The 43,265-nt window shown below is 68.6% G+C and carries 31 protein-coding genes and 5 pseudogenes (2 of these 36 only partly in view); 22 read left to right on the top strand and 14 right to left on the bottom strand.

Going from position 1 to position 43,265, the window contains the following annotated elements; translation table 11 throughout:
• Positions 1-1,137 (bottom strand): annotated as a pseudogene (locus HBB12_RS30805) (IS256 family transposase); it reaches 133 nt to the left of the window's first position.
• A gap of 254 nt (positions 1,138-1,391) precedes the next feature.
• Between HBB12_RS30805 and HBB12_RS30800 the strand changes: the two are divergent.
• The 5 genes and pseudogenes from HBB12_RS30800 to HBB12_RS30775 form a co-directional block, all read left to right on the top strand.
• Complete coding sequence (locus HBB12_RS30800; protein ID WP_236993471.1) at positions 1,392-1,856, top strand: hypothetical protein; 465 nt, start codon at positions 1,392-1,394, stop codon at positions 1,854-1,856.
• A gap of 2 nt (positions 1,857-1,858) precedes the next feature.
• Positions 1,859-3,352 carry a calcium-binding protein gene (locus HBB12_RS34355; protein ID WP_272913335.1) on the top strand — a complete coding sequence of 498 codons (1,494 nt, stop codon included), beginning with the start codon at positions 1,859-1,861 and terminating at the stop codon, positions 3,350-3,352.
• A pseudogene (locus tag HBB12_RS34565) lies at positions 3,295-3,720 on the top strand (calcium-binding protein); the annotation flags it as partial. The gene HBB12_RS34355 and the pseudogene HBB12_RS34565, both read left to right, overlap by 58 nt.
• 7 nt (positions 3,721-3,727) lie before the next feature.
• Positions 3,728-5,623: a calcium-binding protein gene (locus HBB12_RS30790; RefSeq protein WP_236993470.1), complete on the top strand. Its 1,896-nt coding sequence runs from the start codon at positions 3,728-3,730 to the stop codon at positions 5,621-5,623.
• A pseudogene (locus HBB12_RS30775) lies at positions 5,566-11,631 on the top strand (tandem-95 repeat protein); the annotation flags it as partial. The gene HBB12_RS30790 and the pseudogene HBB12_RS30775, both read left to right, overlap by 58 nt.
• A 195-nt stretch (positions 11,632-11,826) precedes the next feature.
• Here the strand turns inward: HBB12_RS30775 and HBB12_RS30770 are convergent.
• Both HBB12_RS30770 and HBB12_RS30765 read right to left on the bottom strand, forming a co-directional pair.
• Positions 11,827-12,874 (bottom strand): annotated as a pseudogene (locus tag HBB12_RS30770) (Mu transposase domain-containing protein); the annotation flags it as partial.
• A 182-nt stretch (positions 12,875-13,056) separates the two neighbouring features.
• On the bottom strand, positions 13,057-13,566 hold the full coding sequence (locus tag HBB12_RS30765) for a hypothetical protein (protein ID WP_236993538.1): 510 nt from the start codon (positions 13,564-13,566) through the stop codon (positions 13,057-13,059).
• Between HBB12_RS30765 and HBB12_RS30760 the strand changes: the two are divergent.
• Positions 13,466-13,729: pseudogene (locus HBB12_RS30760) on the top strand (cytochrome P460 family protein); the annotation flags it as partial. The gene HBB12_RS30765 and the pseudogene HBB12_RS30760 sit on opposite strands and share 101 nt — an antisense overlap.
• Before the next feature lie 77 nt (positions 13,730-13,806).
• On the opposite strand, the gene HBB12_RS30755 reads toward HBB12_RS30760, so the two are convergent.
• Positions 13,807-14,751 carry a LysR family transcriptional regulator gene (locus HBB12_RS30755; protein ID WP_236993469.1) on the bottom strand — a complete coding sequence of 315 codons (945 nt, stop codon included), beginning with the start codon at positions 14,749-14,751 and terminating at the stop codon, positions 13,807-13,809.
• Positions 14,752-14,867: 116 nt separating this feature from the next.
• On the opposite strand from HBB12_RS30755, the gene HBB12_RS30750 reads away from it, so the two are divergent.
• The 6 genes from HBB12_RS30750 (at position 14,868) to HBB12_RS30725 (ending at position 19,996) form a co-directional block, all read left to right on the top strand.
• Positions 14,868-15,173: a Dabb family protein gene (locus HBB12_RS30750; protein WP_236993468.1), complete on the top strand. Its 306-nt coding sequence runs from the start codon at positions 14,868-14,870 to the stop codon at positions 15,171-15,173.
• A 2-nt stretch (positions 15,174-15,175) separates the two neighbouring features.
• On the top strand, positions 15,176-16,261 hold the full coding sequence (locus HBB12_RS30745) for a maleylacetate reductase (RefSeq protein ID WP_236993467.1): 1,086 nt from the start codon (positions 15,176-15,178) through the stop codon (positions 16,259-16,261).
• A gap of 61 nt (positions 16,262-16,322) precedes the next feature.
• Positions 16,323-17,186 (top strand): intradiol ring-cleavage dioxygenase, encoded by an 864-nt coding sequence (locus HBB12_RS30740; RefSeq protein ID WP_236993466.1) that lies wholly within the window; start codon positions 16,323-16,325, stop codon positions 17,184-17,186.
• 214 nt (positions 17,187-17,400) lie between these two features.
• Positions 17,401-18,684 carry an MFS transporter gene (locus HBB12_RS30735; RefSeq protein ID WP_236993465.1) on the top strand — a complete coding sequence of 428 codons (1,284 nt, stop codon included), beginning with the start codon at positions 17,401-17,403 and terminating at the stop codon, positions 18,682-18,684.
• Between the two features lie 113 nt (positions 18,685-18,797).
• Positions 18,798-19,682: an NAD(P)-dependent oxidoreductase gene (locus HBB12_RS30730; protein ID WP_236993464.1), complete on the top strand. Its 885-nt coding sequence runs from the start codon at positions 18,798-18,800 to the stop codon at positions 19,680-19,682.
• A gap of 14 nt (positions 19,683-19,696) precedes the next feature.
• Positions 19,697-19,996 (top strand): YciI family protein, encoded by a 300-nt coding sequence (locus tag HBB12_RS30725; protein WP_236993463.1) that lies wholly within the window; start codon positions 19,697-19,699, stop codon positions 19,994-19,996.
• Between the two features lie 347 nt (positions 19,997-20,343).
• Here HBB12_RS30725 and HBB12_RS30720 read toward each other — a convergent pair whose 3' ends face one another.
• The 7 genes from HBB12_RS30720 to HBB12_RS30690 are packed head-to-tail and all read right to left on the bottom strand — an operon-like array spanning position 20,344 to position 26,720.
• Positions 20,344-20,616 (bottom strand): hypothetical protein, encoded by a 273-nt coding sequence (locus tag HBB12_RS30720; protein ID WP_236993462.1) that lies wholly within the window; start codon positions 20,614-20,616, stop codon positions 20,344-20,346.
• A 48-nt stretch (positions 20,617-20,664) separates the two neighbouring features.
• Complete coding sequence (locus HBB12_RS30715) at positions 20,665-21,489, bottom strand: ATP-binding cassette domain-containing protein (RefSeq protein WP_236993461.1); 825 nt, start codon at positions 21,487-21,489, stop codon at positions 20,665-20,667.
• Complete coding sequence (locus tag HBB12_RS30710; protein ID WP_236993460.1) at positions 21,473-22,459, bottom strand: ABC transporter ATP-binding protein; 987 nt, start codon at positions 22,457-22,459, stop codon at positions 21,473-21,475. Before HBB12_RS30710 ends, HBB12_RS30715 begins: the two co-directional genes overlap by 17 nt.
• Positions 22,460-22,472: 13 nt before the next feature.
• Positions 22,473-23,399 carry an ABC transporter permease gene (locus HBB12_RS30705; RefSeq protein ID WP_236993459.1) on the bottom strand — a complete coding sequence of 309 codons (927 nt, stop codon included), beginning with the start codon at positions 23,397-23,399 and terminating at the stop codon, positions 22,473-22,475.
• Entirely contained in the window at positions 23,399-24,406 is a 1,008-nt protein-coding gene (locus HBB12_RS30700) for an ABC transporter permease (RefSeq protein WP_236993458.1), read from the bottom strand. Before HBB12_RS30700 ends, HBB12_RS30705 begins: the two co-directional genes overlap by 1 nt.
• Before the next feature lie 18 nt (positions 24,407-24,424).
• Complete coding sequence (locus HBB12_RS30695) at positions 24,425-26,008, bottom strand: ABC transporter substrate-binding protein (RefSeq protein WP_236993457.1); 1,584 nt, start codon at positions 26,006-26,008, stop codon at positions 24,425-24,427.
• Between the two features lie 46 nt (positions 26,009-26,054).
• Positions 26,055-26,720: an AroM family protein gene (locus tag HBB12_RS30690; RefSeq protein WP_236993456.1), complete on the bottom strand. Its 666-nt coding sequence runs from the start codon at positions 26,718-26,720 to the stop codon at positions 26,055-26,057.
• A gap of 749 nt (positions 26,721-27,469) precedes the next feature.
• On the opposite strand from HBB12_RS30690, the gene HBB12_RS30685 reads away from it, so the two are divergent.
• Positions 27,470-29,482 carry a hypothetical protein gene (locus HBB12_RS30685; RefSeq protein WP_236993455.1) on the top strand — a complete coding sequence of 671 codons (2,013 nt, stop codon included), beginning with the start codon at positions 27,470-27,472 and terminating at the stop codon, positions 29,480-29,482.
• A gap of 342 nt (positions 29,483-29,824) precedes the next feature.
• Here the strand turns inward: HBB12_RS30685 and HBB12_RS30680 are convergent.
• Both HBB12_RS30680 and HBB12_RS30675 read right to left on the bottom strand, forming a co-directional pair.
• A protein-coding gene (locus tag HBB12_RS30680; protein WP_236993454.1) for an IS630 family transposase occupies positions 29,825-30,906 on the bottom strand; the annotation gives its coding sequence in 2 pieces (ribosomal slippage) (positions 29,825-30,414 and positions 30,414-30,906; 1,083 coding nt in all).
• 228 nt (positions 30,907-31,134) lie between these two features.
• Positions 31,135-32,061 (bottom strand): AroM family protein, encoded by a 927-nt coding sequence (locus tag HBB12_RS30675; RefSeq protein ID WP_236993453.1) that lies wholly within the window; start codon positions 32,059-32,061, stop codon positions 31,135-31,137.
• 190 nt (positions 32,062-32,251) lie between these two features.
• On the opposite strand from HBB12_RS30675, the gene HBB12_RS30670 reads away from it, so the two are divergent.
• Positions 32,252-33,331: an S-methyl thiohydantoin desulfurase family protein gene (locus HBB12_RS30670; RefSeq protein WP_236993452.1), complete on the top strand. Its 1,080-nt coding sequence runs from the start codon at positions 32,252-32,254 to the stop codon at positions 33,329-33,331.
• The gene (locus HBB12_RS30665; protein WP_236993451.1) at positions 33,328-34,872 is read left to right on the top strand and encodes a hydantoinase/oxoprolinase N-terminal domain-containing protein; all 1,545 of its coding nucleotides are present in this window, start codon (positions 33,328-33,330) and stop codon (positions 34,870-34,872) included. The genes HBB12_RS30670 and HBB12_RS30665 overlap by 4 nt, the downstream gene beginning before the upstream one ends.
• Positions 34,873-34,984: 112 nt before the next feature.
• Here the strand turns inward: HBB12_RS30665 and HBB12_RS30660 are convergent, their stop codons facing one another.
• Positions 34,985-35,257, bottom strand: a complete 273-nt coding sequence (locus tag HBB12_RS30660; RefSeq protein ID WP_236993450.1) for a ribbon-helix-helix domain-containing protein — start codon at positions 35,255-35,257, stop codon at positions 34,985-34,987.
• A 338-nt stretch (positions 35,258-35,595) separates the two neighbouring features.
• On the opposite strand from HBB12_RS30660, the gene HBB12_RS30655 reads away from it, so the two are divergent.
• The 7 genes from HBB12_RS30655 to HBB12_RS30625 form a co-directional block, all read left to right on the top strand.
• Positions 35,596-36,540: an ABC transporter permease gene (locus HBB12_RS30655; protein ID WP_236993449.1), complete on the top strand. Its 945-nt coding sequence runs from the start codon at positions 35,596-35,598 to the stop codon at positions 36,538-36,540.
• Positions 36,537-37,427 (top strand): ABC transporter permease, encoded by an 891-nt coding sequence (locus HBB12_RS30650; RefSeq protein ID WP_236993448.1) that lies wholly within the window; start codon positions 36,537-36,539, stop codon positions 37,425-37,427. The genes HBB12_RS30655 and HBB12_RS30650 overlap by 4 nt, the downstream gene beginning before the upstream one ends.
• 23 nt (positions 37,428-37,450) lie before the next feature.
• The gene (locus HBB12_RS30645) at positions 37,451-39,037 is read left to right on the top strand and encodes an ABC transporter substrate-binding protein (protein ID WP_236993447.1); all 1,587 of its coding nucleotides are present in this window, start codon (positions 37,451-37,453) and stop codon (positions 39,035-39,037) included.
• Positions 39,038-39,098: 61 nt separating this feature from the next.
• Entirely contained in the window at positions 39,099-40,100 is a 1,002-nt protein-coding gene (locus HBB12_RS30640; protein WP_442919397.1) for an ABC transporter ATP-binding protein, read from the top strand.
• A complete protein-coding gene (locus HBB12_RS30635) occupies positions 40,097-41,182 on the top strand; it encodes an ABC transporter ATP-binding protein (protein ID WP_236993446.1) in 1,086 nt (361 codons plus the stop codon). Before HBB12_RS30640 ends, HBB12_RS30635 begins: the two co-directional genes overlap by 4 nt.
• 23 nt (positions 41,183-41,205) lie before the next feature.
• Positions 41,206-42,840 (top strand): amidohydrolase, encoded by a 1,635-nt coding sequence (locus tag HBB12_RS30630; RefSeq protein WP_236993445.1) that lies wholly within the window; start codon positions 41,206-41,208, stop codon positions 42,838-42,840.
• Positions 42,841-42,861: 21 nt separating this feature from the next.
• Positions 42,862-43,265, top strand: partial view of an amidohydrolase family protein gene (locus HBB12_RS30625; RefSeq protein WP_236993444.1) — the 5' portion only. The gene runs 1,045 nt beyond the window's last position; the window shows 404 of its 1,449 coding nt (coding positions 1-404); it begins with the start codon at positions 42,862-42,864; its stop codon lies beyond the right edge, outside the window.

The raw sequence follows: 43,265 nt of genomic DNA, 5'->3' as shown, positions 1-43,265 counted from the left end.
CGGATCGAAGGCTCGTCAGGGAAGATGCCGACGACCTCGGTGCGGCGCTTGATCTCGCCGTTGAGGCGCTCCAACGGGTTGGTCGAGTGCAGCTTGGCCCGGTGTGCTGCCGGGAAGCCCATGTAGGCCAGGACGTCGGTCTCCGCCGCGTCCATGAGGGCCGCCAGCTTCGGCACCTTGGGCCGGAGCTGATCGGCCACGCGCCGCCACTGCTGGCGGGCGGCCTCGGCGTCCTCCTGGGCGAAGGCGGTGGCGATGAAGGCCGAGACGACGCGTCGGCCTGAGCGACCCGCATGGGCCAGGACGTTGCGCATGAAGTGCACCCGGCACCGCTGCCAGGACGCCGTCATCACCTTGGCGATCGAGGCCTTGATGCCCTCGTGCGCGTCGGAGATCACCAGCTTGACCCCGCGCAGACCACGCCGGGCCAGCTTGCGCAGGAACTCGGTCCAGAAGGTTTCGGCCTCCGACGGGCCGATGTCGAGGCCCAGCACGGGTTCCCATCGTGGCAGGCCACGATGGGTGCCCCCTCGCGCCGGCCATCCGTGTTGACGCCGACCGCCACGATGACGGCCACCGAGACCGGGCTCCCATCGCACGGGTGCGATGGGGACCCTGGATGCGGTGGTTCTGGCGCACCTTCACGTAGGTCGCGTCGATCCAGAGGTAGGGCCACTCGCCCTCGATCGGCCGCTCCAGGAAGGCGTTCACACGCTCATCGATTTCCTGGCAGAGCCGGCTGACCTGGCTCTTGGAGATGCCCGTCCCGCCCAAGGCCTGGACCAGATCGTCGACCGCGCGGGTCGAGATGCCCTGGATGTAGGCCTCCTGGATCACGGCTGTCAGCGCCTTCTCGGTCATCCGGCGCGGCTCCAGGAAGCTCGGGAAGTCGCTCCCCGTCCGCAGCTTCGGGATGCGCAGTTCGACGGTGCCGGCCCGCGTCTGCCAGTCTCGGTCACGATACCCGTTGCGCTGGGCCAGCCGCTCCGGGTTCTTCTCGCCATGGGCGGCACCGGTCAGGCCGCCCACCTCCAGTTCCATCAGGCGCTGGGCGGCAAAGCCAATCATCTCGCGCAGCACGTCCGCGTCAGCACTCTTCTCAGCCAGCGCCCGCAGGCTCATCATGGCATCGGTCATCGGGGGTCTCCCGGGTTCGGGGTTGGTGCTCACAACCCGATCCTAACCCGTCACCGCCGATGGCCACCCCCGCGAGAGATCCCGCCTGCTACTGCGCTGTGAGGGCGCGCAGGCGGGCTCTCCCGCTCTCGGTCAGCTACACCACTCCACGGGACACGACCCCGCTTTACGCACCCCGCAATCCGGCCGGTCGACCGAAGGTTTCGGGGGAGCTCCGGCAGGTCACCGACCGCGACGGGACTTTTTACGTCTGGGTGCGCAACCTCGACCGGGCGTTGCAGCTCGAATGGAAGACCGGCGACAGCTGCGCGTTCTCCTTACGCAACTACGCGATCGACGTCGATCACCTCGACGAGGTCGGCTCGACCGACAATTCGACCTATCGGGTCGAGATGCTGATGCTGCTACCGGCCTTCGAGACCGTCGGCCTCGACCTCGACATGCGCGGCGTCGCCCACGCGCTCGGCATCAGCGAGGAGCGCCTGGTCACCCATGCGGCGGCGCGACCCAGGTCGCCGGCACCGGCGGCACCGATTACATCTACCTCACCGCCGGCGACCAGACCCTGCGCGGCGGCCGCGGCGCCGACGTCCATTTTGTCGGGCGCGACTCCGGCAACTGCATCATCGACGACAAGGACCACGGTGAGACCGACCAGCTGCGCTTCACCGACGTGCTGTCGAGCGAGATCGAGGCGGTCCGCGACGGCCAGGATCTGATCTTGCGTGCCCGCAAACACAGCCTATCATTGCGCATCGCCGATCAATTCCTCGGTGAGTTGAACAATCTCCAGATGAGCGGCGCCCGGGTCGAGTCCGGAATGGCCTCGATCGTGTTCGCCGACGGGGTGGTCTGGGACCGTTTACGGATGGCGGTGGAGGTGGTCGACAAGGCCCGCGCCGCGGGCCTCACCAACGACGCGCTGATCGGCTCGGGCTCCGCCGACGTGCTGTGGGGCGGGCGCGGCAACGACTACATGTCCGGTGGCGCGCGCGGCGACGGCCAGGACGTCATCGACGACCAGGGCAAGTTCTCGTTCGGCATCGTCAAGGCGGGCATCGACGTCCTCACCTTCAAGGGCGGCATCACCGCCGACAACCTCCGGCTGATCCGCGACGGCGAGAGCCAGAACCTGAAGATCGTGATCCTCGACGCCGAGGGGCGCGAGACCGGCGACAGGCTCGAAATCATCGGCCAGTTCGGCGGCATGCGCACCGGCGTCGGCATCTTCGCGGAAGCGCTCGAGAGCAGCGACGGACTCGATTACGTCGCCCCCAACCTGATCGAACGCTTCCTGTTCGACGACGGCACCAGCCTCGATTTCGGGCAGATTACCGAGCGGGTGCTGAAGAACGCCAAGACCGCGGGCGACGACGCGATCTTCCGCATGCTGAACTCGAACACGCTGGACGGCGGCGCCGGCGACGACTTCCTGTCCGGCCGCCAGGGCGACGAAACCTACCTGTTCGGCCGCGGCTACGGCCGCGACGTGATCCTCGATAACGGGGTGAACGGCCTGTTCGACCCGTCGGCGCATGACCGGCTCACCTTCGTCGACGAGATCCGCTGGACCGACCTCGACTTCCTGCGCGACGGCCCGAGCGACACCCTGCGCCTGCGCGTCAAGGGCACGACCGACGAAGTGGTGCTGCAGAACTTCCTCGATACGGTCCCGATCGTCGGCTTCGTCAACCTGATCGAGGACGTCGTCTTCGGCGACGGCACCGCCTGGAGCGGGCTGAAGCTCGCCCAGCACTTCATCGACGTGGCGCGGGGTCCCGGCAACGACACGATCTACGGCTTCGACGCGCTCTCCGACGCGATCGACGGCGGCGCCGGCGACGACCGTCTGATCGGGTTCGGCGGCAACGACGTCTACCGCGTCGCGGCGGGAGAGGGGAACGACACGATCCTCGATTCCGACGGCGACGACCGGGTGGTGCTGGAGGCCCATGCCTCGAGCGACGCGAGGGTGCGCCCGGCCGCCCCCGGCTCGACCGACCTCGTCGTGTCCTTCGCCGCCGGCGCGCAGCTCGTCGTCCGGGCCGGGCTCGGCTCCGGCCGCCTGCCGGCGCTGGCCTTCGCCGACGGCGTGGTCTGGGACGAGGCCGCCCTGGTCGGGCGGCGATCGCCGGCCCCGGCCCCGGGGACGACGTCGTGGTCGGCAGCGGCCGCGCCGACACCCTGGCGGGCGGCACCGGCGTCGATTCCCTGAACGGCGGCGCCGGCGACGACACCTACGGCTTCACCCGCGGCGACGGGCGCGACGTCATCGTCGACGCCGCGGGCCGCGACACCCTCGCCATCACCGGCTACCGGCCCGACGAGCTGCGCGTCTCGCAGATCGATCCGTCCCGCACCGAGCTCGTGCTCACCTTCGCCGGCACGACCGACCGGATCGTGCTGCGCTACGATTCCGGCTGGAGCGGGATCGACGCCGTCCGGTTCGGCGACGGCACCGTGCTGACGCTGGAGCGCCTGCGCGAGCGGGTCGGGGCGACCGGCACGCCGCAGGACGACCGCCTGCGCGGGGGCTCGGGCGACGAGACCTTCGCCGCCGGGCCCGGCGACGACGTGATCCGCGGCGGCGGTGGCAACGACGTCTACCGGTTCGGCCGCGGCGACGGCCAGGACCGGATCGAGAGCAACGGCCGGCGCCGACGGCCGGGGCATCCTGCTGTTCGGCCCCGGCATCGCGCTGGAGGACGTGGTCGCGACCCGCGACCGCGACGGCAACCTCGTCCTGTCGCTGCGCGGCAGCGACGACCGCGTCACGCTGGTCGATCCCGAAGGCGACCCGGACCCTGTCGTCGCCACCATCGCCTTTTCGGACGGGCGGCGGATCGGCACCCGGGCACTGGCCGCCTCGGTCGCGCCGAGCGACCGCGACGACCGCATCATCGTGCCGTCCGACCTCGTCGCGCCCTCGATCGGTGCGGCGATCTTCGGCGAGGCCGGCAACGACTGGATCGAGGGCGGCCGCGGGGCGGACATCCTCGTCGGCGGCCGCGGCGACGGCCAGGACACCATCGCGGATCTCGAGACCGCGGACGGCGCCGGCCTCGACCGGGTGCGCTTTTCGGCCGGCATCCTGCCCGGCGACATCCCGTTCCTGTCGGTCGGGCCGCAGGACCTGGTGATCGGGCTATCCGGCAGCGACGACCGTCTCACCGTGCGCGACATGTTCCGCGCCGGCGGAGCCGCGGGCGATCGCGGCGTCGAGCTCTTCGCCTTCGCCGACGGGACGGTGTGGGACTTCGCCGAGATCGTGGCGCGGGCCGCTTCCTCGACCGGGGCGGAGGCCGACACGGTCGATTTCGGGGCGCAGTCGGAGGTCGCCGTCACCCTCGATGGCGGGGCCGGCGACGACCTCCTGGCCGGTGGCCGCGGCAACACGACCTACGTCTTCAGCCGCGGCTCCGGCCGCGATACGATCGTGGAGGGTGCCGATTGGGCGGGATCGACCGACCTGCTGCGGCTCGGGCCCGGCCTCACGCCGACCGACGTCGTGGTGGTGAGGAGCGGCGATGACCTCGTCCCGCGGCTCGTCGGCAGCGACGACAGCCTGACGCTCCGCGGGCAGGCGAGCGCAGCCCCGATCGACCGCGTGCGCTTCGGCGACGGAACGCAGTGGTCGGCCGCGATGCTGGCCGGGCGCGCCCTCTCGCCCGAGGCCGCGGAGCGGAGTCTCGGCTGCCGGAGCGCCGACCCGTTCGGCGATCCGGCCTTCGCCGGTGCCGCCGCAGGCCCGGGCGGCGGGTCCGCCCGGGCCTCCTCGACCATCGGCCTCGTGCGCACGCCGACCCGCCGGTTGCCGGCGAACACCCTCGCCGCCGTGGGATCGGCCTCGCCCCTCGGCAGCGGCCTCTACCAGCTGACGCCGGACCGGAGTTGGCAGACCGGGGCGGTCTGGGGCAGCGTCGATCTGGCCAACAGCGTCGTGTGGACGACGCGGATGTATTTCGGGGCCTCCGAGGGCGGCGCCGACGGCGTCTCCTTCGCGTTGCAGAACACCGGACCTGCCGCGCTGTCGTCCTCGGTCATCAATGTCGGCGCCCTGGTCCCGGGCTCCTTCGGCATCCTGTTCGACACCTACGGCCAGTCGACCGATTTCGGCCGCTTCGTCGTCGACGGCGACGTCGGCAACGGCAGCCCCGAGCCGCGCCGCGACTTCGTCCAGCTCGAGGACGGCACCTGGCACGACGTCGTCATCACCTGGGACGCGGCGGCCAAGACCTTCACCTACACGGTGGACGGCGCGACGGCCGGAGCCAAGGCCTACGACCCCGTCACCGCGCTGTTCAAGGGCGACGGCACGGTCTGGTACGGCTACTGGTCACGGCGCAGGCCGGAACCAACCGGCTCGGCTTCCGCGGCACCGGCTCCACCGATGCGCGCTGGCAGGCGGCCGGCGCGGGGGCCGACCTCATCGTCGGCACCGCGTCCGACGAGATCCTGGCGGGCGGCGCCGGCGACGACCGGCTGATCGCCGGGGGCGGGATCGACCGCATCGAGATCGGCGCCGGCGTCGCGCCGGGCGGCCTCCAGGTGATCGCCCGCGGCACCACGAGCCTCGTCCTGCGCCTGCGCGACACCGGCGAGGAGCTGACGCTCACCGACGCGCTCTCCTCGGCGGCGAGCGCGATCGAGAGCGTCGTCTTCGCGGATGGGACGGTCTGGGATAGGGCCGAGCTCAGGAACCTGTCCGCCCTCGGCGGCGACGGCGACGATTCCATCACCTGCAGCGCGGGCGCGGACCGGCTCGAGGGCGGGGCCGGCGACGACGACCTCGTCGGCCTTGACGGCGACGACGTGCTGCTCGGCGGCGCCGGCCGCGACCGGCTGGGCAGCGGCAGCGGGGCGGACCGGCTCCAGGGCGGGCCCGGCGACGACACCCTGAGCGGCGGAACGGGCGCCGACACCTACGTCTTCACCGCCGGAGACGGCGCCGACACGATCGACGACCGCGGCGACGACGCGGCCGGAACCTTGCGGATCGCCGGCTACGCCCTCGACCGGATCCGCTTCGGCGGACACGGCCGCGATCTCGTCATCCGCTTTTCCGACAGCACCGACCGCATCACCGTCCTCGGCGGCCTCGACGAGGCCGGGGGCCTCGGCTCCGTCGAGATCCTCGCCGACGGTGTCACCCTGTCGCTGCCCGAGATCCGCACGAGGCTCGTCCCCGAGATCGGGCTCACCGGCCGATGGCTGGCGGGCGGGGCCGGCGACGACACCCTGGCGGGCGGCACCGGCGACGACAGCTGCGTCTTCGCCCGGGGCGATGGCCAGGACCTGATCCGCGACGGGATCGGCACCGACACCCTGGCCTTCGCGGCCGGCATCCGGCCGGACGAGGTGCGCGCCGTCGACGGCGCCCGGAATCTCGTCCTTGAGATCGCCGGGACCGGCGACCGCATCGACCTCGGCGCGCCCGCCGGGCCCGAGATGGGCATCCGGCGGGTCACCTTCGCGGACGGCACCGTCTGGACGCAAGGGGCGCTGATCGCGCTGTCGCGCGCCGGGACCGGGCGCGACGACGTCCTGCGCGGCAGTGCGAGCGACGATTCCCTGTCGGGCGGGGCCGGCGACGACTGGCTGATCGGCCTGTCGGGCGCCGACACCCTCGATGGCGGCGCCGGGCACGACCGCCTCGAGGGCGGGACCGGCGACGACACCTACCTGTTCGCCGCCGATGGCGGCCACGACCGGATCCTCGACGCGGGCGGCACCGACGCGGTGGTGCTCGCCCCCGGCCTCGCGCCCTCCGACCTCGCGGTGACGCAGAGCCGCGACGGGGCCGACCTCGCCCTGGTGGTGACGGCGACCGGCGCGCCGCTCACGATCGAGAACGCGCTCGGCGGCGGCCGGATCGAGGCCGTCCGCTTCACCGACGGCACGGTCTGGACCGTGGCCGGCCTGCTCGGCCGGACGGCGGCCTTCGACGACGATGCCCTCACGGGCGACGACGGCGCCGACGTGATGGCAGGGTCCTTGGGCAACGACAGCCTGTCTGGGGGCCGCGGCGACGACATCTACCGTTTCGCCCGCGGCGACGGCAGCGACGTCATCCACGACCGCTCCGGCTCCGGCGGCGACCGGCTCGAGATCAGCGGCTACGCCGCCGACGAGGTCAGCTTCCACCGCCTGACCGCCGACGGCGCCGACGTGGCGATCCGTTTCGCCGGCACCACCGACCAGATCGTCGTCGTCGATGCGCTCGCGCCGGACGGCGCCGGCATCGAGACCGTGGCGCTCGCCGGCGGGCCGGCCTTCTCGGTCGCCGACATCCGCCGGGCGATCCTGGCGAGCCGCACCACCGCGGGCAACGACGTCGTCATCGGCACCGAGGGCGCCGACACCCTCGCGGGCGGCCGCGGCGACGACCTCCTGCGCGCGGCCGGCGGCGACGACACCTATCTCTACCGCCGGGGCGACGGCGACGACCGCATCGACGCGGTCGGCGCCGACACCTTCGCAGGCCGGCCCGGTAACGACCTGCTGGCGGGCCTCGCGGGCGGCGACCTCTACCGGTTCGGCGCCGGCTCGGGCCACGACACCGTGGCCGATAGCGGCACTTCGGGCACCGACCGGATCGAGATCCGCGATTTTTCCTCGACGCAGGCGCGGGTCGAGCAACTCGATCGCGGCTCCGAGGCGGTCGTGATCCGCTTCACCGGGGCCCCGTCCGACAGCCTGACCGTGCTCGGCGCCCTGGCCTCGGACGCGAAGGGCATCGAGAGCATCACCTTCGCCGACGGCGTGACCTGGATCAAGGACAGCCTGGTCCGGCTCCTCGGCAACCGGGCGCCGGTGACGCTCGACGAACGCTTCTACTCGGTGCGGACCGGGGACGAGATCGTCCTCAAGGCGGCCGACCTCCTGCGCAACGACTTCGACGCCGACGGCGACCGCCTGCGCATCGTCGCCGTCGAGACCGCCGCCACCGGCCTCGTCCGGATCGACGAGCGGGGCGACCTGCGCTACCGGGCGCTCGACGGCTTCTACGGCCCGACCTCGCTCGCCTACACGGTCGAGGACGGGCGCAACGGCTTTTCCACCGCCTCGGTCGACCTCCGGGTGCGGCCGATCGCGACGGCGCGGCCGGATACCGGCTTTGCCGTGGCGGAGGATTCTTCCCTCGTCATCCGGGTCGAGCGCCTGCTCGCCAACGACCTCGACGGCGACCGCATGGTGGTCGGCCAGGTCTACGGCGCGACGAACGGCGCGGTGGCGCTGGCGAGCGACGGCACCGTCACCTTCACGCCCTCGCCCGACTTGAACGGCACCGCGGCGTTCACCTACGCGGCGAACACCCCGGAGGGCGGCCGGGCCGAGGCCACGGTGACGATCCAGGTCACGCCCGTCAACGACGCGCCCCTGGCGAGGGCCGACCGGATGGAGGCTTTCGCCGAGGGCACGAGCGTCACCCTCGATCCGCGCACGCTGCTCGCCAACGAGTCCGACATCGACGGCGATACGCTCACCGTCCGCTCGGTGCGCTCCAGCGCCGACATCGCCGTGTCGATCGGCGAGAACGGCCTGATCCGGGTCGTCCCCCGCGCCTATTACTGGGGCGAGGCGACGTTCGACTACGTCGTCGCCGATGCCGCCGGTGCGACCGCGACGGGCCAAGTCCGCTTCACCGTCACCCCGGTCAACGACCCGCCGGATCTCTCCGACGACCGGTTCGAGACCACCGAGTCCGGTGCGCCGATCCGCGAGGACAACCCGATCGTCATCGGGGCCGACCGGCTCATCGCCAACGACGTCGAGCATGACGGCGAGGCGATGACGGTGACCGCCGTTCGCGGGGTGCGCGGAGGCAGCCCGCAGCTTCTCGAGAACGGCACCGTCCTGTTCACGCCCTGGACCGACTTCAACGGCGAGGCCGCGTTCGAGTACCGGGTCGAGGACGGGCATGGCGGGGTCGCCTGGGCGCGGGCGATCCTGATCTACCAGCCGGTCAACGACCTGCCGGGCGCCGCCGACGACCACCACACCGATCGTCGCTTGCCGATCCTGCGCGGCCGCGAGGACGTGCCGATCGAGATCCCGACCGTCCAGTTCGTGAAGAAGGACGCCGACCCGGAGGGTTTCACGGTCCGCTTCGAGAGCGCCGGCAGCGCGGTCCACGGCGACATCCGGGTCACCGACCACGGCACCATCGTGTTCACGCCGGACGCCGATTACTGGGGCGAGGCGACCTTCGCCTACCTCGTCTCCGACCGCGAGGGCGCGGTCGACGGGGCCGCCGTCACCCTGTGGTTCGAGAATGTCGGCGACGCACCGCCGGTGGCGCGCCGCGACGTGATCTACGTCAACGAGGACATCCCGGTCGTCATCCCGATCGCGCAGCTCCTGGCCAGCGACGTCGACCGCGATCCGCTGCGCTTCGTCGGCTGGCGGAAGACGACGCGCTTCGACGCCCTGACCTACGGGGCCGAGGCCGGGGGGACGCTGAACGGCACGATCGAGTCCGACGGCGCCGGCAACCTGGTGTTCACCCCGGACCGCGGCGCGAGCCGCAGCGCCGGCTTCGTCTACCGGATCACCGACGACGCCGACGGCGAGGCCGAGGCTTACGTCGAGATCGTCGTCGTGCCGTCGAACGACGATTCGACGGTCGGGGAGGACGAGGGCTTCGTCACGCCGCTCGGCGTGCCGCTGGTCCTGCGCGATTCCGACCTCCTGGCGAACGACTTCGACATCGAGCAGGCGGACCGCGACGGCAACGGTACGATCGACGACGACCTCGACGATCCGCGCCGTGCCCGCCCAACCTTCGCCGGCGTCGTGGGCGTCTACGACACCGAGGCGCTCGCCCTCGGGGACCGGATCCCGCGCGGGCAGGCCGAGGTCGAGACCTGGGCCGGCGAGACCTTCGTGGTCGTGCGTTGTCCCGAGGGCTTCACCGGCGCGGTCGAGTACCGCATCACGGACGCCGAGGGGGCGACCGATACGGGCTTCGCCATGGCGCGGATCGACGCGGCCTATGGCGGCTCTTTACGCGGCACCAGCCGTGCCGACCTCCTCGTCGGGAGCGCCGGGGCGGATATCGTCCGGGCGCTCTCCGGCAACGACCTCGTCCGGACCGGCGCCGGCGACGACGTGCTCCTGGGGGGCGACGACCTGCTGCTCGAATTCGAGCGCCAGGACGTCTTCCTCGTCGACACGGTGCGGGCGCGCGGCCATTTCCTCGGGCGCGAGACCGGCCTTGAGGAGGTGGTGTTCTCCGACGGCACGGTCTGGTCGCGCGAGCGCCTCGACGCGCTCCAGCGCCTCGGCCGCTTCAACGCCGTCGACGACGTCGTGCGCTTTGCCTGCGAGGACGAGCCGCTCGTCATCGATCCCGCCCGGCTCATCGAGAACGATTCGGACGGCGGCACGCTCACCCTCGTCGGTGTCGGCGCCGCTTTGCATGGCAGCGTGGCCCTGAGGCCGGACGGCCGCATCGCGTTCCTCGGCGCGCCGGACTTCAACGGCGACGCCTTCTTCGCCTACACGGTGCGCGACGCGTTCGGCCGCGAGTCGAGCGCCCGGGTCGAGGTCGACCTCGCGCCCGTGAACGACGCGCCGACCGCCCTCGACGATCCGACGGTCCCGGCGACCGAGGACCGGATCCTGCGGACCCGGATCGCCTCGCTGCTGGCCAACGACAGCGATGTCGACGGCGAGTTCGAGGGCCTGCACATCGTCCGCATCGACCCGCTGACCAACGGGGCCGGCGCCGAGATCGATCGCTACAAGGAATCGGAGTTCCCCTTCGCGGCCACCAACGCCACCGGCCGGATCGACGGCGAGTACCTGGAGTTGCGGCTGCGGCCCGGTTATTTCGGGCCGGCGGGCTTCGTCTACACGCTCGGCGACGCCGCCGGCGCCACGGCGACCGCCCGGGTCGAGATCGCGGTCGCCCCGGTCAACGACGCGCCGCGGGACCACGACCGGGTCCACGAGATCCGGCTCGGGCGCCACGCCTCCGTCACGGTGGCCGACCTCCTGGCCGACACCTACGACGTCGAGGGCGACGCGATCACCTTCGTCGGCCTGCATGCCGGCCTCGACGGGGAGCCCGGCAGCAACGGCCACGCGGTGCTGGATGCCGGCCGCGTCACCTTCACGCCGTCCGCCTTGGGATCGGCGAGCATCGCCTACGACGTCGCCGACGCCCGCGGTGCGGCGGCGACGCTGACCTACGATTTCCGGGTCCGGCCGCTCAACGACGCGCCGCGGGCCGCCGACGATTACGGCCTGCGCACGCTCGAGGACCGGGCCCTCGTCATCGATCCGGCCGTGCTGCTCGCCAACGACACCGACGAGAACGGCGACACCCTCGTGGTCGAGAGCGTCGCCCGCTTCGCCGAGGGCGGCAAGGTCCGCCTGCGCGAGGACGGCCGGATCGAGTTCCGGCCGAAGCCCGACTATAACGGCGCGGCCCGCTTCGCCTACACGGTCTCGGACGGGCGCGGCGGCACAGCCACCGCCGCCGCGTCGATCACGATCCTGCCGCGCAACGAGGGGCCGATCCTCCGCAACGACCGCGACGTCGAGGGCGACGGCTTCACGATCGTCGAGCTGTTCGACGGCGACCAGGGCAGCGTCCTGCGCGACGGCGCGACCGCCGTCTTCAGGCCGCATGCTTGGCGTTCGCCCCGGTGCTGGAGGTCGCCGATCGCACCACGGCCGCGCGGGGACGTAGTGCCAGGGGTCGAACACCGTCTGGCCGTGGCCGAGGGCCGGCGGGTGCTCGGCGACGCCGCGCCCGTCCTGGTGGATCGCGATGCGTTCGGCAGAGGCGCGCACTTCGACCGGGCGACCGATGGCCGAGGCCATGACCGAGTGCTCGTTGTTGTCGAAGCGCGCCAGGCAGGTCGAGGACACGGCCGCCGGCACGGCGTGGAAGCCGTCGAAGCGTCCGGCGTAGGAGACCAGCGCTCCCCGTTCGGCTTCGAAGGCCTGCCGGATCGTCAGGTCGCGCCGCTCGGGATGCGGGTGGGCCTTGGCGTAGGCGACGACCCCGTCGAGCAGCAGGGCGTTGAGTTCGTCGTAGCTTCTCACCCGGACGCGCGGGGTGAACAGGCGCTCGCCCACCGGCCCGACCTGGTTCTCGACCCGCCCCTTCTTCCAGCCCGACGCCGGCGTGCAGGCCACGGGCTCGACGACGTAGTGCGGGCATATGAGCGGCGGCTGTAGGCGCGCTCGCGCCCGATGAAGATCGTCGCGACCGCGGACTTCATGTGTCGCAGATGCCGCGCTGGCAGGTGCCGCGGAAGAAGGAGAACGCGTGGTCGTGGCCGTCGAAGGCCATCTCCTGGCTCTCGCGCGGATGGGCCCGCACGAACAACATGCGCCAGTGGCAGAGCCGGACGTGGGCGAGCGGCACGAAGACGGGGGCCGTCACGCTGACCTGCCGGCGCTTCCGCGTCTTGGCGTAGCGGCGGACGGCATCACAGCCGCCCTCGTAGCCGAGCCCCCCGCAGCGCCTCGAAGATCCGGGTCAGCGTCGGCCGCTCCCGCGCCGGCTTCCCGGCATTGGCCGTCAGCAACCGGTCGCGCTCGTCGCGCCAGGGCCCGAGCTTGGGCGCAGGCTGACGCTGCGGGTGTAGCGGAAGGCGGTTGCCTCCGAGTGGATCACCTTCCTGACGACCTTGCGGGAAAGCTTCCGCTCCCGGCAGATCTGCTCGATCGGTTTATGCTGCACGAAGAAAGGGTGCCTTCCAAGCACCGGACGCTGCATTCAGCTCGCTCGAAGCGGCTAACGCGCCTTTGCCGCTATCCGAATGCGGAAGAAGGCGTATTCATGCTCGTCGCCGTGCGCCAAAACCGTGATTGCTCTAATCTTGTCGATCTCGCCGATTGCGCCGCGTGGATCCAGGCAAATACCAAATTCTACTTCGGATACCCCCATTTATATCATGCTCATCGCGGGGAGTTCGTAGCTCGCCACCTCTTCCAGTGGCGACCTGGTTCTAATATAGATTTTTCGATTTCGCTCTTGCAATTTGAAATATCTCCGATGTTGTATTTTCTAAACAGTTCGGAACCTAATCGATTGACTGCAGCTTGTCCTATTGTGGAACAAATCAGTTGACGATCGCCACCGCTGCCTAGAAAATTGTCCTCCAAGTCGGCCAGCGCCAGATCGAGTTCCATCACCTCGTTGTCGAATTGGATCTCGGGCTGATCGTCTCTCACGAGCGGCGCAAGCCTGCGACCGCGCTGCTCGCGGCCGGTCCCCGACTTCTCGATCGCATGCACGATGCACGCGGACAGCATCAGGGTCGAGCGTTCGACCCTATCCCGAAGGGAGGTCAGCGGATCGCGATCCCGGGCCGGCACGCTCCCGTTCCCGAACGGCAGCGTTCTGGTCAAGCTCGCCTGGAAGCGGATGCTGTCCTCCGAGTTCGCGTCGGCGACGGGCCGCGCCACGACCCTGCAGGTCATGGTCAAGGACGTGACGCGCTATCCGGAATCGGGCGGCTGGGGCTTCGGCCGCTTCGTCGACGGCAAGCCCGTCGATGAGGTGCAGCACCAGACCTGCTCTGCCTGCCACGAGGAGCGGGTGAGGGAGCGCGACTTCGCCGTCACCCGCTGCGTCCGTCGGCCATCCGCAACGCCTGGCCCGACGATCGTCTCGAGCAGGCAGCGACGCTCTGACCGCCCCATGCACTACGGAGCCCCGGCGGCGGGCCGCTGCGTCGCCCCGGTCCAGCGGTGGGTGAAGGCATTCGACTCGAAATCCGCGGCCACGAAGGCGATGAAGGACCGGACCTTGGCCGAGAGGTGCTTGCGGGTCGGGTAGGCGAAGTTGATGCGAAGCCGCGGCAGGTCCCAGTCGTCGAGGACCGGCACGAGGCGCCCGGCCATGACGTCGTCGTGGACGATATAGGTCGGTTGCACCAGGATGCCGTGGCCGTTCAGAGCCGCGGCGCGCAGGATCTGACCGTCGTTCGATTCGAGCAGGCCGTGTGCCGGCACCCGCACCATTTCGGCCCCGCGCGAGAAGCCGAGCTCGTTGGGGTTGTTGGCATAGATGTAGAGCAGCAGGGCGTGCTGCGCGAGGTCCCGGGGGTGGAGCGGCGTACCCGCCCGCGCGAGGTACGACGGGGCGGCCGTGAGGATGCGGCGGGTCTCGGCCAAGCGCCGGATGGTGATCGCGCGGTCGGGCTCGAACTCGCGGGTGCGGATCGCGACGTCGATCCCGGCATCGATCAGGTCGACGTAGCGGTTCGAGACTTCGACGTGCACGCGCACGTTCGGATAGAGGGCGTGGTAGGCCGGCAGCCGCGGCGCGATATGGAGGAGCGAGAAGGACAAGGAGGCGCTGACCCGGAGCAGGCCGCTCGGAGCGAGCGCCGCACCGGTGAGTTCGGCCTCGCTGTCGGCGACATCCGCCAGGATGCTGCGGGCGCGCACCAGGAGCTTGCCGCCCTCGTCCGTGAGCGAGAGGGTACGGGTGCTGCGCCGCACCAGCAGCACGCCCAGGCGCTCCTCCAGGGCCGCGAGCGTGCGGCTCGCCGCGGCGATCGACAGGCCGCGGATCTGCGCGGCCCCGCTGATGCTGCCGGTCTCGGCGACCGCCACGAAGAGGTCGAGCTGGCCGAGACGGTCCATTTTCTCAGATCCTGCAAAACTGTTTCACGCGCAGGCCATCTTATGCCCCGACAGCGGAAAACTTAAAAATCGGTCCATGGGCGGCCGAGGCCGGCTGCGGATCGGGATGACGCCGGATGATCAAGCACATCGTGATGTGGCGGATGGCCGGTGCGTCGCCGGCCGAGAAGGCGGGCAACGCCGAGCGGGTGCGCACCGCCTTCGAGGGCCTGCGCGGTCGGATCCCCGGGCTCCTCCACCTGGAAATCGGCCTCGACGAGAGCCGGATCGACGATGCCTGCGACGTCGTCCTCTACACCGAGTTCGACAGCCCCGCGGCGCTCGACGCCTACCGCGATCACCCGGAGCACGGCCGCGTGCGGGCGGAGCTGGAGGGCCTGCGGATCAGCCGGCACCAGGTCGATTACGGGGTAGGGGCCTGACGATGGAGGCGTTCCGCTTTCCCGGCCTGCCGACCCGCGTGGTGTTCGGGCACGGCACCCTCGCGCAGGTGCCGCGCGAGATGGAGACCCTCGGGCGCTCCCGCGCGGTCGTGCTCTCGACGCCGCAGCAGCGGGGACAGGCCGAGGCGCTCGCTCGCCTCCTGGGAGATCGCGCCGTCGGGGTGATCGCGGAGGCGGTGATGCACACGCCCGTCGCCGTGACCGAGGCCGCGGTGGCGCGGGTGCGGGCCCTCGATGCGGATTGCGTGATCGCGATCGGGGGCGGCTCGACGACGGGGCTCGGCAAGGCGATCGCGTTGCGCACCGACCTCGACCAGATCGTGGTGCCGACGACCTATGCCGGCTCGGAGATGACGCCGATCCTCGGCGAGACCCGCGACGGTGCCGAGCCGGGCCAGAAGGCCAAGACCACGCAGAAATCGCGAGACATCCTGCCGGAGGTGGTGGTCTACGACGTCGACCTCACGCTCGGCCTGCCCGCGGGCCTTACGGCGACCTCGGGCCTCAACGCCGTCGCGCACGCGGTCGAGGCGCTCTACGCTGAGGATCGCAACCCGATCGTCTCCTTGATGGCCGAGGAGGCGATCCGGGCCCTCGCCCGGGCCCTGCCGATGATCGCGGCCGCGCCGCAGGATCGTGCCGCGCGGGCGGAGGCGCTCTACGGCGCGTGGCTCGCCGGGGCCTGCCTCGGCACGGTCGGCATGGCACTGCACCACAAGCTCTGCCACGTGCTCGGCGGCTCTTTCGATCTGCCGCATGCCGAGACGCATACGGTCGTGCTGCCCCATGCCGCCGCCTACAACGCCCCGGCCGCGCCGGAGGCCATGGCCCGGGTCGCCCGTGCCCTCGGGGCGGCGGACGCGCCGCAAGGCCTCTACGACCTCGCCGCCTCGCTCGGTGCGCCGACGACCCTGGAGGCGATCGGCATGCCGGAGACGGGGCTCGACCGGGCGGCGGAGGCGGCGGTGGCGAGTCCCTACTGGAACCCGCGGGCGCTGGAGCGGGGTGCGATTCGCCGGCTGCTCGACGACGCGTTCCACGGGCGCCGTCCGGACGCGGCGGTGTAGGATCATGGTCGGGCGCGAAGGCAGCACCCGAGAGGGAACGCCCAGGACGGGAGAGGCGCCGATGCGCGACTTCAACGAGCACACCATCACGCAGGCCGTGGTCGACCGCTTCGCCGAGACGCCGGACCCGCGCCTGAAGGCGATCCTGACGAGCCTCGTGCGCCACATGCACGACTTCGTGCGAGACGTCGACCTGAGCTTCGAGGAGTGGCAGGCCGGCATCGCCTTCCTGACCCGCACCGGGCAGACGTGCGACCAGCACCGGCAGGAATTCATCCTGCTCTCGGACACGCTCGGCGTCTCGATGCTGGTCGACGCCATCAACCACCGGATGCCGGAGGGTGCGACCGAGACCACGGTGCTCGGCCCCTTCTACGTCGAGGAGGCGCCAGAGCGGCCGAACGGCGCGGACATCGCCGGCCCGCTCGAGGGTACGCCGCTCCTCGTCACCGGCTCGGTCGCTTCCGCGGACGGAAGGCCGCTCGCGGGCGCCGCGGTCGACGTCTGGCACGCCGACGACGACGGCGCTTACGACGTGCAGCAGCTCGATGCGCTCGGCGGGCTCGCCGGCCGGGCGCAGTTTCGCACCGACCGGCAAGGCCGCTTCCACTTCTGGACCGTCATGCCGGCCTGGTACCCGATCCCCGCCGACGGGCCGGTCGGCGAGATGCTGAACGCCACCAGCCGCCACCCGAACCGGCCGGCGCACGTGCATTTCATGATCGCGGCGCCCGGCCACGAGACGCTGATCACCCACGTCTTCGCGGCGAACAGCCCCTGGCTCGATTCGGACGCGGTGTTCGGGGTGAAGACCTCGCTGATCGCGGAATTCGCCGAGCACCCGGCCGGCACCGCACCGGACGGGCGGGCGATGGAGCGGCCCTACCGCCACCTCGCCTACGATTTCGGCCTGAAGCCCGCCTGATCCGGCAACCGTCCGATACGGCGTCCGGAAGATTCCGTCCGGACGCCGTATCACCAGCCCGCGCGGTGAAGCCGTAGGCTTCACACGCCTGAGCGAAGCCGGTTTCCGCATCGCGAAGCGATCAATCCGGAAACCGTATGACAGGGGCCGAGACCCGGACGAAGACCCCGAGGAACGGGGCCGTCGCATCGATTCCACCAGGGAGGACACCATCATGAGCGAGGCAACGACCGGCGCCGTCAGCGCCGTCCCGGCCGAGGGCCCGGGACGCTGGATCGCGGAACTCGGGCCGAAGGAGAAGCGGACGCTCGGCGCCTGCGTCGGCGGCTGGGCGCTCGACGCGATGGACGTCCAGCTCTACAGCTTCGTGATCCCGACGCTGATCGCCACCTGGGGCGTGACCCGGGCCGAGGCCGGGGCGCTCGGCACCGCGGCGCTCCTCACCTCGGCGATCGGCGGCTGGCTCGCCGGCTTCCTCGCCGACCGCTGGGGGCGGGTGCGCACGCTGCAGATCGCGATCCTGTGGTTTGCCGGCTTCACCTTCCTGTCGGGCCTCGCGCAGAGCTTCGAGCAACTCTTCGTCGCCCGTGCCCTGATGGGCCTCGGCTTCGGCGGCGAGTGGGCGGCGGGCGCGGTGCTGCTCGGCGAGACCATCCGGCCCGAGCATCGCGGCAAGGCGCTCGGTACCATGCAGTCGGGCTGGGCGCTCGGCTGGGGCGCCGCGGCCCTGCTCTACACCCTGTTCTTCTCGCTCCTGCCGCCCGAGACGGCGTGGCGTGCCTTGTTCTTCGTCGGCATCGCGCCTGCGATCCTGGTGTTCTTCCTGCGCCGCTACATCGAGGAGCCGGAGGTCTACCGGGAGTCGCAGGCGAAGATCGCCGAGACCGGCGACAAGCCGTCCTTCTTCGAGATCTTCCAGCCACCGCTCCTGCGCATCACCTTCCTCGGTGCGCTGATGAGCACGGGGGCGCAGGGCGGCTACTTCGCGGTGACGACCTGGCTGCCGACCTTCCTGCGCACCGAGCGGGGCCTGTCGGTCATGAATTCCGGCGGCTACCTCGCGGTGCTGATCGTCGGCTCGTTCTTCGGCTACCTCGCGGGCGCCTACCTCGCCGACCGGATCGGACGGCGCGCCACCTTCCTGACCTTCGCGATCGGTGCCGGCTTGGTGGTGACGACCTACACGATGGTTCCGTTCGGCGACGCCGCCATGCTGGTGCTCGGTTTCCCCCTCGGCTTCTTCGCGTCCGGCGTCTTCAGCGCCATGGGGGCGTTCTTCACCGAGCAGTTCCCGACCCGGGTGCGCGGCGTCGGGCAGGGCTTCGCCTACAATTTCGGCCGGGCGATCGGCGCGGTGTTTCCGACGCTGGTCGGTGTGATGTCGGCCACGATGCCGCTCGGCCAGGCGATCGGGCTGTTCGCGGCCGCGGCCTACGCCACCATGGCGGTCGCGGCGTTCCTCCTGCCCGAGACCAAGGGCAAGGCCCTGACGGCGTGACCGAGCAGGCTTGCGTTGAATGGCCGACGCAAGCCTGCCTGTTTTTGCTCAGTCGCAGATTTCTGTCGCAAAACCGGCAACCACTTTTGCGAAATCTGCTTGGGAGAGACCACATGCAGACCGGCTGGATCGGCCTCGGCAAACTCGGCGCGCCCATGGCACGTCACCTGGCGCGCCATCTCGTGGCAGCGGGATACCCCGTCCTCGCCCTCGACCGCGATCCCGGCCGGCTCGCCGCCGTGCCGGGGGCCGAGGCCGCCGGTCTCGACCGGATCGCAGCCTGCGGCGTCGTGATCACGAGCCTGCCCGACGACGCGAGCCTGCGCGCCGTCGCCCTCGGAACGGAGGGCCTCCTGTCCCGGATGGCGCAGGACGGCGTGCTGGTCGAGACCAGTACCGTCTCGCCGGAGACGAGCGCGGCGTTGCGCGAGGCCGCCGAGGCGCGGGGTGTCCTCTATCTCGCGGCCCCGGTCTCGGGCTCGACCGCGACCGCGGAGGCCGCCGCCCTCACCCTGTTCTGCTCGGGGCCGGAGGCGGCCCTGGAGCGGGTCCGCCCGCTGCTCTCGACCTTCGCCCGCACCATTCACGCCGTCGGTACGGGGGAGGAAGCGCGCTTCCTCAAGCTCGCGATCAACCACTTCGTCGGCTCGACCGCGCAGATCGCCGCCGAGGCGCTGACGCTCGCCCGCAAGGGCGGGGTCGCCTGGGAGACGGTCCTGGCGGTCCTCGGATCCTCCGTCGCCGCCTCGCCGCTGGTCGCCTACAAGCTCGATCCCCTGCGGCGGCGCGACTTCACGCCCGCCTTCTCGGTCGCCCAGATGCTCAAGGACATGAGCCTCGCCGTGGCGGCGGGCGAGGCGACCGGTGTCGCGATGCCGGTGGCCGCCCTGGTGCGCGACCTCTACGCCGAGCAGACCGGCACCGACCTGCGCGACCTCGACTTCTTCGCCGCCCTGCTCGCCGCCGAACGCCGCGCCGGCCTCGGCGAGCCCGCGTGACCGGGAGATTTCCCTTGCCCCACTACGCTATCCACGCCCTCGATCATGCCGGGGCCCTCGAGCGGCGGCTCGCCCATTACGAGGCGCACAAGGCCTATCTCGGTGGTCCGCTCCCGGTGCAGATCCTGATCTCGGGCCCGCTCCTCGCCGAGGACGGCGAGACGATGACCGGCAGCCTCTTCATCGTCGAGGCGCCCGACCGGGCTGCGGTAGATGCCTTCCATGCCGCCGACCCGTTCCGCGCGGCGGGAATCTGGGACCGCGTGGAGATCACGGCGTTCCGGATGCGCCAGGTCGCCTTGCCGCGCAGCTAGAGCGTTTTCCGACGAAGTGGACACCGGTTCGTCGAAGAAAACACGATTAAACAAAGACTTGGAGAGCTTCGCGATTGCAACGCGATCGTGAAGCGCTTTAGAGCAGCGGCCCCGCGCCCTTCGGAAGACGGCACGGGCTAAGCAGACCTGCGTTGGCAAGCCAACGCCTCGTCCGCTTAGGTTGTTGTTTTATCGCAGGTTTTTGTCGCAAAACCGGCCACCACTTTTGCGAAATCTGCTTAGTTGCCGGCAGACGGACCAGACCGGCCGCCGCCTCTTCATCGGTGTCCGCGACGACGGGACGCCGGTGCCGAGCGCTGCGCGCTTCTCCCGCGCCATGGGAATCGTCACCGGTAGGCGGCGGATCTACGTCGCGGATGCGGCCTGCCGCGAGGAGGGGAATGCGCCGCTCTCGCGACCATCACGGGGGTCAGATCCCGGAGCCAGCTCTGGGCCTGGACGAAGCCCGTGACGTGGGGCGCCAGCGCCCGCGGATTGAGGTCGTGGACGACGAAGATCCACATCGCGTCCTCCACCACCGGCGGGCGGGCGCCGTCCCGGATGCCGACCGTCGCCACGACGGCCCGGTCGTGACCGTCGTCCGTCCCGAATTTCGACACCAAATCAGAGGCTTGGCGAAAATTCGAGAACAGGGCCAAAGCTCGTTCTCAACGACCGTCGGCAGAGATCCGCGGCAGCCGCGGCACGCTGTCCAGAAGGGTGCGCGTATAGGCGTGCGACGGGCTCGCGAAGACGGCGGCGACCGGGCCTTCCTCAACTACGCGCCCCTGGCTCATCACCAGCACGCGGTCGCACAGGGTGCGCACCACGGCGAGGTTGTGGGAGATGAACAGGTAGGTGAGCGAGAGCTCGCGGCGCAACGTGCCGAGGACCTCCAGGATCTGGGCCTGCACCGAGACGTCCAGCGCCGAGGTCGGCTCGTCGAGGACGAGGAAGCGGGGCTCCGGCGCGAGCGCGCGGGCGATGCAGACCCGCTGCTTCTGCCCGCCCGAGAGTTCGTGCGGGTAGCGGTGCCGGAAGGCGCGCGGAAGGCTGACGAGGTCGAGCAGCCGGTCGACCCGCGCCTGGAGCGCCGCGCCCCGGGCGATATTCTGGACACGCAGCGGTTCGGCGATCGCCTCGCCGATCGTGCGCCGCCCGTTGAGGGCGGAATGCGGGTTCTGGAAGACGATCTGCATATCCCGGCGCAGGCGCCGCATCGCCGCGTCGCCGAGCGCCGTGATGTCCTGGCCGTCGAACGTGACCGTCCCGGCGCTCGGCTCGATCAGGCGCAGGACCATGCGGGCGATCGTCGATTTGCCGGAGCCCGATTCGCCGACGATCCCCAAAACCTCGCCGGTCCCGATGGAGAACTCGACGCCGTCGACGGCCCGCACCTCGCGCCCTCCGCTCGCGTGGAAGACCTTGACGAGGCCGGTGGCGCGCAGGAGCGGCGATGGTGGGAGGGCCCCCAGATCAGGCGAGGTCGGCATGGTGGCACGCGACGCTGTGGGAGGGGTCGGCGCGGCGCATGGCGGGCCGCTCGGTCGTGCAGATCGCCGTGGCGTGGGCGCAGCGCGGGTGGAAGCGGCAGCCGGAAGGCGGATCGATCAGGCTCGGGATCGTGCCCGGCACGCCTTGGAGGCGCCGGATCTCGCCGTCGATCTCCGGCAGGGCCGCGAGCAGGCCGCTTGTATAGGGATGGAGCGGACGCGCCAGCACCCGCGCCGTCGGGCCTTCCTCGACGACGTTGCCGGCGTACATGACGGCGACGCGCGCGGTCAGCGCCGCGATCGCCCCGACATCGTGGCTGATCATCACCACCGTCAGCGCCAAGGTCTCGACGAGGTCGCGCAGGAGCCGCAGCACCTGGGCCTGGACCGTCACGTCGAGGGCGGTCGTCGGCTCGTCGGCGATCAGGAGGCGCGGCTTGCCGGAGAGGGCGAGGGCGATCAGCACGCGCTGGCGCATGCCGCCCGAGAGCTGGTGCGGGTAGGAATCGAGCACCCGCTCCGGCTCGCGCAGGGCGACCTGCGCCAGCAGCGCGGCCGCCCGGGCCCGGCGCTCGGCCTGGGCGGGCCGCGGGGCGCCGTGCGCCCGCGCATGGGCGGCGATCGCATCGCCGAGCTGCCGCCCGATCGTGAAGAGCGGGTTCAGGTAGGTCATCGGGTCCTGGAAGATCATCGCGATCTTCACGCCCCGTACGCTCCGCCAGTCGCGCTCGCTGAACGCCGCGACGTCGCGCCCCTCGAACAGGATGCGCCCGCCCGTGCGCTGCGCCCGGCCCGGGCCGATGCCCAGGATCGATCGGGCGAGCACGGTCTTGCCGCAGCCGGACTCGCCGACGATGCCCAGCGTCTCGCCCTCGCTCAGCGCGAGGTTGATGCCGTTCAGCACCCGCGCCGGCCCGTCGAAGGTCGGGATCGCGAGGTGGTAATCCTCGATCGCGAGCAGCGCGCTCATCGCCCCGTGCTCCTCATCGTCCGGCACTTTTGGGGTCGAGGATGTCGCGCAGGCCGTCGCCGAGCAGGTTGAAGCCGAGCACGGTCAGGAAGATGGCGAGGCCCGGGCAGGCCGAGTACCACCACCAGTCAGGCATGTAGGAGCGGGCGACCGAGATCATCGCGCCCCATTCCGGATCCGGCGGCTTGGCGCCAAGCCCGATGAAGCCGAGGCTCGCGGCCGAGAGCACGGCGAGGCCCATATCCATCGACAGCTTGACGATGATCGGCGACAGGCAGTTCGGCAGGATGTGGTGCCACAGGATCCAGGGCGTGCGGGCGCCCGCGGCCCGGCTCGCCTCGACGAACAATTCCTCCTTGACCGACAGGGTCTTGGCCTCGACGAGGCGGACGTAGCCCGGCCACCAGACGAGCGCGAGCGCCGCGATGCAGTTCGCGATGCCGGGGCCGAGCGCCGCCACGATCGCGAGCGCCAGCGCGAGGCCCGGCACCGCGAGGAACAGATCGGTGAGGCGCATGATGGCGCCGCGCACCAGGCGGCTCTTCGTGTAGCCGGCGACGATCCCGAGCGGCACGCCGATGCCGGCCCCCACCACGGTGATGATGAGGCCGATCCACAGCGAGATGCGGGCGCCGACGATGACCCGGGACAGGAGGTCGGCGCCCATCTCGTCGGTGCCGAAGGGGTGGGCCCAGGACGGGGACAGGAGCCGCTGCGACAGCTTCACGGCGCCCATCGTGTCGCCCGGATAGGGGGCGAGCCAGGGTCCGAAGGCGGCGAGCACCAGGAACAGCACGACGAGGGCGAGGCCCAGCATCGAGGAGAACGAGCGGGAGAAGAGATGGGCGTAGAGCCGCCACTGGCGGATCGTGGTGGCGTGGCGCACCCGGAAGGCGGGCGGCGCGTCGGAGAGGGCAGGGGAGATGTCCGGGAGCGCCATCACGCGGCCCTCAGGCGCGGGTCGATCCACGCATAGGCGAGGTCGACCAGGATGTTGACGGTCATGAAGCAGAGCCCGATCGCCAGCGTCACACCGACGACCGGCTTGAAGTCCGAGGCGAGCGCCGAGGAGACCGCGTAGAGGCCGATGCCGGGCCAGTCGAACACCGTCTCGACGAGCACGGTGGAGCCCAGCATCCAGCCGAAGCGCAGGCCGATCATCGCGAGGGTGGGCAGGAGCGCGTTGCGCAGGGCATAGATTGCGACGATGCGAAACGGCGCGATGCCGTGGGCGCGCGCCGCCACGACGTGATCGGATTGCAGCGCCTCGATCATCTCGGCGCGGTTCACCCGGAGGATCGAGGCGAGGCACGGGAAGGAGAGCACGATCGCCGGAAGCAGGATGTGGAAGAGCGCCTCGCGAAAGGTCTCGAACTGCCCGCGCAGCAGCGAATCGACGAGGATCAGGCCGGTGATCGCCGCGGGCGGCGCCTCCGAGAGCGGCAGGCGGCCCGAGACCGGCAGCCATTCGAGATGCACGGCGAAAGTGAGCTGAAGCAGGATGCCGAACCAGAAGGCCGGCAGCGCCACCCCTGAGATCGACAGGATGCGGGTGAGATGGTCGAGGGGGCCGTCGCGCTTCAGGGCCGACAGGATGCCGAGCGGCAGCCCGAGCCCGACGCCGATTGCCATCGCGACGAGCACCAGTTCGAGCGTCGCCGGGAAATAGCGCCCGAGCTCGGACAGGACCGGCCGCGTCGTGACGATCGAGGTGCCGAGATCGCCCTTGGCGAGGTCCCCGAGATAGATCGCGAGCTGCACCGGCAGCGGCTTGTCGAGGCCGTATTCCCGGCGGACGGTCTCGACCATGTCGGCGGTCGCCTCGGGGCCGGCGACGAGCCGGGCGGGATCGCCCGGCGCCACGTTGGTGATGAGGAAGGTCAGCACGGCGAGGCCGAGCATCGTGCCGGCGACGGTCAGGAGCTTCTTGAGCGCGAAGCGCAGCAAAGCCGTTCCCCCTCGAGCCTACTTGGCGTCGATCCAGAGCGGGTAGAGGTCGACCTCGCCGGTGAACCGCACCGGGCTGAAGCTGAAGCCCTTCAGCACGTCGCGGCGGGCCCAGCGGCGGTTCTGCACCATGCCGAACACCTCCGGCTGGTCGGCGACGATCCGCTTCTGGATCTCGGCATAGAGGGGCGCACGCTTGTCCCAGTCGGGCGTCGAGCGTGCCTCGTCGATCATCCGGGCGACGTCCGGGTTGTCGTAGAACGACATCGCGAAGTACTGGCCCCAGGAATTGGGGTGGTACTGATAGGCGACCGCGTCCGGGTCGGTCGAGATCGGCGTCACGAAGACCGAGGTCAGGTTCGGCGAGGTCTCCGGTTTCGAGCCCTTGGCCACCATGTTCGGCCATTGCTCGGGCCGCATGTCGACCTTGATGTTGAGGGCGGAGAGATTGTCGAGGAGAAGAAGGCCGATCCGGCGCGCCTCCTCGAGCCCGGTGATGTGGTCGTATTCGAGGGTGATCCCGCCATTCGGATAGGCCGACTTCGCCAGATACTCCTTCGCCTTGGCGAGGTCGCGCCGCGGCATGCCCGGCACGTCGATATGGCCCTTCATGCCGGCCGGAAACACGCTCGTCTGGAGCCTGGCGGCACCGTTGTAGATCTGGACCAGGCCGTCATAGTCGAGGGCGTAGGCGATCGCCTTGCGCAGGTTCGGGTCGGCGGTCGGCCCGACCTTGTTGTTCATCTTGATGCCGAAGGTCGTCATGCCGGCATGGTCCTCGATCGCCACGCCCTTCTGGCGCGCGACCTGGACGTAGTCGTCCGGCGTCAGGCCCTCGACGATGTCGGATTCGCCCCGCAGCAGCGAGGCCTTCTGGGCGGCCGGCTCGCGGACGATCCGGTAGATCACGCCGGCCGGGCGGTGCGCCTCGCCCTGCGGCCAGCCCTTCCAGTAATCGGGCACCGCGGCGAGTTCGTGGAGCACGTTGGGCTCCCAGCGCTTGATCGTGAACGGGCCGGAGCCGGCCTCGTGGTCGGTGAGCCACTTCTGGCCGTCGTCGCCGTCGACCGCATGTGCTTCGACCTGCTTCGGATCGACGACGTACCACCAGGGCAGGAACGACAGGAAGGCCGCGTAAGGTTTTTTCAGCGTGAAGCGGACGGTCCTGGCATCGACCGCCTCGACGCCCTCCGGCCCGAGGAAGTCCTTGAGCATCCAGGCGACGCCCTTGTTGAGCTTCAGGCCCCGCACGAAGGAGTAGCGCACGGCCTCGGCATCGACCGGGTCGCCGGTATGGAACTTCGCCGTACCGGTGAGATGGAACGTCCAGGTCTTGCCGTCGGGGCTGGTCTCCCAGCTCTCGGCGAGCCACGGCTTCACCTCGGCCGGGTTGCCCTCGTACTTGACGAGGGCGTCGTAGACCGCCTGCTGCAGCATGCGGGTCGACCAGTCGTAGCGCACGTGCGGATCGAGCACCGGCACCTGCTGGCGCCCGCCGAACACGATCACCTTGCGGTCGCCGACGCGCTCGAAGGCGCCGGCGGGACCGACGGCGCCCGCCAGCAGAGCCGCTGCGAGCAATCCGAGGCCGAGTCTGCGCATCGGGCGATTCCTTCGATCAGAGGTTTGCGATCAGAGAGGCTTGCGATCAGAGAAGCTGGCGGACGGCGCCGGCAACGATCCGGCGCGACAGGAGGACGGGGGCCTCGACGGCGTCGCGGACCTCGCGGCGCATCGCCTCGGTGTAGCCCATGCAATGCATGACGATCAGGTCGCGGTCGGCCAGCATTGCGGCGCGCTCCGCCATGGCGTCGCCGGCGTATGGCGAGGCCGCCACGACCTTCGGCTTACCGCGGAAGACGTGCCGCGCCGGGAACTCCGCGACCTGGCGGGCGAGCGGCACCATCACGCCGAGCTTCGGGCACGAGGCGGCGAGCGCCTCGACGGTGGCATCGACGATGCGCTGGGATTCGACAAGGAGCGTGTTCGCGAGCGGTTCGACCTGCGTGCCCGTGCACAGGAGCACGACCGCGTCGTGGCCGTGGCGGTCGATGGCCTTGAGAAGATCCGACAGGCGCTCCTCGATGCGGTCTTTCGACAGCACCGCCTCGCGCCCGTCGCGCAGGCGGCTGGCGAAGGAGGCCTCGCCCTCGCGCGGGTGCAGGGCGGCGATCTCGGCCTCCTTCGCATCGTCGAGCACGCCGTATTCCCGCACCTCGACCTCACCGCCGATCTCGGCCAGCATCTCCGGCACCATGTCGATCCGCGGCGACTGCCCGATCGTCACGAAAGCGAGCCGGTTCGTGCGCTTCATCCAATCCCCTGCCGGTTCCGCGTCGACCCACCCGAAGCTAGACCCTCGTCCGAGCAAGCCGCTATAGGGGAGTGCCCTTAGGAAGCGGGTGGCTAAACGAGGGTTTCTGCCCGCTGGGTGGGCAATCGCGGGTCGGCACACAGTCTGGATCCAAGCGGCCTAGCCATTGGAAAGGCTGGTAAGGGCGAGGGGTGGCCCCCCGTCAATAGGACGCCAAGCGTGAGGATTGCGCTATAAGACGGGCTAGTGCATGAGCTTGGATGCGAAAATTGCATCCCGCACCTAAAATTCTTAGAAAAATATAAACAATTCTCGGAAATTAATTGATTTATAATTATCTTTTCTTCTAGATTTTTGCTACAATAATCTTATTATGTAATGTAAATTATACAACAAATACAATATTTGCGACCGTTTTTATGGCTGTCGCAAACAAAAATTTTTAATTATATTGGCAAGATTTTTAAATTTTTTTATAATGTTCTACGCTGTATCTACTACATGACGTAAAGAGTCGTTTATATAATGATCTTAGACTCAGAAATTTGCAAATAATATCACCATTTACTTGTTATGATTTTGCATTTCGCTGCTGCTTTCAGCGGAGCCACGGAAAAATAGGTACTATCGCGGCGCTTTCGTCCTGCTAGTATGAACGAACGAGATGCCATTTTAAGCAGTAGGAAGCCATATCTTGGACTTGAAGGTCTATAGACCGAACTGATGTGCGTGCGAATTTGAGGTGTGAAATGGGTTTAGATCAGGACGTTGTGAAAATTTATGAAAATGACCCGGTCGCAGGGCAGGATGCCTGCAAGAGATTAAGTGTGTTGGATGCTCACAAAGTTGCAAATGCTCTTGTTAATAATGATTTTGCGCACAATGACACACATCAGACGTCAATAAGATTAAAAAATTTATCTTCATCTCTTGGTCCTAAAGTAGCAAGTATATTTAAAGAATCGCTGATTCATGGCGGATGGCATCAATCGGGCGCCGCCGCAGCATGTTTTGCCGGCTTTAAATCAAGTAACGAGCTGGATAGGCCGTTGATCGAAATTCTTAAGAAGAACGAAGAATCAATGGATTGCCTGAGGCGTACAATTGAAGCTCTTGGTTTTCTAAAATCGGGTAATTGGTCTTATTTTTTACAAGATCTTGCATATACCGGAGAATGGATCACTGATAGAAGCCAAGTAGCTGGAAATTACGACCGATATTATTTTGGCAAGCTTTCTTCTTATGTCATAGAAGCCCTTGTTAGATTTGCTGGATCTGCAACAACGCCAGACAACAGAAGATATATTTTAGAGCAATTGAGGGATTTGACACAAATATATGAGGAAATGGAGCCGAGTCGATCTCGCTACGGAAGTATTATTAGGGCTGTAGATCATGAATTGTCGCCAGCTTGCGTCGATGGCCTTATACATTGCTACAACCAATCGAGCTCTGTAAGTTGGAGAGAGATAACTTGCGACGTTTTACAAGAGGCTCGCTCTGTTCGATCTGTCAGATTTCTTTTGGGGACGATCGGAGAATATTCTGAAATCGGTCATCAACGCCGTGTTTCTGCCTCTATAGCGCTAGGAGAGTTACGGGATAAGCATGTCGCCTCTTTGGTCGCAGAGTACATCAGGCAAAAAGGTGCCGGCTACGGATACTTAGATTGGGCATATAGTTCTCTGCGGATGGTTCCAATTGACTGGTCCGGTACAGAGGGATTTGCCGAACGCATTCTTAGCTCGGAAGAAGACAACGAAATTCGCTGCCAGCTTCTCTACTCGCTTGCGTTGGCGGGCGAATGCCAATACGAATCCCAATTCGTGTCAATGTTGGACTCAAAGCATAGTTTTGTTCGGTGGACGGCTGCTCTAGGTCTGGCGCGCTCCATGAAGGAGGGCAGCTTAGATTATATTGAAGGGCGACACGAAGAAGCTGGCGATACGCTTGAGAAATGTGGGATGATCGCAGCCGTTGTACATGCCGGCGATCATTCTAAAATCCCTGAGCTTCACCAGGAGCTGCAAAATCTTCGAACCTTGCCGATTCTTCGCTCTATCTGGAGAGTTGCATTTGTATCGCCTTTTCGAGTATATTCGCCATTCGATCAGCGTGCTTTTGGGCTTTGGTGGTCTGCGGCGCGCCTGAAAGAAGAACAGATTAGGTTATTCAGATATGATTTGGCGCCCTTGTCCGGTGAGAGTGTCGGATTGACCCACCAATCCTTGCAATCCCCTGTCATGAGATCTTATAAGACTTATAAGGAGCCAGAAACAATGATTAGCTTGTTGGAAGCCTCTCAGGTCGCGACCGTGGCGGGGCATGCGGTTTCAATCATCGACAAAATCTACACGCAATACGTGTCTTTTAAATCAAGAAAAAATGCAACAGATGCCCCCTCGATTACCGCCGAGATTGCCGACGATAAAGAAAATAATAAAATTACATTATCAGAAAATGGCAAATCAGTTCAATCCATCAGCTATGCCGAACTTAGTGAGAAATTAAATGAGGCCGATATAAAATATATTGTAGCGAAAGATTTGGCGCTTAGAAATCATTATCAAATTTGGCTTATTGTATATCCTCAATTGTCACTGTCAGTCGACCCGATTGCGAAAGCTAAGATTGAGCTGTCGCTTTCGCAAATATCATCTGAAATGGGTAAGGAACTTGCTGATATAATTGATTTTCTTGAGCGAATCGGTCTGCAACTTGATGGTCACTATGATGCAATCAGGCAAATAGCTCGCAAATGAATTCTATGCGGTTGAATTGCCAGATGCACATTTTCGGCATGCGAATTTGTGTCGGTATTCAACCAACGTTGCTGACGATTTGCGGGGGTGCGTGAAGAATAAAGCATGCCCGCACCTCGATGTAAAAAATCAATCGTGCGATAATAGATGTTAAATTATAGACGCTGAGCTGGATTTGCTGGATTTATGTCCATCTTTTGAGCTGATGCTGATTGTGACCTGCACGGCAGCGAGTCATAAATTTCGAAATATTATCCGAGTTTGCTGTCGAGGAGATGGGCCGTAAATGGTGTTCGCCCGATAGCCACGATGCCTTGAAATGTTGTCGTTATACCAGTGGCCCTAGAGTTTGACCTGTGCCCAGTCCCGGGCGGTGATGGATGTGACGAGGCCTGGGTTGTCAGCGAAGAAGTTCCAGGCGTCGCAGCAGGCATCGACGATCTGGCGGTAGTCGCGGAACACCCGGTTGGCGAGCTTGTTCTGACGCAAGTACTGCCAGACCACCTCCATCGGGTTCAGTTCCGGCGATGACGCTGGCAGATGCATCAACGTGATGTTGTCCGGCACGACTAGGCCACGCGGGCGGCGCGTCTTGGCCGTGCCGTGGTAGCCAGCCCCGTCCAGAACCAGGATCGCGTGCGAGCCCGGCGCGACCTGCTTGCTGATCTCGGCCAGATGCAGCGACATCATCTGCGTGTTGACCGTCGGCAGCACTAAAGCCGCGCTGGTCCCGCGTGCCGGGCAGGCAGCGCCAAACAGATACGTCCACTTGTAGCGTTGGTCGCGCGGAGCCCGCGGGCGCGTGCCCTTGCGCGCCCAGACCCGCGTCAGCGTGCCCTGCTGGCCGACGCGGGCTTCATCCTGGAACCAGATCTCGAGCGGCTTGGCGCGGGCGGGGTCGGGCAGGATCTCTGCCACGCGCGCGGCGAAGCTTTTTTAAAAGCGTCCTGGGTCTCGTCGCTGGCCTTGGGATGCTGCGGGCGAACCGAGAGCCGCACGAAGCCCAACTCCGCCAGATGCTTGCCGACCGTGCGCTCGTGCATCTCGACCCCGAACAACTCCTTGATCCGTGCCTGCAGGTCGACCCGGCGCCAGCGCACCACGCCGTCCTTGTCAAAGTCCGGTCCCGCTTCGACCAGAGCAGCCAGTTGCTGCTTCTGCTCGGGCGTCAGCTTGGCGGCCCGCCCCGGCGCCTTGCGGTCGTTCAGACCGGCGAGTCCCTCGGCGTTGTAGCGATGGACCCAGTCGCGCAGAGTCTGCCGATCCATGCCGCAGGAGCGGGCGGCGCCGGTGCGGTCGGCCCCATCCAGCACCAGGGCGAGCGCCAGCATGCGCCGGGCCGCCAGGATGCTGGGCGCCGTGGCGGAGGCGGACCGCAACTCCTCGGCGGTCAAATCGGTGCGGGTGATGGCGATCCCGGCCATGGCAGACTCTCCTGATCCCGCAATCGAATCAGAAGCCAACCCAAGGCGCAACACGACGAGTCACCCTCTCAGGCCGTTGGTATTAGATCAGCCAAAGGTATCGTTCGTGTCTATGAGGCCCGGGCCGTACCGGCGGACGATCGGTATGAGGCGGCAGCGTGAACTGGATGGTATGCGTATCGAGAGCCTCGAGCATGTCATCACAGTGCTAAAAGATCGAATTCAACACTATGCATCCGGCGCCTCCGCCGCCATCACCAGCCGGATCAGCGCCCCCAGCGAGCCCACTTCCATCTTGCCCATCACCTTGGAGCGGTGGATCTCCACGGTCTTCGGGCTGATCGCGAGCTGGCGGCCGATCGCCTTCGAGGTCAGCCCTTCCGCCATCAGCGAGAGCACTTGGCGCTCGCGCGGGGTGAGCCGGGACAGGCGCTCGCCGTAATCGGCAAGTCCGTGGCGCGGTTCGCCCGAGGGCTCGCCGCCCTGGTCGAGCAGCAGCCGGATCGCCCCCGCGACGATGCGGCGGGCGAGCACCACGGGCCGGCCCGTCGCCCGCGCGACGATCGCGCGGTCGCGCTCGTCGAAGGCGACCGAGTTCAGCACGATCACCTCGCAGCCGCCGAGATCGACGATGGCGCGGGCGAGCGCGTCGCGGTCGCCCGGCATCGCGTGGGTGAGGCTGACCGGGTAATCGGCGAGGGTGGGGAGCCGGACCTCCTCGATCTGCCGGGCGATCGGCTGCACGATGCCGAGGCGCTGCTCCTCCGCCGCGAGCGCCCGGATGCCGGATTCGATGGCGCGCTGGGCGTTCACCATCGGGGTCGGGCTGTCGAAGTCGCGCAGCAGCCCGGTCGAGAGGATCACCACGAGGTCGAACTCGCGCGGGCGCAGGGAGGCCAGGATCGCCGCCATGCGCTCGCCGACTGCGGCCTTGGATACGACGACGTCCTCGCCGCTGCGCAGGCGGGTGACGAGCGACGCCTCGCCGGCCTCCGGCACGAGGGCAGCGATCTCGGCCGGCGACAGCCCGTCGAGGGCGCCCCGCTCGACCGGCTCGACCGGCCCGTTCAGCTGCAGCAGGATCTCCGGGACGATGTCGTCCCGCGGGCTCTGGCCGGCCTCGATGAACACCACGCGCTTGAGGCGACCCGCCACGAAACGTCTGCTCCTGGCTCGAGCATTTTCCGACGAAGGGGATACCGGTTCGTCGTGGAAAATGCGGTAAAATCGAAATCCTGGAGCGGCGTCCGATGGCAACGCGATCCGACGCCGCTCTAGGGGCCTCTCCGGATAGGCGGGGCCCGCGCCCGACCTTACCCTCGCCGCCGATCAGTGAGGAGGGGTCATGATCCGCGAATTCGAGCCCGAGGAGATCGCGCCCCTCGGCATCGGCGCCTGGATCCTCGGGACGGGCGGCGGCGGCAGCCCGTACCTCGCCGAGCTCAACCTCAGGACGCTCTACGCCGAGGGCAAGCGCTGCCGGCTGATCGACCCGCGGGCGCTCGACGACGACGACCATGTGGCGGTCGTGTCGAAGATGGGCGCGCCGCTCGTCGGCCAGGAGCGGCTCGTCGATCCGGCGCATCTCGCCCGCGCCGTCCGGCTGATGGAGGAGGTCACGGGCAAGCGGTTCCGCGCCGTGATGAGCGTCGAGATCGGCGGCGGCAACGCCGTCTCGCCGTTCCTGGCGGCGGCGCATCTCGACATCCCGGTGGTCGATGCCGACGCGATGGGGCGCGCCTATCCGGAGGCGCAGATGACGAGCTTCGCCATCGGCGACCTCCGGATGTACCCGCTGACCCTCGTCGATTGCCGGGACAACGAGGTGGTGGTGGCCCGCGCCGCCTCCTGGACCTGGATGGAGCGGATCTCCCGCAAGGCCTGCACCGAGGTCGGCTCGACCGCCGCGACCTGCAAGGCGCCCCGCACCGGGCGCGAGGTCAAGCAATGGGGCGTCCTCGACACCGTCACCAAGGCGACCGGCCTCGGCCGGGCGGTGCTCGAGGCGCGGGCCGCCCACGCCGACCCGGTCGCCGCGGTGGTGGCGCATGAAGGCGGCAAGGTCCTGTTTCGCGGCAAGATCGGCGACATCGACCGCACGGCGACGGGCGGCTTCCTGCGCGGCTCGGCCCGCATCGACGGGCTCGGCGACGATGCCGGCAGCCGCATGGAACTCGCCTTCCAGAACGAGTGGGCGGTCGGCTTCCGGGACGGGGTGCCGGTCGTGATGACCCCGGACCTGATCTGCGTCCTCGACACGGTCTCGGGGGAGGCGATCGGCACCGAGACCGCGCGCTACGGCCAGCGCGTGACGGTGGTGGCCTTGCCCGCACCCGACATCCTCCTGTCGCCGAAGGGCCTCGCCCATGTCGGCCCGCGGGCCTTCGGCTACGACATCGACTTCACCTCGGTCTTTTCATCATGAAGCGCATCGGCATCGACGTCGGCGGCACCAACACGGATGCCGTGCTGATCGACGGCACCCAGGTCCTCGGCGCCGTCAAGACGCCGACCACCGCCGACGTGATGTCGGGGGTGCGCGCCGTCATCCGCGACCTCGGGGCGGCGGTCCCGCTCGCGGGGATCGACGCCGTGATGATCGGCACGACGCACTTCACCAACGCGGTGGTCGAGCGCGCCCGGCTCGAACGGGTCGGGGCGATCCGCATCGCGCTGCCGGCGGCCCGCTCCCTGCCGCCGACGGTGGACTGGCCGGACGACCTGCGCGACGCCGTCGATCCGCTGTCGGTCATGGTGGCCGGCGGCCACGAATATGACGGGCGCGAGCTGGTGCCCCTCGACCGCGCCGCGATCCGGGATGCGGCGTCCCGCATCCGCGACGCCGGCATCACCTCGGTCGGCGTCACCGCCCTGTTCTCGCCGCTGACGGCCGTGTGCGAGGAGGAGGCGGCAGACATCATCCGCGACGTGATCCCGGGGGCGAGGGTGACGCTGTCGCACACGCTCGGCCGCATCGGGCTTCTCGAGCGCGAGAACGTCACGCTGCTCAACGCCGCGCTGCAATCCCTCGGCCTGCGGACGGTGGCGGCCTTCGAGGAGGCGCTCGCCGCGTCGGGCATCGCGGCGCCGTTCTTCCTGACCCAGAACGACGGCACCGTCGTGCTCGCGGAGGTGGCGGCGGCCAACCCCGTCCACTCCTTCGCCTCGGGCCCCACCAACTCGATGCGCGGCGCCGCCTTCCTGTCGGGCCGCGACGGCGCGATGGTGGTGGATGTCGGGGGCACGACCAGCGACGTCGGTTCGCTCGTCAACGGCTTCCCGCGCGAGGCTAACAACGTCGTGGCGATCGGGGGCGTGCGCACGCTGTTCCGCATGCCCGATCTCCTGCCGATGGCGCTCGGCGGCGGCACGATCATCGATCCCGTGTCGGGCGCGATCGGGCCGCGCTCCGTCGGCTACCGCATCACCGAGAAGGCGCTGGTCTTCGGCGGCGACACGCTGACGGCGACCGACATCGCGGTGGCGGCGGGCCGTGTCGAGATCGGCGACCGCGACCGCGTGCGCCACCTCGATCCCGGCTTCGTCGCCCTGATGCTGGCGCGCATCGCCGGGATGGTCGAGGAGGGCGTCGACCGGATGAAGAGTTCGGGCGGCGCGACCGAACTCGTCGCGGTGGGCGGCGGCGCCTTCCTGATTCCGGACCGGCTCGAGGGCGTCAGCGAGGTCGTGCGCGTCGCCCATGCCGGCGTCGCCAACGCGCTCGGCGCCGCGATGGCGCAGATCTCGGGCGAGGTCGACCAGATCTTCTCCGACCTCTCCCGCGACGCGGCACTCGCCGAGGCGCAAGGAATCGCCGAGCGCCGGGCGGTCGAGGCCGGGGCCGAGCCCGCCAGCCTCAAGGTCATCGAGGTCGAGGACATCCCGATCGCCTACCTGCCCGGCGGGGCCCGCCGCGTCCGCGCCCGCGTCGTCGGCGACGTGCGGGAGCGGGCGACCGTCGCCTGAGGGAGGATGCAGCGCGACCGGCGGCGAAGCGCTCGGTCTGCGTCAGCCCGAACCACTTCAGGCCGAACGGGAAGATGTCGAGCAGGTCGTCTTCGGCCCATCCAGGCGGTCGCTACTCACGCAAGCTGCCGCGGGCGCGGGCGCGGGCGATGTCCTTCGCCTGCGTGACGATGTCATCGATACTGCGCGGGCCGACGCCGCTCGCCTTCGCGTCCGCGACGAGGCTGCGCAGTTCTTCGATGCTGATCTCCTGCATGCGACGCTCGCGGTCACGGCGAACGAGGTCGCGCACGTCATCGCTCGAACTGGCGTAATCGCCGTTCGTGATCTGAGCCTCGACCCACGCCTTCATCGGATCGGGCGAGGATACGGTCATGGTTGCCATCGTTGCCTCCTCCCTCAAGGCGACCAAAAATATGAAGTAATCACAATAGTTCATATGCGACGCCGCCGGGACGCCCGCCCGATGGGAACGCCAAATCGTATTGTTGAGCAATACGATCGAAGCGTCCATCGCGACGAATGGCTTGAACCGGGGCCATTCCCTGTTACCCTGGCCTAGACCTTGCAGGTCCCTTGACGGATTAAGCCACTCGCGGGAGGGCTCACATGACCGGGCTCAGGGACGACACGGCATCGAACGGTCCATGGACCGCCGGAGACCCGCCGGCGCCGCGGGACGGTCGGCGCCGGCCGGCACGGGCACGGGGATTCTAGCCGCCGATGCTCCGCACGATCCTGCAACGGCTGCTCCTCGCCGTCCCGGTCCTCCTCGGCGTGCTGCTCGTCGGATTCCTGTTGATGCAGGTCGTGCCCAACGATCCGGCGGTGGTCCGCGCCGGGCCGACGGCGACGCAGGACGTCATCGAGGCGATCCGGCACGATCTCGGCCTCGACCAGCCGCTCTGGATCCAGTTCATGATCTATCTCGGGCGACTGCTGCGGGGTGATCTCGGCGTCTCGATCATCAACAACATGCCGGTGATCGAGGAACTCGGGAACACGATCGGACCGACGCTCGAACTGATGCTCGCCTCGCTGATCTGGTCGGTGCCGCTCGGCATCCTGCTCGGCACGGTCGGCGCCTACTGGCGCGGCCGCTGGCCCGACCGGCTGGTGGTGGCGGCCTCCGTGGCCGGCGTCTCGGTGCCGGTCTTCCTGCTCGGCCTTGGCCTCGTCTGGCTCCTCGGCTTCCACTGGCAGCTCCTGCCCTTCACCGGCCGTACCGGGCCGCTCTGGACCTGGGAGGGCCTCTTGGGCGTGATCCTGCCGGCAGTGACGCTCGGCGGCGTCTTCGTCGGGCCGGTCGCCCGCATGACCCGCAGCTCCGTCCTCGACGTGCTGGGGGCCGACCACGTCCGCACCGCGCGGGCGAAGGGCCTGACCGAGCGGGCCGTGGTGCTCCGCCACGCGCTGCGCAACGCGCTGATCCCGGTCGTCACCCTGATCGGTCTGCAGATCGGCTTCCTGCTCGGCGGCGCCGTCGTGGTCGAGACGATCTTCAGCTGGCCCGGCATCGGGCGGCTCGCCGTCGGCGCCATCCTGTCGAGCGACGCGCCGATGGCGCAGGGCACCATCATCGTCCTGTCCGCCGGCTTCATCCTCATCAACCTGATCGTCGACGTGCTCTACGCCTTCCTCGATCCCCGCATCCGGGAGGCCCGATGAGCAATCCGATCGCGCTCACGCCCGAGGCGAGCCCGCACGCCGCCTTCGCGGTCACCGCGCGTCCCTCCGTCCTGCGCTTCCTCCTGCGCGAGCCGGCGAGCGCCGCGGCCCTGGTCGCCGTCGCGCTGCTCGTGCTCGCGGCGCTCCTCGCGCCCTGGCTCGCACCGACCGATCCTTACGCGGGCGACCTCGCCAACACGCTCAAGGCCCCGGGCGACGGCTTCCTCCTCGGCACCGACGGGCAGGGGCGCGACATGGTCACCCGGCTGCTGTTCGGCCTGCGGATGACGCTCGCAATGAGCAGCATCGCCGTCGTCATCGGCTGCGGCCTCGGCGGCCTCGTCGGGTTCGCGGCGGCCTATTACCCGCGCGTCTCCGGCCTGCTGATGCGCCTGATGGACGTGCTCCTGTCGTTCCCGGCGATCCTGTTCGGCCTCGCGTTGACGGCGATCGTCGGGCCCGGCCTCACGGCGGTGCTCGCCGCGCTCTCGATTGCCACCATCCCGCTGATGGCACGGGTGGTGCGGGGGGCCGCGATCGTGGTGCTGCAGCAGGACTACATCGAGGCCGCCCGGGCGATCGGCATGGGCGACGGCCGTATCCTGACGAAGTACGTCCTGCTCAACTGCCTGTCGCCGATCTTCGTCTTCGTCACCCTGCGCTTCGGCCAGGTGATCCTGCTCGGCTCGCTCCTGTCCTTCATCGGGCTGGGCGCACAGCCGCCGACGGCCGAACTGGGCGCCATGGCGTCGGACGGGCGCAACTTCCTGTTCTTCGCCCCCCACGTCTCGGTCCTGCCGAGCCTGCTGATCTTCGTCGTCGTGCTCGCCTTCAACGTGCTCGGCGACGGCCTGCGCGACGCCCTCGACCCCCGGATGCGCCGCTGACGATTCGAGAGGATGGATCTTTGATGACGATGTTCGCGCGGACCGCCCTGGCGGCCGGCCTCTCGCTGCTCGGCCTCGTCCCGGCTCTCGCCCAGACGAAGGCGCCGCTCACCATCCTGCGGGTCATCGACGCCGACCGCTACGATCCCGTGCGCTCGACCGCGACCGCGGCCTCCGAGATCCTGTTCATGCTGGCCGACACGCTGGTCAGCCTCGACTTCGATATGAAGACGGTGAAGCCATTCCTGGCCAAATCCTGGACCCGGTCCGAGGACGGCCGGACCTACACCTTCGACCTGCGCCAGGACGTGAAGTTCTGCGACGGCCGGGCGATGACCGCCGAGGACGTGGTCTACTCGCTCAAGCGCTGGATCGATCCGGCCACCCGCTCGCCGGTCGCCAACCGCGCCGGCAAGGTGAAGGACATCCGCGCCACCGACGACCACACGGTGGTCTACGAGCTGCAGGAGCCGTTCAGCGACCTCCTGTACCAGCTCACGCAATCCTTCGGCTCGATCGTCGACAAGAACACGGTCGAGAAGCTGGAGCAGAATTTCGGCGTCCAGGGCTTCAATGCCACCGGGCCGTATTGCTGGGTCAGCTGGACGCCGCGCCAGGACCTCGTGATGAAGAAGAACCCCTATTACATCTGGGGGCCGCCGATCTACAAGAACCCGAAGCCCGAGATCGACCAGATCGTCTGGAAGGTGGTGCCCGAGGCCAACACCCTGATGGCCGCCATGCAGGCGCGCCAGGCCGACATCACCTACTACCCGCCGCTGTTCTCGATCGACACGATGCAGCGCGTCCCGGGCCTGAAGGTGCAGCAGCAGAAGGACTACATCTACGACGTCTTCTTCGCCTTCCGGGTGAACAAGCCGGTCTCGAGCGATCCGGCGATCCGCCGCGCCGCCAACATGGCGGTCAACAAGGACGCGATCGCCAAGGCGGTCTATTTCGGCCACGGCACGCCGCTGCACTCGCTCTTGAGCCCGACCGTGCTCGACTACGACGCCAAGGCGGCGACGCTGATGCCGAAATTCGATCCTGCCGGCGCCGCCAAGGTCCTCGACGAGGCCGGCTGGACGCCCGGGCCGGACGGCATCCGGGTGAAGGACGGCCAGAAGGCGAGCTTCCTAGTCTACGGCATCCGCGACGACCAGAACCCGCGCATCTCCGAGGCGATGCAGGCCGACCTGCGCAAGGTCGGCATCGACATGCGGATTCAGCTCTGGGACGCGACCGTCGCCTGGGGCAAGCTCGCGACGCAGGAATTCGACGCCTTCATGCTGTCCTATCCCTACGGGACCGCGACCGAGGCCCTGAGCCTCTACTTCAAGAGCACGCAGGCGCCGACGCCGAACCGCATGAACTGGAAGGACGAGAAGACCGACGGGCTCATCGACGCCGCCGCGACCGCGACCGACCCCGCCAAGCGCCGGGAGGCGAATGCCGAGACGCAACGCCTGCTCACCGCCGCCAATGTCTGGATCCCCCTCGTCACGCGCCAGCTCTGGGTCGTGTCGGGCGACCGCGTCGAGGGCGTGCGGCCGCACGGGCTCTACGGCGCCGGGCTCTACAAGGGCCTCGACCTGAGCCTGAAGCGGTAGGGGAGCCGATCCGTTGCCTCTCGCCGCCGCCCGCCCGACCTCGATCCCGGCCGAACCGACGATCACCCCGCGCGGCACCCCCGCACCGGCGCCGATCCTCGACATCCGCGACCTCGTCACGACCTTCGCGACGCCGCGGGGCGCGATCCGTCCCGTGGACGGCGTCTCGCTCTCGGTGCCCGCCGGGCGCACGCTCGGCATCGTCGGCGAGAGCGGCTGCGGCAAGAGCATGCTGTCGCTCTCGCTGATGGGGCTCGTGCCGGCGCCCGGGCGGGTGACCGGGGGCTCGATCCGGCTCGAGGGGCGCGAGCTCGTCGGGATGGCACCAGGCGAGTTCCGGCGCTTGCGGGGCAGCCGCATCGCGATGATCTTCCAGGAGCCGATGACGAGCCTGAACCCGGTCCACACGATCGGCTATCAGATCGTCGAGGCCCTGGCGGGCCACGAGAAACTGCCCGCCCGGGCGCTCAAGGAGGCGGCGATCGCGGCTTTGCGCCAGGTGCGCATCCCGGCGCCCGAGCGGCGCTTCGACGAGTATCCCCACCAGCTCTCCGGCGGCATGCGCCAGCGGGTGATGCTCGCCATGGCGCTCGCCTGCCGCCCGGCGCTCCTCATCGCCGACGAGCCGACGACGGCTTTGGACGTGACGATCCAGGCGCAGATCCTCGACCTCCTGCGCGAGCTGCAGGCCGAGACCGGCATGTCGATCATCCTGATCACGCACGATCTCGGCGTGGTCGCAGAGGTCGCCGACGAGGTGGCGGTGATGTATGCCGGCCGCATCGTCGAGCGCGCGCCGGTCGCGGCGATCTTCGACGATCCCCAGCACCCCTACACGATCGGCCTCATGGGCTCGATGCCGCGGATGGAGGACGAGCGCGACCGGCTCGTGGTGATCGGCGGCACCGTGCCGCCGCCCTTCGCGCTACCGGCGGGATGCCGGTTCAACCCGCGCTGCCCCTTCGCCGAGGAGGCATGCCGCTCCGGCTACCCGCCGCTCGCCGATCTCGCGCCGGGACACACCGTCGCCTGCTGGAAGGCCCCCGTGGAGGCGAACGGATGACGCCGCTCCTCGAACTCGACGCCGTATCGAAGCACTACCCGGTGCATCGGGGACTGATCCTGCGCCGGCAGGTCGGCACTGTCGGGGCGGTCGACGGCGTGTCGCTGCGCATCGCCGCCGGCGAGACGCTGGCGGTGGTGGGCGAGAGCGGCTGCGGCAAGTCCACCCTGGCGCGGCTCGCGTTGCGGCTGATCGAGCCGAGCGGCGGCGCGATCCGCGTCGAGGGCCGCGACGTCACCCGCGACGGACGGGCGGCGTTGCGGCCCCTGCGCCGGCAGATGCAGGTGATCTTCCAAGACCCGTTCGCGAGCCTCAACCCGCGCATGTCGGTCGAGGAGATCCTGGCCGAGCCGATGCTGGTCCACGGCATCGGCGACGCCGCCTCCCGGGCGGCCCGGGTGCGCGAGTTGCTCGGCCTCGTCGGCCTCGCGAGCTACCACGCCGACCGCTTCCCCCACGAATTCTCCGGCGGCCAGCGCCAGCGCATCGGCATCGCCCGGGCGCTGGCGCTCAAGCCCCGGCTGATCGTCTGCGACGAGCCGGTCTCGGCCCTCGACGTCTCGATCCAGGCGCAGGTGGTGAACCTGCTCAAGGACCTGCAGGCGGAGTTCGGCCTCGCCTACCTGTTCATCTCGCACGGGCTGGCGGTGGTGAAGCACATGGCCGACCGGGTGGCGGTGATGTATCTCGGCCAGGTCGTCGAGACCGCCCCGGCAAAGGCGCTCTACGCCGCGCCGCGCCACCCCTACACGCAGGCGCTGCTCGCCGCCGCTCCGGTGCCGGATCCCGCCCACCGTCACCAGCGCCCGACGCTCGGCGGCGACGTGCCGAGCCCGATGAACCCGCCCGCCGGGTGCCGCTTCCACACCCGCTGCACGTTCGCGCAGGCCCGCTGCCGCGAGGAGGCGCCGGCGTTGCGGCCGATCGGACCGGCGCACGAGGCGGCCTGCCACTTCGCCGAGACGATCCCGGCCTTCACCCGCTTCGGTGCCGGCGAGCGCCATCCGCGGCTCCAGGCCCGGCTGGCGCTCTACGAGCGGAAGCGCGCCGCGATGATCGCGGCCGAGACGAATGCGGCGTGATCCGACAGGAGGCAGAGAGACAGATGGCGGCGTTCCCGAAAGCCGAGACGATCCTGACCAACGGCCGCGTCTTCTGCGGGCTCAAGGAGGGCATGGCGGAGGCCGTCGCGCTCTGGGCCGGCAAAGTGCTGGCGACGGGTTCCGCGGCCGAGCTCGAACCGTTGATCGGGCCCGGCACCCGCGTGATCGACCTGCGCGGCCGGCTCGCGACGCCGGGCCTCTACGACGCCCACATGCACCTCCTGCCCTACGGGCTCGGCATGCTGGACGTCGACGTGACGCCGGCGGCAGCCCGTACCCTCGACGATCTCCTCGGCAAGATCCGGGCGCGGGCGAAGGCGCTGCCGCCGGGCCGCTGGATCCTGGCGCGGGGCTACGACCAGTTCGAGCTCGACGTGAAGCGGCATCCCCTTCGCGAGGAACTCGACGCCGTCGCGCCCGATCACCCGGTCTCCCTCGTGCGCGCCTGCGGCCACGTGACGATCGCCAACTCGATGGCGCTCCGGCTCGCCGGTATCGACGAATCGACCCCGGTGCCGCAGGGCGGCGCGATCGAGCAGCAGAACGGCCGCCTGACCGGGCTCCTCGCCGAGACCGGCCGCGACCGGTTGAAGGCCGTTCTGCCGGCCCCGACCGACGAGGACCTGGTCGCAGGCATCGAGCGGGCGGGCGAAGCGTGCCTGTCCTACGGCATCACCAGCGTCATGGATGCCGGGGTCGGCATGCGCGCGGGCTACCGCGAGGTGGCCGCCTACCGCAACGCCCAGCGAAGCCTGCGCCTGCCGGTGCGGGTGAACCAATGCCTGCTCGGCGGGCCCGGCGGCATCGTCGAGCAGGCATTCGCGGACGGCGTGATCACCGGCACCGGCGACGACATGCTCCGCGTCGGCCCGGTCAAGATCTTCACCGACGGCAGCGCCGGCGGGCGCACCGCCGCCATGTCTCAGGCCTATCTCGGCGAACCGGAGACGCACGGGCTGTCGCTCCTGACCGACCCGGAGATGGACGCCTTCGTCGCCGACTACCACGCCAAGGGCTACCAGCTCGCCGTCCACGCGATCGGCGACGCGGCGATCGAGCAGACGCTCGACGCCTTCGAGACGGCGCTGACGGCGATGCCCGACCCGGCGCGACGCCACCGCATCGAGCATTGCGGCTTCAACAGCTCAGGCCAGATCGACCGCATGGTGCGGCTCGGCGTCGAGCCGGTGCCGCAGCCGGTCTTCATCTACGATTTCGGCGATCTCTACGTCTCGGTGCTGGGCGAGGCGCGGGCCGCGGCCTCCTACCCGATGAAGACCTGGCTCGATCACGGCCTCGCGGCGGCGGCCTCCAGCGACGCGCCGGTCTGCGACATCGATCCGTTCCCGAACCTCTACACGATGCTCACCCGCAAGACCTCACGCGGCACGGTCATCGGTGGGGACGAGCGGCTGTCGCTGCCCGAGGCGCTGCACGCCTACACGGCGCTCGGGGCGTACGTGAACAAGGCCGAGGGGCATCGCGGTCGTCTCGTGCCGGGGCTGGCCGCCGACATCGCGGTGTTCTCGCGCGACATGACGAAGGCCGCGCCGGACGAGATCCTGTCCGATACGCGCTGCGACCTCGCCATCCGCGGCGGCACGGTCGTCTACGACCGCGGCGGCGAGGCCGCCTGACAAGAACAGGGGAGGGGACCCGTGACCGAATCCACTGGCGCGACGCACTACCGGAACTGCGACTGGATCGTCGCCTGGGACGCCGAGGCCGGCTCCCACATCTACCTGCGGAACGCCGACCTCGCCTTCTCGGGCAAGGACATCGTCTTCGTCGGCAAGAATTATGACGGCCCGGTCGCGACCGAGATCGACGGCGCCGGTCTGATGCTGATCCCGGGCTTCGTCGACATCCACTCCCATCCCGGCCACGAGCCCGGCTGGAAGGGCATGCTGGAGGAACTCGGCAGCGCCAAGCTCGGCCAGAGTTCGCTCTACGAGTTCATGCCGGTCTTCAACATCGGGCCGGGTTACGCCAGGCACGCAAGGCGCGTCGCCGTCTCGGAACTCCTGAAGAGCGGCGTCACGACGATCTGCGACCTCGGCCA

Source organism: Methylobacterium sp. SyP6R (assembly GCF_019216885.1).
In the GTDB taxonomy this organism is placed as follows: Bacteria; Pseudomonadota; Alphaproteobacteria; order Rhizobiales; family Beijerinckiaceae; genus Methylobacterium.
Note: the sequence above shows the minus strand (reverse complement) of the source record. Positions and strands in the feature narration are given on the sequence as shown.

Coding starts and splice junctions, on each gene's coding strand:
- HBB12_RS30685 (WP_236993455.1), top strand. CDS start 27,470: ATGGGTTTAGATCAGGACGTTGTGAAAATTTATGAAAATGACCCGGTC.
- HBB12_RS30655 (WP_236993449.1), top strand. CDS start 35,596: ATGCTCCGCACGATCCTGCAACGGCTGCTCCTCGCCGTCCCGGTCCTC.
- HBB12_RS30735 (WP_236993465.1), top strand. CDS start 17,401: ATGAGCGAGGCAACGACCGGCGCCGTCAGCGCCGTCCCGGCCGAGGGC.
- HBB12_RS30710 (WP_236993460.1), bottom strand. CDS start 22,459: ATGAGCGCGCTGCTCGCGATCGAGGATTACCACCTCGCGATCCCGACC.
- HBB12_RS30690 (WP_236993456.1), bottom strand. CDS start 26,720: ATGAAGCGCACGAACCGGCTCGCTTTCGTGACGATCGGGCAGTCGCCG.
- HBB12_RS30745 (WP_236993467.1), top strand. CDS start 15,176: ATGGAGGCGTTCCGCTTTCCCGGCCTGCCGACCCGCGTGGTGTTCGGG.
- HBB12_RS30755 (WP_236993469.1), bottom strand. CDS start 14,751: ATGGACCGTCTCGGCCAGCTCGACCTCTTCGTGGCGGTCGCCGAGACC.
- HBB12_RS30670 (WP_236993452.1), top strand. CDS start 32,252: ATGATCCGCGAATTCGAGCCCGAGGAGATCGCGCCCCTCGGCATCGGC.
- HBB12_RS30695 (WP_236993457.1), bottom strand. CDS start 26,008: ATGCGCAGACTCGGCCTCGGATTGCTCGCAGCGGCTCTGCTGGCGGGC.
- HBB12_RS30650 (WP_236993448.1), top strand. CDS start 36,537: ATGAGCAATCCGATCGCGCTCACGCCCGAGGCGAGCCCGCACGCCGCC.
- HBB12_RS30750 (WP_236993468.1), top strand. CDS start 14,868: ATGATCAAGCACATCGTGATGTGGCGGATGGCCGGTGCGTCGCCGGCC.
- HBB12_RS30630 (WP_236993445.1), top strand. CDS start 41,206: ATGGCGGCGTTCCCGAAAGCCGAGACGATCCTGACCAACGGCCGCGTC.
- HBB12_RS30665 (WP_236993451.1), top strand. CDS start 33,328: ATGAAGCGCATCGGCATCGACGTCGGCGGCACCAACACGGATGCCGTG.
- HBB12_RS30635 (WP_236993446.1), top strand. CDS start 40,097: ATGACGCCGCTCCTCGAACTCGACGCCGTATCGAAGCACTACCCGGTG.
- HBB12_RS30715 (WP_236993461.1), bottom strand. CDS start 21,489: ATGCCGACCTCGCCTGATCTGGGGGCCCTCCCACCATCGCCGCTCCTG.
- HBB12_RS30645 (WP_236993447.1), top strand. CDS start 37,451: ATGACGATGTTCGCGCGGACCGCCCTGGCGGCCGGCCTCTCGCTGCTC.
- HBB12_RS30730 (WP_236993464.1), top strand. CDS start 18,798: ATGCAGACCGGCTGGATCGGCCTCGGCAAACTCGGCGCGCCCATGGCA.
- HBB12_RS30705 (WP_236993459.1), bottom strand. CDS start 23,399: ATGGCGCTCCCGGACATCTCCCCTGCCCTCTCCGACGCGCCGCCCGCC.
- HBB12_RS30660 (WP_236993450.1), bottom strand. CDS start 35,257: ATGGCAACCATGACCGTATCCTCGCCCGATCCGATGAAGGCGTGGGTC.
- HBB12_RS30740 (WP_236993466.1), top strand. CDS start 16,323: ATGCGCGACTTCAACGAGCACACCATCACGCAGGCCGTGGTCGACCGC.